The 57,671-nt window shown below is 42.3% G+C and carries 51 protein-coding genes and 1 tRNA gene (2 of these 52 only partly in view); 32 read left to right on the forward strand and 20 right to left on the reverse strand.

The annotated features are described in order from the left end of the window. The 4 genes in view from M2470_RS02800 to M2470_RS02815 are tightly spaced (at most 41 nt apart) and all read left to right on the forward strand, a layout consistent with a single transcriptional unit that may run on beyond the window. Nucleotides 1-550, forward strand: the 3' portion of a protein-coding gene (locus M2470_RS02800) for a tRNA threonylcarbamoyladenosine dehydratase (protein ID WP_280743492.1). Its footprint begins 164 nt before the window's first position; the window shows 550 of its 714 coding nt (coding positions 165-714); its start codon lies beyond the left edge, outside the window; it ends in the stop codon at nt 548-550. Nucleotides 551-553: 3 nt separating this feature from the next. Continuing rightward, nucleotides 554-1,207 carry an ABC transporter ATP-binding protein gene (locus M2470_RS02805; protein WP_280743491.1) on the forward strand — a complete coding sequence of 218 codons (654 nt, stop codon included), beginning with the start codon at nt 554-556 and terminating at the stop codon, nt 1,205-1,207. A gap of 15 nt (nt 1,208-1,222) precedes the next feature. Further along, entirely contained in the window at nt 1,223-2,599 is a 1,377-nt protein-coding gene (locus M2470_RS02810) for a sodium-dependent transporter (protein ID WP_280743490.1), read from the forward strand. 41 nt (nt 2,600-2,640) lie between these two features. Then, nucleotides 2,641-3,348, forward strand: a complete 708-nt coding sequence (locus tag M2470_RS02815; protein WP_280746455.1) for a helix-hairpin-helix domain-containing protein — start codon at nt 2,641-2,643, stop codon at nt 3,346-3,348. On the opposite strand, the gene M2470_RS02820 is transcribed toward M2470_RS02815, so the two are convergent. Continuing rightward, nucleotides 3,349-5,670: a TonB-dependent receptor gene (locus M2470_RS02820; protein ID WP_280743488.1), complete on the reverse strand. Its 2,322-nt coding sequence runs from the start codon at nt 5,668-5,670 to the stop codon at nt 3,349-3,351. 371 nt (nt 5,671-6,041) lie between these two features. Here M2470_RS02820 and M2470_RS02825 point away from each other — a divergent pair, with 371 nt between their 5' ends. Next, nucleotides 6,042-6,644, forward strand: a complete 603-nt coding sequence (locus tag M2470_RS02825) for a DUF6261 family protein (RefSeq protein ID WP_280743487.1) — start codon at nt 6,042-6,044, stop codon at nt 6,642-6,644. An 11-nt stretch (nt 6,645-6,655) separates the two neighbouring features. Here the strand turns inward: M2470_RS02825 and M2470_RS02830 are convergent, their stop codons facing one another. Next, nucleotides 6,656-7,876: a pitrilysin family protein gene (locus tag M2470_RS02830; protein ID WP_280743486.1), complete on the reverse strand. Its 1,221-nt coding sequence runs from the start codon at nt 7,874-7,876 to the stop codon at nt 6,656-6,658. A 278-nt stretch (nt 7,877-8,154) separates the two neighbouring features. On the opposite strand from M2470_RS02830, the gene M2470_RS02835 reads away from it, so the two are divergent. The 8 genes from M2470_RS02835 to M2470_RS02870 all read left to right on the forward strand — a co-directional run bounded on the left by M2470_RS02835 (nt 8,155) and on the right by M2470_RS02870 (nt 17,836). Next, a complete protein-coding gene (locus M2470_RS02835; protein ID WP_280743485.1) occupies nt 8,155-8,766 on the forward strand; it encodes an SIS domain-containing protein in 612 nt (203 codons plus the stop codon). 1 nt (nt 8,767) lies between these two features. Next, entirely contained in the window at nt 8,768-9,703 is a 936-nt protein-coding gene (locus tag M2470_RS02840) for a carbohydrate kinase (RefSeq protein WP_280743484.1), read from the forward strand. A 68-nt stretch (nt 9,704-9,771) separates the two neighbouring features. Beyond that, nucleotides 9,772-10,833, forward strand: a complete 1,062-nt coding sequence (locus M2470_RS02845; RefSeq protein ID WP_280743483.1) for a tyrosine-protein phosphatase — start codon at nt 9,772-9,774, stop codon at nt 10,831-10,833. Between the two features lie 114 nt (nt 10,834-10,947). Next, a complete protein-coding gene (locus M2470_RS02850) occupies nt 10,948-12,693 on the forward strand; it encodes a DEAD/DEAH box helicase (protein ID WP_280743658.1) in 1,746 nt (581 codons plus the stop codon). A 237-nt stretch (nt 12,694-12,930) separates the two neighbouring features. Continuing rightward, nucleotides 12,931-14,481: an RNA-binding domain-containing protein gene (locus M2470_RS02855; protein ID WP_280743482.1), complete on the forward strand. Its 1,551-nt coding sequence runs from the start codon at nt 12,931-12,933 to the stop codon at nt 14,479-14,481. Nucleotides 14,482-14,509: 28 nt separating this feature from the next. Beyond that, complete coding sequence (locus M2470_RS02860; RefSeq protein WP_280743481.1) at nt 14,510-16,093, forward strand: C69 family dipeptidase; 1,584 nt, start codon at nt 14,510-14,512, stop codon at nt 16,091-16,093. Between the two features lie 19 nt (nt 16,094-16,112). Continuing rightward, on the forward strand, nt 16,113-17,285 hold the full coding sequence (locus M2470_RS02865; protein ID WP_280743480.1) for a C1 family peptidase: 1,173 nt from the start codon (nt 16,113-16,115) through the stop codon (nt 17,283-17,285). A gap of 14 nt (nt 17,286-17,299) precedes the next feature. Then, nucleotides 17,300-17,836, forward strand: coding sequence for a GNAT family N-acetyltransferase (locus tag M2470_RS02870; protein ID WP_280743479.1), 537 nt, complete (start codon nt 17,300-17,302; stop codon nt 17,834-17,836). 81 nt (nt 17,837-17,917) lie between these two features. Here M2470_RS02870 and M2470_RS02875 read toward each other — a convergent pair whose 3' ends face one another. The 8 genes from M2470_RS02875 to M2470_RS02910 form a co-directional block, all read right to left on the reverse strand. Next, nucleotides 17,918-18,385: a biopolymer transporter ExbD gene (locus tag M2470_RS02875; RefSeq protein WP_280743478.1), complete on the reverse strand. Its 468-nt coding sequence runs from the start codon at nt 18,383-18,385 to the stop codon at nt 17,918-17,920. Continuing rightward, on the reverse strand, nt 18,385-18,975 hold the full coding sequence (locus tag M2470_RS02880; protein ID WP_280743477.1) for a biopolymer transporter ExbD: 591 nt from the start codon (nt 18,973-18,975) through the stop codon (nt 18,385-18,387). Before M2470_RS02880 ends, M2470_RS02875 begins: the two co-directional genes overlap by 1 nt. A gap of 9 nt (nt 18,976-18,984) precedes the next feature. Beyond that, the gene (locus M2470_RS02885) at nt 18,985-19,461 is read right to left on the reverse strand and encodes a hypothetical protein (RefSeq protein ID WP_280743476.1); all 477 of its coding nucleotides are present in this window, start codon (nt 19,459-19,461) and stop codon (nt 18,985-18,987) included. 8 nt (nt 19,462-19,469) lie between these two features. Further along, nucleotides 19,470-20,207, reverse strand: a complete 738-nt coding sequence (locus M2470_RS02890; RefSeq protein ID WP_280743475.1) for a MotA/TolQ/ExbB proton channel family protein — start codon at nt 20,205-20,207, stop codon at nt 19,470-19,472. 65 nt (nt 20,208-20,272) lie between these two features. Further along, a tRNA-Ser gene (locus tag M2470_RS02895) sits at nt 20,273-20,360 on the reverse strand. Between the two features lie 149 nt (nt 20,361-20,509). Then, a complete protein-coding gene (locus tag M2470_RS02900) occupies nt 20,510-21,295 on the reverse strand; it encodes a TatD family hydrolase (protein WP_280743474.1) in 786 nt (261 codons plus the stop codon). A gap of 3 nt (nt 21,296-21,298) precedes the next feature. Continuing rightward, nucleotides 21,299-22,273, reverse strand: coding sequence for a polyprenyl synthetase family protein (locus M2470_RS02905; RefSeq protein ID WP_280743473.1), 975 nt, complete (start codon nt 22,271-22,273; stop codon nt 21,299-21,301). A 71-nt stretch (nt 22,274-22,344) separates the two neighbouring features. Continuing rightward, entirely contained in the window at nt 22,345-23,034 is a 690-nt protein-coding gene (locus M2470_RS02910; RefSeq protein ID WP_280743472.1) for an energy transducer TonB, read from the reverse strand. A 254-nt stretch (nt 23,035-23,288) separates the two neighbouring features. Between M2470_RS02910 and porQ the strand changes: the two genes are divergently transcribed. Genes porQ through M2470_RS02925 form a run of 3 tightly spaced genes read left to right on the forward strand, consistent with a single transcriptional unit; the run spans nt 23,289 to nt 25,852 of the window. Next, entirely contained in the window at nt 23,289-24,287 is a 999-nt protein-coding gene (gene porQ, locus M2470_RS02915; protein WP_280743471.1) for a type IX secretion system protein PorQ, read from the forward strand. A 12-nt stretch (nt 24,288-24,299) separates the two neighbouring features. Next, entirely contained in the window at nt 24,300-24,989 is a 690-nt protein-coding gene (cmk, locus tag M2470_RS02920; RefSeq protein WP_280743470.1) for a (d)CMP kinase, read from the forward strand. Further along, nucleotides 24,986-25,852, forward strand: coding sequence for a 4-hydroxy-3-methylbut-2-enyl diphosphate reductase (locus M2470_RS02925; RefSeq protein ID WP_280743469.1), 867 nt, complete (start codon nt 24,986-24,988; stop codon nt 25,850-25,852). Before cmk ends, M2470_RS02925 begins: the two co-directional genes overlap by 4 nt. A gap of 145 nt (nt 25,853-25,997) precedes the next feature. Here the strand turns inward: M2470_RS02925 and rlmH are convergent, their stop codons facing one another. Continuing rightward, complete coding sequence (rlmH, locus tag M2470_RS02930) at nt 25,998-26,471, reverse strand: 23S rRNA (pseudouridine(1915)-N(3))-methyltransferase RlmH (RefSeq protein WP_280743468.1); 474 nt, start codon at nt 26,469-26,471, stop codon at nt 25,998-26,000. 94 nt (nt 26,472-26,565) lie between these two features. Between rlmH and M2470_RS02935 the strand changes: the two genes are divergently transcribed. Beyond that, the gene (locus M2470_RS02935; RefSeq protein ID WP_280743467.1) at nt 26,566-26,937 is read left to right on the forward strand and encodes a DUF4783 domain-containing protein; all 372 of its coding nucleotides are present in this window, start codon (nt 26,566-26,568) and stop codon (nt 26,935-26,937) included. Between the two features lie 85 nt (nt 26,938-27,022). Beyond that, nucleotides 27,023-27,862: a carboxylating nicotinate-nucleotide diphosphorylase gene (gene nadC / locus M2470_RS02940; protein ID WP_280743466.1), complete on the forward strand. Its 840-nt coding sequence runs from the start codon at nt 27,023-27,025 to the stop codon at nt 27,860-27,862. A gap of 16 nt (nt 27,863-27,878) precedes the next feature. On the opposite strand, the gene M2470_RS02945 is transcribed toward nadC, so the two are convergent. After that, a complete protein-coding gene (locus tag M2470_RS02945; protein WP_348524203.1) occupies nt 27,879-29,120 on the reverse strand; it encodes a hypothetical protein in 1,242 nt (413 codons plus the stop codon). A 232-nt stretch (nt 29,121-29,352) separates the two neighbouring features. Continuing rightward, nucleotides 29,353-32,745 (reverse strand): DUF6383 domain-containing protein, encoded by a 3,393-nt coding sequence (locus M2470_RS02950; protein ID WP_280743464.1) that lies wholly within the window; start codon nt 32,743-32,745, stop codon nt 29,353-29,355. Between the two features lie 603 nt (nt 32,746-33,348). Here M2470_RS02950 and M2470_RS02955 point away from each other — a divergent pair. From M2470_RS02955 to M2470_RS02980, 6 genes are all read left to right on the forward strand, one after another. Next, nucleotides 33,349-36,888: a DUF6383 domain-containing protein gene (locus M2470_RS02955; protein ID WP_280743463.1), complete on the forward strand. Its 3,540-nt coding sequence runs from the start codon at nt 33,349-33,351 to the stop codon at nt 36,886-36,888. 122 nt (nt 36,889-37,010) lie between these two features. After that, nucleotides 37,011-37,610 (forward strand): master DNA invertase Mpi family serine-type recombinase, encoded by a 600-nt coding sequence (locus M2470_RS02960; protein WP_280743462.1) that lies wholly within the window; start codon nt 37,011-37,013, stop codon nt 37,608-37,610. A gap of 68 nt (nt 37,611-37,678) precedes the next feature. After that, nucleotides 37,679-38,113, forward strand: a complete 435-nt coding sequence (gene dut, locus M2470_RS02965) for a dUTP diphosphatase (RefSeq protein ID WP_280743461.1) — start codon at nt 37,679-37,681, stop codon at nt 38,111-38,113. A gap of 23 nt (nt 38,114-38,136) precedes the next feature. Continuing rightward, entirely contained in the window at nt 38,137-39,858 is a 1,722-nt protein-coding gene (locus tag M2470_RS02970; RefSeq protein ID WP_280743460.1) for a tetratricopeptide repeat protein, read from the forward strand. Between the two features lie 85 nt (nt 39,859-39,943). Then, complete coding sequence (locus M2470_RS02975) at nt 39,944-40,756, forward strand: DUF4292 domain-containing protein (RefSeq protein ID WP_348524204.1); 813 nt, start codon at nt 39,944-39,946, stop codon at nt 40,754-40,756. Further along, nucleotides 40,753-42,054 (forward strand): peptidoglycan DD-metalloendopeptidase family protein, encoded by a 1,302-nt coding sequence (locus tag M2470_RS02980; protein WP_280743458.1) that lies wholly within the window; start codon nt 40,753-40,755, stop codon nt 42,052-42,054. Before M2470_RS02975 ends, M2470_RS02980 begins: the two co-directional genes overlap by 4 nt. Here M2470_RS02980 and M2470_RS02985 read toward each other — a convergent pair whose 3' ends face one another. From M2470_RS02985 to M2470_RS03015, 7 genes are all read right to left on the reverse strand, one after another. Continuing rightward, nucleotides 42,055-43,332, reverse strand: a complete 1,278-nt coding sequence (locus M2470_RS02985) for a polysaccharide biosynthesis C-terminal domain-containing protein (protein ID WP_280743457.1) — start codon at nt 43,330-43,332, stop codon at nt 42,055-42,057. Continuing rightward, nucleotides 43,326-44,387 (reverse strand): M20 family metallo-hydrolase, encoded by a 1,062-nt coding sequence (locus tag M2470_RS02990; protein WP_280743456.1) that lies wholly within the window; start codon nt 44,385-44,387, stop codon nt 43,326-43,328. Before M2470_RS02990 ends, M2470_RS02985 begins: the two co-directional genes overlap by 7 nt. After that, nucleotides 44,368-45,294 (reverse strand): riboflavin biosynthesis protein RibF, encoded by a 927-nt coding sequence (ribF, locus tag M2470_RS02995; protein ID WP_280743455.1) that lies wholly within the window; start codon nt 45,292-45,294, stop codon nt 44,368-44,370. Before ribF ends, M2470_RS02990 begins: the two co-directional genes overlap by 20 nt. Before the next feature lie 198 nt (nt 45,295-45,492). Continuing rightward, nucleotides 45,493-46,014, reverse strand: coding sequence for an FKBP-type peptidyl-prolyl cis-trans isomerase (locus M2470_RS03000; RefSeq protein WP_280743454.1), 522 nt, complete (start codon nt 46,012-46,014; stop codon nt 45,493-45,495). 2 nt (nt 46,015-46,016) lie between these two features. After that, nucleotides 46,017-47,561, reverse strand: a complete 1,545-nt coding sequence (locus M2470_RS03005; protein WP_280743453.1) for a glycine--tRNA ligase — start codon at nt 47,559-47,561, stop codon at nt 46,017-46,019. Between the two features lie 117 nt (nt 47,562-47,678). Beyond that, nucleotides 47,679-49,418: a family 43 glycosylhydrolase gene (locus M2470_RS03010; RefSeq protein ID WP_280743452.1), complete on the reverse strand. Its 1,740-nt coding sequence runs from the start codon at nt 49,416-49,418 to the stop codon at nt 47,679-47,681. After that, entirely contained in the window at nt 49,419-50,108 is a 690-nt protein-coding gene (locus M2470_RS03015) for an NAD-dependent deacylase (protein ID WP_280743451.1), read from the reverse strand. It abuts the gene before it with no gap. A 336-nt stretch (nt 50,109-50,444) separates the two neighbouring features. On the opposite strand from M2470_RS03015, the gene M2470_RS03020 reads away from it, so the two are divergent. From M2470_RS03020 to recG, 8 genes are all read left to right on the forward strand, one after another. Beyond that, nucleotides 50,445-51,029 carry an FKBP-type peptidyl-prolyl cis-trans isomerase gene (locus M2470_RS03020; RefSeq protein ID WP_280743450.1) on the forward strand — a complete coding sequence of 195 codons (585 nt, stop codon included), beginning with the start codon at nt 50,445-50,447 and terminating at the stop codon, nt 51,027-51,029. 18 nt (nt 51,030-51,047) lie between these two features. Then, entirely contained in the window at nt 51,048-51,758 is a 711-nt protein-coding gene (locus M2470_RS03025) for an FKBP-type peptidyl-prolyl cis-trans isomerase (protein WP_280743449.1), read from the forward strand. A 176-nt stretch (nt 51,759-51,934) separates the two neighbouring features. Then, the gene (locus M2470_RS03030) at nt 51,935-52,402 is read left to right on the forward strand and encodes an Lrp/AsnC ligand binding domain-containing protein (RefSeq protein WP_280743448.1); all 468 of its coding nucleotides are present in this window, start codon (nt 51,935-51,937) and stop codon (nt 52,400-52,402) included. A gap of 10 nt (nt 52,403-52,412) precedes the next feature. Next, a complete protein-coding gene (locus M2470_RS03035; RefSeq protein WP_280743447.1) occupies nt 52,413-53,786 on the forward strand; it encodes a S8 family serine peptidase in 1,374 nt (457 codons plus the stop codon). Further along, entirely contained in the window at nt 53,770-55,089 is a 1,320-nt protein-coding gene (gene xseA / locus M2470_RS03040) for an exodeoxyribonuclease VII large subunit (RefSeq protein ID WP_280743446.1), read from the forward strand. Before M2470_RS03035 ends, xseA begins: the two co-directional genes overlap by 17 nt. A 12-nt stretch (nt 55,090-55,101) precedes the next feature. After that, nucleotides 55,102-55,299 carry an exodeoxyribonuclease VII small subunit gene (xseB, locus tag M2470_RS03045; protein ID WP_280743445.1) on the forward strand — a complete coding sequence of 66 codons (198 nt, stop codon included), beginning with the start codon at nt 55,102-55,104 and terminating at the stop codon, nt 55,297-55,299. After that, nucleotides 55,299-55,991 (forward strand): 2-C-methyl-D-erythritol 4-phosphate cytidylyltransferase, encoded by a 693-nt coding sequence (locus M2470_RS03050; RefSeq protein ID WP_280743444.1) that lies wholly within the window; start codon nt 55,299-55,301, stop codon nt 55,989-55,991. The genes xseB and M2470_RS03050 overlap by 1 nt, the downstream gene beginning before the upstream one ends. After that, nucleotides 55,972-57,671, forward strand: the 5' portion of a protein-coding gene (gene recG, locus M2470_RS03055; RefSeq protein WP_280743443.1) for an ATP-dependent DNA helicase RecG. 409 nt of this gene lie beyond the right edge of the window; the window shows 1,700 of its 2,109 coding nt (coding positions 1-1,700); the start codon lies at nt 55,972-55,974; its stop codon lies beyond the right edge, outside the window. Before M2470_RS03050 ends, recG begins: the two co-directional genes overlap by 20 nt.

Consider the following 57,671-nt stretch of genomic DNA (forward strand, 5'->3'; position numbering starts at 1 on the left):
CGATACTGTAAATGAAAGCAACATAAATCGTCAGATTCCGGCCTTGCATTCTACCTTAGGAAAGTCGAAAGCTGAGGTGATGGGTGAACGTTTGCTGGATATTAATCCGGAGCTGGAACTGACAATAATCAACGAATTTTTAAGAGATGAACGGACGGAAGAGGTAATAGCTTCTGCCCGTTTTAATTTTATAGTAGATGCGATAGATTCGCTTAGTCCGAAGGTGTTTTTGCTTTATCATGCCGTGAAACAGCAGATACCGGTAGTCTCTTCTATGGGAGCCGGAGCGAAGATCGATCCGTCGCAAATAAAGATAGCCGATATCTCGAAAACCATGAATTGCAACCTGGCAAAAGCGGTGCGCAAACGCCTGCGGGGGAAAGGGATCAACAAAGGAATACCGGTAGTATTTTCTACAGAAATAGCCAATATGGAAGCTGTAGTGGAAGTAGAAGGCGAGATGTGTAAGCGGACTACTACGGGGACTGTGTCTTATATGCCGGCTATTTTCGGATGCTTTCTGGCGTCTTATGTCATACGTAATTTGTAACCCATGATACATACAAGAGGAGTAAAGAAAAGTTTCGGGTCATTGCAGGTGTTAAAAGGTATAGACCTGAATATTGCCAAGAGTGAGATAGTTGCTATTGTTGGCCCAAGCGGTGCCGGGAAGACTACTTTGCTGCAAATTATCGGAACCTTGGATATGCCGAACAGTGGAATGTTGGTTATTAATGATACGGATACCAGTCGTTTGAAAGACAAAGAACTGGCGGCTTTCCGGAATCGTAATATCGGCTTTGTCTTCCAGTTTCATCAATTACTCCCCGAATTCACCGCTTTGGAGAATGTGATGATCCCTGCTCTGATAGGAAAAGAAAAGCCGCAGGTAGCAGAAAAGAAAGCAAAAGATATTCTGGATTTCCTGAAGTTGTCCGACCGGATGGAACATAAACCGGCCGAATTATCCGGTGGAGAGAAACAAAGGGTGGCTGTTGCGCGTGCTTTAATCAACGACCCTGCAGTTATTCTGGCGGATGAGCCTTCAGGTAGCCTGGATACGAAAAATAAAGAAGAGTTACATGCCCTGTTTTTTGAGCTTCGTGACAAGATGAAGCAAACCTTTGTCATTGTTACGCATGATGAACAACTGGCTCAGCATACCGACCGTATCATCCACATGAAAGACGGTGTAATCATAGAATAAAGAAGATATAAGCTTATGACTGAAAATATCAGGCCGACTTTTGGCAGTAAAATAGGTGTTGTATTAGCGACGGTAGGCTCTGCTGTAGGCTTGGGTAATATCTGGCGTTTTCCTTATATGCTGGGTGAGAATGGGGGAGCAGCTTTCCTGCTTGTTTATATTATCTGTATTCTGGGCTTAGGGCTTCCTGTTATGATTACGGAGTTCTTTATTGGGAGGCACACGCACCGAAATGCAGCCGGAGCGTTCAAGGCATTGGCGCCGGGTTCAAAATGGAGCCTCATAGGATATAATGGTGTATTGGCTGCTTTCCTGATATTGGGTTTTTATTCTGTTGTTTCAGGTTGGACATTGGAGTATCTAACGCAAGCAGCTACCGGATCATTGAGTGGTAAGTCTGCTGCTGAGTTTGCCGAAGATTTTAGTCTTTTTTCCTCCGGTATCTTTCGTCCGATATTCTGGACTGCCCTTTTCATCGCTATAACACATATTGTAATTGTTTCCGGAGTGAAGAAAGGTATCGAGAGAGCCTCCAAAATAATGATGCCTCTGCTATTCCTGATTCTGGTCGTACTGTGCGTTCGTTCGGTAACTCTGGATGGCGCCGAAAAAGGTTTGTCTTTTTTGTTTAACCCGCACTTCGACAAGATTGACTCCTCCGTGATATTAAGTGGGATGGGGCAAGCCTTCTTTTCTCTCAGTATCGGGATGGGCTGTCTGATTACTTATTCGTCTTATTTCTCGAAAACAACGGATTTACAACGAACCGCTCTGGAGGTTACTATCCTGGATACCTTGGTGGCCTTGCTGGCCGGTATCATGATCTTTCCGGCTGTGTTTAGCTTTGGTATTGAGCCTACCGCCGGTCCGGAACTGGTGTTTATTACACTTCCGAACGTGTTTGAACAACTGCCTTGGGGTAGTGTCTGGTCGTTTATCTTTTATATACTGCTTGTCCTGGCAGCTCTTACTTCTACGATTTCATTGCACGAGGTAGCTACCGCTTATGTGCTGGAAGAACATAAATTGTCGCGTGGCAAAGCAGCTCTTCTCGTTTCGCTTGGCGTCTTGATTCTGGGTGTTGTCAGCTCTTTGTCTATGGGTGTATGGAAGGAATATACCATATTCGGGCTTACTTTCTTTAACTTCCTGGATTATCTGACGGCTAAAATCATGCTGCCTTTCGGGGGGATGTTAATCTGTATCTTTGTCGGCAGGCGGGTCGATACGAAAATATTGAAAGCTGAGTTGACAAACGAAGGAAGCATTTCTTTCCACTTTTTCAATACCTATGCGTTTTTTATGAAGTATGTGGCTCCGGTAGCTATTGCCCTTATATTCCTGCATGAACTGGGTATTATCCGGTGGGTTAAAGGTCTGGCAGGCGGTTGATTTTATAGCTTCAATTAAAAATATTTTAAAACCTTGACATGATGAAATGGCGTGATTTATTGTATTTCTCTAAAGGGGAAAGACAGGCTCTAACCTTATTATTGATCCTGATAGTAATGGCCTGGATTTTGTTAATTATAAGCGATGGCCGCTCCGTGCCGGATGAGGTGGTGCCCACATATATTGTCCATCCCGAAAACGTTCCGCAGCCTGTACCTGTGGATACAACGAGTGAAAAGACGGTGGAATCGGCGAGAATACCTGCTCCGGTGCCCTCTCCAAAGAAACAATCTACTAGCAGGCGAAGCCCGGTCAAAACGTATTCCAAGCCCGAGAAGTATTCACAGGGAACGATTGTAGAGCTCAATACGGCAGATACAACAGTACTGAAGAAGGTGCCGGGTATTGGCTCTGTTTTTGCTTCGCGGATTGTGAAATACCGGGATTTGCTGGGAGGATTCTATTCCGTTTCTCAGTTGCAGGAAGTCTATGGAATGGACGAAGAACGATATCAGGCTTTACAGGGCTGGTTCCATGCCGACACCTCTTTTATCGCGAAAATACCGATCAATAAAGCCTCTTGCGAATGGTTGCCAAAGCATCCTTACCTGAATTATAAGCAGGCACGCGCTATTTGCCGGTTACGTAAACAAAAAGGCAGACTCTCCGGTTGGGAGAATCTGCTCTTATTAGAAGAATTCAACAAAATAGAGAGAATCCGCTTAGAGGCGTATATATCGTTTGATTAGCTACTTTCCGCTACTCATTACTCCGGAGTCGTCATCGGTATTATTTAGGCGTTTTTGTCCCGCCTTGAATGTTCTTCCGAAGGAGAAGTTCCAGGTTAAGCGGCCAAGCAACATGCGTGAGCTTTCTTTGATGTAAGTGCTCCTGTGATAGGATGCGTATTTCGACCAGTTCTCGTTTTGCTGTTTGTAGTTGTCGGCAAAAGGATTAAACATTCCTACTGTGATGGACAGGTTTTTGTGTCTATAGCTAAGCATCATATAGTGTATATTTTCGCCTCCCGACATGGTTTCACCGTAAAACCAGTTCCAGTTGGTGAATAATCCTCCTCCTAAAGTAAACTTCTTATAAGTAGCCGAGATATCCCCGTTGATGAACCAGTTGGTATATTTGTGATGGTATGTGTTTCCGTTGCTGATGTAGTGGTTTACACCGCCTGTAACCGATAGCTGAAGGATGTCTTTTACCGGGCCTACGCGAAGCATCAGAGCACTGGCCAGTCGTTGCCAGTTTTTCTGATTATCCCAGGTTTGTATGATTTTGTTTCCCTCCAGGCGTTTCTCATCCATGATTGCATCGGGATGATATTCGTATGTTCCCCACAAATTAGAGTAGAATATCCCTTTCTGCCATTCGTAGGTCAGCTCGGTACGATAGCGGAGATAAGGGCTGAGATTCGGGTTGCCGCGTTGTATTTGTAACGAATCGATCGTTTGTTCCACATGGCTGATGTCGGATAGAGAGGGAGATGCATTGCTGATATCTCCTTTCAGGCGGATGAATGACTTTCCGGGAAGTGTGTATTGCAGTACGATGCGAGGATTGAAGGTGTAATACTCGTAGCCTTCACTGTCTCCTTCCTGGTTGAGGTATGAACGGGTAACGCCTGCTCCCAGCGAATAGTCCAGCTTCTTTACTTTTCCTTTGAACTCCGCATACAGGAAGGTCTCGGCCTGTCCCATTTCTGTCGTATAGTTGGCTCCGTTCCTGTATTCATTGTCTGAAAAAGACTGTGTGTGGCGGAGCCCGGCGCTAATCCGGTTTGTTCCCAGTTTCTTCTCGTAAATACCTTCCCCGATAAACGAGTACTTTTTACCGGTTGTCAGGTTGTTTACATCCGTCAGGATAACGTTATCCCGGCTCTCCTGATAGAATCTTGTATTGTCGGTATAATTATACGTTCCTACAGCGTTTAACACGATGGTTTGGTCATGTTTGAGGTTGTGCTGGTAGTACAAGTCGAGTGCCGGACGGTGAATTTTGTTGCTCGAACGGTCGATCATTTGCACAGCATCGTTCGGATTTGCTACATTGTAAAGAGAGCCGTTATAGTCCCAATGCCGTCCGTCATGGTTGTAGTATCGCACGGTTGCGCTGAACATCTTTTGCTCGTCCTGATAGCTGTATGTGCTGTTGAGCCATTGCCAGTACAACTCGCCATGATCTGGTGTCCCCACTTCTCTGCGTTGCAGTACAGATCCGTCGGCAAAGGTGAAGGTTTCTTCATTATCGCGCCACATCCGGTAGAAATCCCGGTGGCTGATGCCATAGTTTACGTTAAACTCCGATTTCTTGTGATTAACCTTGGCATTCAGACTGTTATTTCCCCAGGAAACAATCGGGCTATTCTCGAGGTTGAATCCGAAACTTCCTCCGGTTTCTGGGCGATGTACGATGTAATCGAGCACTACCTCAGCATTCCCATAGCGCAAGCCGGGATTGTCGTGAAACTCGATACGCATAATGTCGGCAGGTTGCAGGGCGATAATATCCTGTATCTCTACCTTTACACCATTGATCCGGTATTGCAGTTCGCCTCCTCCCGGCAGGGAAACTTCGCTGAAAAGAGGGTTTACCTTCAGTTTGGGCAGCATAAGCTGCTGTAGAAGGTCTACTCCGTTGGTGGAGGCTTTAGTCTGCCGCTCGGATGGATAAATGATTTTTTTATCCATCTGGCTACTAAGGTTTGAAGCGCTGATGGTTACGTTCGATAAGGCTACCGACTCATCTTCCAGGTATATATCGGGGAGAAGTATGTTTTTGTCTACATTGCTTATCTCTATGTACTGTGTCTTGTATCCCAGGCTGGAAACGGCCAGGCGATAATCTCCCGGACGTACACCGGGAAGTGCGAAGTTTCCTTTTAAATCGGACGAGCTGCCTGTAATAAAGGCCGAATCGATCGTTTGTAATGCGATGTTGGCAAACTCTAGAGGTTCTTTATTTTTCAGGTCTTTGATGATCCCTTTTATCTCTATATTTTGTGCAAAAGCTCCCTGTATCATACCGGCAAGCAGTATGAGGCAAATTGTTATTCGTTTCATATGATTATTTTATGTTTGATGCAGGTTGGCCTTTCCTGCTTCTGTTTAATTGTAAGACGAAGCCGGAAACGATTTGGTTACATTTTTGTTACTGAAAAGATGTTAACAAAAATGCTAAAAAACACGAAATAATCGAGTCGAAGTTGGAATCTTAACATAATTAACTATATTTGCCGAACATATAACTCTTAAATCTTGTTTTGTTAATAGAGATCGCATTTGACGTTTTAGACTTGATATGAAAACTTTATTATAAAATTAATCAACTGTAAACGAATTTTTTTTTGGTTATGAAACAGATTGCGGATTTTTATTTACCAAGAATGTGCCAACAAGGAGCATTCAATTTTTTTAGAAGTGTATTCGGGAAGATGGAGAAAATCGCAGATGCCAAGTTGCAGCCGATTTTAAGAAATTTTGCCGATGCTATTATTTCGTATGATGTCGCGCTAAAATCTATTCCGAACAATCAGTTGGTAGAAAAAATGGCTGTTGAAAATGAAAATCGCCTGAAAGCATATCAGGCAATTCGTACGCAAGAAAATGAACAACTTGGAAAAAAGATAGAAGATATTCTTGCTGTGTATGATGATCCTGCCCACTTGAATGACGAAGAGAAAACGGAACTTCTAAACAAAATTATCGCAGACCTGGAGACTAAGTTGGATGAAACGGATTTTGAAGAAAAAGAATTCTTCGACAGCCTGTCTCTGTTGAAATGTGCAAATTGGGCATATGCTCAGTATATCAACCTACATAAGATAGATCTGACGGGTAAATGTCTGACGTATGAAACGCTGAAAAGCCGCAAGCAGGCAGAGAATGCGTATTATCATACTGTGAAATTTATTAACGCCATGCTTATCTATAACGGCGATTCGGAATATGCCGATCTCATCGATGATATTAACCATTTGATTGACTCTACAGAAGTAAATCCTGTATTTGACGTTCGGAAAGTGGTTCCTGCCTGATAGCGGGCCGCTTACTCGTAAATAAGCGAAAAGCGTTTTTCCGGATCGAAAATATCTTGGGCGATGTCCTGTATTTCTTCGGTCGTAACGCGTTCTATCCGCGCAAATATATCCTGAATAGTATCGTAACGATTATAATGCAGAAAGCTTTTTCCCAATCCGAGGAAAAGGCTTTCTTTGTTATCACCGGATATCCCCAATTGCCCGATAAGTTGCTTCTTGGCGGCTGATAGTTGTATGTCGGATAGTTTTTCGTTTCGCAGTCTGTTCAGCTCTTTCTCCACCAGGAGGAGAGCTTTTTTTATGTTCTTTTTATCGGTTCCGAAATAGATTGCGGCAAGGCCGGTGTCGGTATAAGCCGTGATGTTAGACTCTACATTATACACCAGACCGTGCTTCTCGCGCAGGGAGATGTTTAGCCTGCTATTCATACCGGGGCCTCCCAGCAGGTTGTTGAGTAGGTATAATGCGGTTCGCTTATCGTTATGCATGCTGTACGAGCGGGCGCCTATCAGGACGTGTGCCTGATGGGTATCCTTCATCAGATGCTTGTTTTCCGGATGGATAGCTTCCGGAACTTTCCGTCCGTTTACAGGCTGTTGAGAAGGTATGTCTCCGAGCAGTTTCTCGGCTATCTTGACTAGCTTTCTGAAATCTGTCCTTCCCATCGAGAAGAAAACCATGTTGGAGGGAACATAATATCGTTTGATAAAGGAACGGGCCGACTCTGATGTAAATTGCAGAAGCGACTCTTCTTCTCCCAGTATATTGTGCCCTAAAGCGTGTCCATTAAAGAGCAGATTCTCGAATTCATCGAATATCAGATCGGAAGGAGAGTCTTTGTACGAGTTGATCTCGTCGAGGATGATGTCTACTTCCTTCTCTATCTCGTGCTGGGGGAATAATGAGTGGAATACCAGGTCTGACAATAGTTCGAATGCCCGGTTGAAATGTTCTTCCATAAAGATGGAGTAAACAAATGTGTCTTCCTTAGTGGTATAGGCATTTAGCTCACCTCCTACATTTTCCATGCGATTCAATATGTGCCAGGCTTTTCGTCGTTCTGTCCCTTTAAACAGCATGTGCTCAACGAAATGCGCCAGGCCAAACTCATCCTCCCGTTCGTCGCGTGTTCCGGCATTAATGGCAAAGCCACAATAGGAAACCGGCGAATCGGACGGTAGATGTATGATTCGCAGCCCGTTTGATAATGTATGTGTGAAGTATTGCATCAATTCTATTTATTTGCGCCTGCAAAAGTACAATAAAACCCCTTATAAACAAACATTTGCTACTGTCAACATCCCGTTTTTGTGCTGTTGATTCTGGTTGCCGATAATTATGGGCAAGCTTGTTGATAATTATGGGCAATATTGTTGATAGTTATCGGCAGAATTGCCGACATATGTCGGCAAACAATAATAATCGGGCATTTTGAGCAAGTATGACTGCCTTTTTTTAAATTTCATATCTTTTATATACCTTTGGGAACTGATAAAATAGGAAAAGAATGACAACAGATGATATAAGGGGTATCTTGCGGCAGGAAGCTGATGCCGTGTTGAATATACCTGTGACAGAAGAGTACGAAAAGGCAATCAGCCTGATAGTAGAATATGTACATAAACAAAAAGGAAAGTTGATTACTACAGGGATGGGAAAAGCCGGGCAGGTGGCAACGAATATTGCTACTACCTTCAGTTCTACCGGAACGCCCGCCTTTTTCCTACATCCCAGTGAAGCACAGCATGGCGACTTGGGCATTGTGCGGGAAAATGATATTATGTTACTGATCTCTAACTCCGGGAAAACGCGCGAATTGGTCGAACTGATCGATCTGACGTGTGGGTTGGTGCCTGATATGAAGTTTATCGTTATCACGGGGAATCCCGATAGCGAATTGGCCAAGCGTTCCACCATCTGCCTGCTGACCGGTGCTCCGGAGGAAGTATGTGCCCTGGGGCTTACGCCTACCACCTCTACAACAGTGATGACGGTTATGGGGGATCTGCTGGTGGTTGGCACGATGAAAAGGATTCAATTCTCCAGTAAAGACTATGCCAAGAGGCATCATGGAGGCTATTTAGGCTCGAAAAGCCGTGAACAAAGCGGACAAGAGTAAGATGCGAAAAGTTATAGGTATAGGCGAAACAATCCTGGACATTATCTTTAAAGATAACCAGCCGCATAAAGCCGTGCCGGGCGGATCGGTATTTAATGGTTTTGTTTCATTGGCCAGACTGGGCGTTCCGCTGGCGTTTATCAGTGAGTTGGGAAATGACAAGGTGGGCGATATTATCCGTGCTTTTATGGATGAAAACGGGATTTCGACGGAATATGTAGACCGTTTCCCGGATGGGAAAAGCCCGGTATCCCTGGCTTTCCTGAAAGAACAAAACCAGGCGGAGTATGTTTTCTATAAAGACTATCCGAACCAGCGGCTGGAAGTGCCGTTCCCACGTATAGAGGCAGATGATATCCTGATTTTCGGTTCGTATTATTCGCTGAATCCGGCCTTGCGCCAGCGCACACTCGAATTGCTGGAGTATGCACACGACCGAAAGGCGATTATCTATTACGATCCCAACTTCCGGAAGGCTCATGCCCATGAGGCGATACGCCTGCTGCCTACTGTCTTTGAAAATCTCGAATTTGCCGATATCGTAAGAGGCTCGGACGAAGATTTATATAACCTTTTTGGCAAAGAAGATATCAAACAGGTATATGAAGAACATATCCGCTTCTATTGTAATACATGCATCACTACGCATGGCAAAGATGGAGTGGATTTATTCGTGGGTAAAGAATACGAGCATTTTACGACTCCTTCCATAAGTCCGCTGAGTACTATCGGAGCGGGGGATTCGCTGAATGCCGGTATCATTTATGCCTTGCTGAAGTACGATATCCGCCGGGATGATCTACCCCAGCTGACAAAAGAAGTTTGGGCAAAAATAATCCGTTGCGGCATAGACCTGGCTACGGAAGTATGCATGAATTATGATAATTATATTTCGGCTACTTTTGCTGATACATATCGGCAAGGTATGCTTAAATAATATTAACCGTTTAACTATAAAGCCAGGAATTGATTATCTTTGCTTACAGAAGAGATTAGGATTGTTATATGCTTATAAGGAGAATTTTAATATTCGTAATTATTGTTGGAGGAATCGTGGGTTGCAGTTCGCATGCGCCTGAGATCCTTTCGCTTTGCCTTCGCGATGATATCGGGAATTATATTCTGAAATGGGAGACAAATCCCCGTATAGAAGGGACGCTGAAATTATATGTGGCAGATGATCCCGAGGAACTTTCCCGAACGAATCTGGCCGGAATGGTTGATATTAGTAATGGCGTTACGACTTATGTAACGAATGACAATATCGTCAGAAAGTATTTCCTGCTCTCTTTCAACGACAGATATTTTGAAACGGTTGCAGCCCGGTCTGTGTGGATGGATAGTGTGCAGAACTTGCGGGATCTGGGTGGATATACGGCCGGTAAAAGCGAAAAAACTACCCGCTGGGGTAAGGTGTACCGTTCGTCTGCTTTAAGCCAGTTGAGCGAACGGGATTTGAAACGATTGGATAACTTGAAGATCAAGACAATCATTGATTTACGCACCCATGAAGAAATAACGAAAGCTCCTGTAGTATATTCTGGGGCAAAAATTGTACATATACCCATATCTGCCGGGAATATGCCGGATATTCTGAGTCGCATAGAAGAAGGACGTGCCAAGAGAGGCGATGCCATCGTGTTTATGCAGGATTTATACCTGCAATATGTTACCGAATGCAGTCCTCAGTTTGCCCAGGCGCTTGATGTCTTTCTGGATGAGGCCAATTACCCTATCCTGTTCAACTGTATGGCAGGTAAAGACCGGACCGGTTTTATGTCGGCCTTGCTGCTGGCAACTCTTGGTGTCTCCGAAGATGCAATTTATCAGGATTACCTTACAACGAATGAGGTTTTTGATCCGGGACAATACCGCTCTGGCCTTCGTTTGCAAGATGTTGACGCTTTGGAAGCGTTTTCAGTGTTGCTTACAGCCAAAGAGTCTTTTTTGCGTTTGGCATTGACTAAAATCAAAAAAGAATACGGTTCCATCGATGAATATCTGACCAAAGAGCTGGGAGTGAATGAAAAACAACAGGCGCATTTAAAAGATATAATGCTTTTTTGAGTTGATATCGAATAATTTACGTACCTTTGCGCCCAAATTCACATTTAAACATTTATATTGAAAACATTTGAAGAATTAGGGGTTGCTGCACCTATATTGAAAGCAATCCAGGAAATGGGATATGAGTCACCCATGCCTGTACAAGAGGAAGTGATTCCTTTTTTACTGGGAGAAGACAATGACGTAATCGCATTAGCCCAGACAGGGACGGGAAAAACAGCCGCTTTCGGTTTGCCTGTATTGCAGAAAATTGATGTGGAAGAACGCCAGCCACAAGCCTTGATTTTATGCCCTACACGCGAATTATGCTTGCAAATTGCAGGCGATTTAATGGATTATTCCAAATATATAGATCGTTTGAAGGTTCTTCCTGTATATGGGGGATCCAGTATTGATAGCCAAATCAAATCTTTAAAACGTGGCGTGCATATCGTTGTAGCCACTCCCGGACGTTTATTAGACCTGATGAACCGCAAAACGGTAGACCTGAATTTGATAAAGAATGTCATACTTGATGAGGCAGACGAGATGCTGAATATGGGCTTTTCCGATAGCATCAATGCAATTCTGGCTGAAGTTCCGTCGTCTCGGAATATGTTGCTGTTTTCAGCTACCATGCCACAGGGAATTGCGTCTATCACCCGGAAATACATGAATAATCCGAAGGAGATTGTAATCGGGCGGAAAAATGAAGGAAATAAGAATATCAAGCATGTTTACTACATGGTGCGTGCACAGGATAAATATCTGGCACTGAAACGTATTGCCGACTATTATCCGAATATATATGGTATTATTTTCTGCCGGACCAGAAAGGAAACGCAGGAAATTGCCGACAAACTGATACAGGATGGCTATAATGCCGATTCCCTGCATGGCGAACTAAGCCAGGCACAACGGGATTATGTGATGCAGAAATTCCGTATCCGGAACCTGCAGCTTTTAGTAGCAACGGATGTTGCGGCAAGAGGTTTGGATGTTGATGATCTGACGCATATTATAAATTACGGTTTGCCCGATGATGTAGAATCGTATACTCACCGGAGCGGACGTACGGCCAGAGCAGGAAAGACTGGTATTGCTATATCCATCTGCCATATCAAGGAAAAAGGAAAAATCCGCGAAATAGAGCGTATCATCAACAAGCAGTTTGAAAAAGGCGAGATGCCGAGCGGTCAGGCTATTTGCGAAAAACAGCTCTTTAATCTGGTGGATCAGATCGAAAAAGTAAAGGTAGACGAGGATGAAATCGCCTCTTTGATGCCTTCTATCTTCCGCAAACTGGAATGGTTGGATAAGGAAGATATCATCAAACGGATTGTTTCTATGGAACTAAACCGGATGATTGATTATTATAAAGATGCCGATGAAATAGAGGTTGTAGACGAACGCTCCTCTGCCAGAGATAAGAAAACAGTCGATGGAAAGGGAAGCAGACGGACGCATACTGCTGAGGAGGGCTTTAGCCGTTTCTTTATTAATTTCGGAAAATCAGACGGTATGTACCCGAATCAGTTGATTGAACTGATAAACAAATGTGTGCCGGGAAAAGTAAGGATAGGAAAGATAGACTTGCTGGAGAATTTCTCTTTCTTTGAAGTAGAAGAAGAGGCGACTGAACGCGTGATGGAGCGGATGAATAATTATGAAGTCGACGGACGGCGTATTTCGGTAGAACCGGCTCAAGGTAAAAAAGGAGAAAAGGGTGGCCGCAGAAATGGTGGGCATGCGAAATTCAATCGTGACAAAGAAAAAGGTGCGCAAGGAGGTCGCTTTTATGATCGCTTTGATAAACGTAGCAGAAATAGCGAAAAACCCTGGCGCCGTGCAACGTCTCGTGATGGGCGTAAAAAGAAATAAAAACAGGTAGGTATGTTATAAATATTCATTTTTCCCGGTATATATACCCTTTTAGTGGGTTGTTATACCGGGAATTATTTTTTGTATGATCTCCTTATTTTTCGTCCTGATTTAAAGGTTTTTGTAAAAGAATCTATAAATTTGGATTTTTTTTTTATCTTTAGGGCTGATTATTTTTTTAGGCAAACAAGCTCTTAATTTTTGACTGTATTAATTGAGGATAGAGGTGTTTTAGAAATGGATGTAAGAAGTGTAAAGCAAATTATTGCTGAAGGTGAAAATTCTGTTATCGAATTTACGAATTGTACGACTGAAATAACGGATTCAGTGTTTCAGGTGATTTGTTCTTTTCTGAATAAAGACGGAGGAACTTTAGTAATCGGTGTGCATGATTTCGGAAAAATAATAGGTGTAGCAGATATGTATATTGACTCTATGCTGAACAGAATTGAATATACGCTGCTTAAAGAGTTTTCCCCAGCTGTTTCTATAAACCCTGAAGTTCTTGATGTAGAAGGCAAAAAAATCATTTATCTCTCCATACCCCAGGCACCGGATGTACAACGTTACCGGAATAAGGTATATGATCGTTCTGGCCGTGAAGTAAACGATGTAACATACAATTATAATCTGGTAGAGAATATATACTTGCGCAAGAAAAAAGAATCATCTGAAAATATTGTATGTCCGTTTTTACGGATGCATGATTTTGATGAACGCGCTTTCAATACGATGCGCCGATATGTTGCAATGGCCAACCCGGTTCATCCCTGGCTGAGTTTTTCTGATGAGGAATTTTTACACGCAGCCGGATTCTGGCGTAAAGACCCGCTGAGTAATAAAGAAGGAGTTGTGCTGGCAGCTGTTTTATTATTCGGAAAGGAAGTTACTATACAAAATTGTTGCCCAGTTACACATCGAACAGATGCTATTTATAGGAATGTATCCTATAATGATTACCTGCAACCTTCTTCCAATTACCCGGAAAACAGATATGATGACCGGGATATCGTTTATTCCAATCTGATTGATTCTTATCTACGGCTGATGACTTTTATGGAACGGAATTTGCCGGAACGTACTCTGGAACTGGATGGCAAATTGGTAGATGTGCGAAAGGCTATTTTTAATGAGTTGCTGACTAATATGCTGGTGCATCGCGACTATACACAAAAATATCCGGCTCGTTTACTTATCTTTTCGGATATGGTAATAACGGAAAATGCTACAAGGATTTTGGAGGAAAGTAAGGTTAAGAATCCGCTTATCACCAAAGTATTTCAGGCAATGAACTGGGCGGGAGAGCCGGGCTCGGGAAGAAAAAATATACAGAAATATGCTCCGCTGTATGACAGAACGTTTGACATTGAGATGCAAGATGCCGAGAAGTATGTTTTTTCTATTTCGTATGGAAATGCAGAAGGTTTGGATTATTTTCAGACTGATGTTAAGCCGGAACTTAATGGCTCTGTAAAAGCCAATAAACAATCAGATAATCAGCCGGAATTTCCGGTTTACTTCTCAAAACTGTCTCAGGCTTGCCCTACAATTGACATCTCGTATGTAGACAAGGCGGAAAGTGTCTTGGAAGCATGTGTAAAGCCACTGCCTATCCAGGATATGATGCGAATGGTCAAACAGTCAAATAGGACCCGTTTCCGACAGAATATCTTAAGGCCGCTTCTGGATGAAGGACTTTTGGCGATGCGAATCCCCACAAAGCCTTCCAGCCCCCTGCAGACTTATTTTACAACAGAAAAAGGAAAAGCTTTGCTTTATACAGACTAGATACCATTCACAACTAAATCTATGACACATGACTAAAACGATTACTCTTTTCTTGATACTTTTTTGTATCGGTTTTACAGTTAACGCCCAAGCAACCGGAAATGACCATCCGGAAAGTTGTACAAGTATTATGGTAGGAAAAAAGGCCTCTTCGGATGGCTCGGTAATGACCAGTCACACCTGTGACGGAAACTATCGGACATGGATGAATATGGTTCCTGCCAAGACCTATGATCGTGATACCGTAACAGGTATTTATACCGGGAAAATGCATACTGAATTTGCAGATGATCAAACAAAAGTAGTACTGAAAGGATCAATCCCTCAAGTACGATCAACCTATCGTTTCCTGAATACTGCTTATCCTTGCCTGAATGAAAAACAACTGGCTATTGGTGAGACCACCATTACAGGGCGCAAGGAGTTGGTAAATGATAAAGGTGTGTTCATGATCGAAGAATTGCAAAGGATCGCTCTGGAGCGCTGCAAAACGGCCCGGGAGGCAATTGCTTTAATGGGGAAATTGATTGCGGAATATGGATACGCCGATTGGGGCGAATGCCTGACGATTGCCGACACAAAGGAAGTATGGCATTTTGAAGTGTTTGGTGAAGGAAAGGATAAAGTAGGAGGTGTATGGGCTGCCATCCGTATCCCTGACGACCATGTGGGTGTTTCAGCCAACATTCCCCGTATTTCTAAACTGAATCTGAAAGATAAAGAAAACTGCATGGCATCTACCAATGTCTATGATGTGGCAAAGACTCTGGGCTATTGGGACGGCAAAGAGCCTTTTTGTTTTTGGAAAGCCTACGGGGGAGGAAAGAAAGCCTTTAACATTCGCGAATATTTTATTCTTTCATACCTGGCTCCGTCTTTGAACCTCTCGTATGACGCAGAGGAACTTCCTTTTTCTGTTAAACCTGAAAAGCAAGTGGCTGTGACGGATGTGATGGCTTTGTTACGCCAGACCTATGAAGGAACGAAGTGGGATATGACACAGAACCTGAAAGTAGAAGTTAAGAAAAAAGACAGCGATGAGAAGGAAACAATAGTAAGTCCGGCGGCAAACCCTTGGATGACAATGGATATGGTTAATATGTTGAATGCCATTGAAGATAGTACGGTAGTTCGTTATCGCCTGGTCTCTGTGCCTCAGTGCTCTTATTCACATGTGATACAGTTGCGTGACTGGTTGCCTGACGCGATTGGTGGCGTAGCATGGATGTCTTTTGATAATCCCGGACAAAGCCCCCGTTTCCCTATTTTCTGCGGAAATACGACACTTCCATCTAGCTTTAATATCTGCGGGCAACATCGTTATCGTGAAGATGCTACCATCTGGACATATCGCCGGGCTAATAAGCTGGCTACCGTTAAGTGGGGCATGACAAAAGATATTGTAAATAGCGCTGTGTCTCACTTTGAGAAAAAGGGACAGGCGGAGCTCTCCTTCGTAGAAAGCCAATACACAAGCTTGCTTCAATCAGTAGGTGAGGAGGAAGCGGCTAAATACCTGGATAACTATACCTTCGACTTTACAGGTGCTACACTCTATCGTTGGAAAGAGATGGGAGATACTTTCTGGAAAATGTTTGCAAGAGGGTTTTAATCATTAAATTAGATATAATATGAAAAAGTACATGAACGTTTGTGCAGCGCTTTTATTTAGTGCTACCACCTTATTTGCACAAGGTTATCAATTTACAGAGATAAAAAGGTTAGAGGCTACTCCGGTGAAGAACCAGGCTTCTACAGGTACTTGCTGGTGCTTTGCCACTGCTTCATTTATGGAATCCGAGCTTTTACGGATGGGAAAAGGCACGTATGATCTTTCTGAGATGTTTATTGTGCGCCAGAAATACATGAATCAATTGCAGGATAATTATATCCGTCAGGGAAAAGGAAATATAGGGCAGGGGAGTCTGTCGCATACATTTAAGAATGCTTACAAACAAGTCGGTATCGTACCGGAAGAGGTTTATGGCGGAATCAATTATGACTCAGATCGCCATAACCATAGTGAGCTTGCCCAGTACATGAAGGCGATAGCTGATGTAGCTGTTAAAATGAAGCATCGTAGCCCTCAATATGATGAGCTGATCAATAGTCTGTTTGATACCTATTTGGGTAAACTACCCGAGAAATTCATGTATAAAGGCAAGGAATATACTCCTAAATCTTTTGCTGCCTCATTAGGGCTTAATATGGACGATTACATAGAACTAACCAGTTTTATACATCATCCGTATTATGTGAAGTTTGATGTTGAAGTACCCGATAATTGGGAGCATCAGCTTATGTACAACCTTCCGCTGGACGAACTGATGGAAACCATGGATTATGCCCTGAACAATGGCTATACCGTATGCTGGGATGGCGATGTGAGCGAAAAAGGTTTCTCTTTTAAGAATGGAGTAGCGATTAATCCTGAAGTGAAGAAGGTAGATGATTATGCAACAACAGATCGTGCCCGCTTTGAAAAGATGGATGAAAAGGAAAGACTGGACGAAGTATATAAATACGAACGCCCCTATCCGGAAGTAAATGTAACGCCTGAAGTTCGTCAGAAAGGGTATGAATCTTTTGTAACCACTGATGACCATTTAATGCACGTTACAGGCATTGTAAAGGATCAGAACGGTACGAAGTACTATATTACAAAAAACTCCTGGGGAACGGAACGTAATGCGTTCGGAGGCTATCTGAACATGTCGGAAAGTTTTGTTCGTGCCAAAACAGTCTTTATTATGATACATAAAGATGCTATTTCTAAGTCTGTTAAATCTAAACTTGGTATATAATTGGATGATATAAAATGGTTGATTATAGAAAGATAGAAAGCACTTCGAATCCATTATTGGAGAAATTGGAAAAGACTTACATCGGCTCATTTCCGGAGCAGGAACGTCGCGCTTTTCCTCTTTTTGTTGAACTGATAGAACGGGAGCCCAGGTTTTCAGCCTATGTTTTATTAAAAGAAGGAAGCTATATTGGCTTCCTTACTACTTGGGCATTGGAAGGCTTTGTGTATGTTGAACATTTTGCTATTGATGAGGCAGCCCGGAATGGAGGGGTAGGAAAAGCGGCGATGGAGCAGCTTTTGAAACAAACATCCGCTCCGGTGATACTAGAGGTTGAATTGCCCCAAGATGAATTAAGCATCCGCAGGGTTGGATTTTACGAGCGTTTGGGATTCCGGTTGGATGATCATGCCTATACTCAACCTCCTTATGCAAAAGGGTCTGACTGGCTACCTATGTACCTGATGAGCTATGGAAAAATCAACCTGAATGAATCTTTTGAACAAGTAAAAGGTGAGTTGTATAAAAATGTTTACGGCGTAACTGAATAAATCTCAACTCTCTATAAAAAAAGGAAGCCGCTCTGAACAAAACAGGGCGGCTTTCTTTGTATTGTTATAGTCAGCTGATTCTTAGTTCACACGTGGTGCGGCAGAATAACTGATCTTTAGTGCATATGCTTCACGAAGCGCTTGCTTTACGTCTGTAATGGTCCCCATCTTTGTTTCCTTGTCTGCTTTGATAGACACTGTCATAAATGGTTGATCCTCTTCCTTCATACTAGACTTTTCCTGAGCGATGTAATCCTGGATTTCCCCTGGTTCTGCAAACTGGTCGTTTAACTGAAGACGGGTTTCAGTACCCATTTTAGCTTTGAACTCCTGTGTGGGCTCACCTATGTAAATGAATGTTACAAGTGATTTCTTTTCCAACTTTTGAAGTTCAGTAGCTTGTGGTGATCTGAACACAACCTTAAGTGTTACTTCACGCATGGATGTTACCATCATGATAAAGAACAAGAAAGCAAATACTAAGTCAGGCAATGAGGAGGTGTTCAATTCGGGCATTTCGCGCCCACCGGCTTTATTAAATTTTCCCATTATTTATTCCCTCCATAATTTTTAGGTTCAGCTTCAGATATTTTTTGTGGATAGATATCCTGAACTGCCCTTTGTCTGTCTTCGTCCAAATCGGCAAAAGCTTTGCCAAATTTCTTTCTCGAAACATCATCTCTTAATTCGTTATAAGCTGCTGCCAGCTCATTCTGAACATTTATATACGCCTGGTATTCTGTACCTCGGTCATTCTGCAAAGAAATTACGTGGTTTTTAGATACCATCATCTCTCCAAAGAATGGTACGTCAACAGGAACTTTCTCAGGCTTGTGCTCATCATTATATGGGTTTTCAATGAATTCCTTCACTTTGTCTTTGATTTGTCGGATTTCAGTATATTCCCCATTAATGGCCACCTGATTACTACTGTTAATCAACACCACCATTAGATTACGCTTTTTAATGTCGACATCTGATTTTTTCTGATCTTTTGGAACTGGAGGAGGAAGACGTCTTGGTAAACCTCTGTCCGTATCCATTGAAGATGTCAAAAGGAAGAATAGAAGCAACATAAAAGCGATGTCGGCAGATGAAGTAGCATTAATACTAGGTGCTTTTCTTTTTTTTCTTGCCATAGCCTTTAATTACTTAGAAAAAATTTTCTTTATACTTCCTCCAATAATAGCGAGAATAACCAATGCTGTCAGGATATATGTAGAATATAACCACATATCAGTTATCTTTAGCCAAAAAGGAACGTTAAAAACTTGCGCTTCAGAGTTTAATACATGTACTGGCGTGGTGTCTCCAAACGTATAAGAAAGGAACATCATTGCAGCGAATAATACAATAACTACCAGTCCCATAACTCCTCCCTTTGGATTGTTTTTAAAAGAAGAAGCAAATTGCCAGATTCCTAGCAGGATGGCAGCAAAAGCTGTCACGCCAAATAAGATGTATTGCCAGTAAAGTAGCAGATCTACATGTTTTGGGTTCCACATCTCTCCTTTGTATTTTTCATTATCTCCACCAAAGAAGAATAATGCCAGTACCGCTAGTGTAATGATGGTACAAAGGATTAATACCCAACTTGATATTTTTCTGATTTTAGTTACAGCCATGGTCCTGATTATTTTTTAAATTTTACGTAGTATTTTATAGCTGTGTCAACCAAAGTAATTGAAGCATCTTCCATTTTGTTAAGGATAGACTCCAATTTGCTTAACAGATAGTTATAAAATACCTGAAGGATCAATGCTACGATAAGACCGAAGATTGTTGTGATCAAAGCCACTTTCATACCACCGGCAACAACCGTTGGGCTGATATCACCTACTTGTTCGATTTTATCGAACGCCATAACCATACCTACTACAGTTCCCAAGAATCCTAATGAAGGAGCCATTGCGATAAACAAAGTTACCCAAGACAGGTTCTTTTCCAATAAACCGCTCTGTACACCACCATAAGATACGATAGATTTCTCAACGATGTCAACACCTTGGTCAAGTCTCATTAATCCTTGATATGCAATAGATGCAATAGGACCTCTTGTGTCACGAGCAATAGCTTTGGCACCTTCTACGTCACCTTTATCCAATGCGTCTTCAATACCTTTTAATAATTTCGTCGGATCAACATCTGCCAAGTTCAGGTAAATGATTCTTTCCAGACAGAAAGCCAAACCAAGCACCAATGTGATAGCAACCAAACTCATAAAGTCGGCACTACCTTCAATAAATTTTGTTTTCAACGCTTGGTGAAAACCGCCACCTTCAGTAGCAACAGCAACGTCCTGTGCGAATACTAAAGTAGAAGTTCCAAAGGCACATAATACCAAAAATGCTTTTGCAAATAACTTTTTCATTGTGTGTTTAATTTTTAAGATTAATAATTCTCTTTTATTTTGTTGTTAATAATTCATGGTATCTGCGGAGAGAGCGGGATTCGAACCCGCGATACACTTTAGGCGTATACACGCTTTCCAGGCGTGCCTCTTCAACCACTCGAGCATCTCTCCAAAAACAGAGCCTTATCTCCGTAAAAACGTGCGCAAATTACGAAAAAAATCCCAACTGCAAACGTTTCAGTCTACAAATCTAAAGTTTTTGCTTTATATATAACCCAATTCCCGCGAATAAATTTCTGCATGTTTAAGAAATTATATCACTAAATAGCTTTATTTACGATTTTAAATAGTTTCAAAGCATTTTTTCGCGTGCGAAAAACCGTTTCTTCGAGTGTCAACTGAAAAACAGAAGCCAGCTTTTCGGCGGTTTTCCATATGTAGACAGGATCATTCCGTTTGCCTCTGTATGGAACCGGAGCCAGATAAGGGGCGTCTGTTTCTAATACGATATCATCAATCGTAGCATGTTTTAAGACTTCTGCCAAACCGGAATTTTTAAACGTTACAACACCGTTTATGCCCAGTTTGAAGCCTTGCAGTCGCTTGACTTCCGCCAGATCGGCTTCCGTTCCGGAAAAGCTGTGGAATACTCCTCTGAGTTTATCTTTCCCTACTTTATGAATGCTATCGAACACTTCCGGGAAGGCATCTCTTGTATGGATGGCTACCGGTAAGTCCTTGTCTATGCTCCAGCGCAACTGCTCTTCAAACACCAACTTTTGTTCTGCCAGGTATGTCTTGTCCCAGTACAGATCTATCCCTATTTCACCAATTGCACAATAACTTCGTGTGTTGAGTTGTGATTCTATCTTTTTTAACTCCGCCACATAATTCTGTTTTACACTTGTAGGGTGAAGCCCCATCATCGGGTAGGCAAAGTTAGGATGACGTTCGCACAAGGCATGCATCCTTTCGATGGTTGTTGCATCTACATTGGGTAGCAGAATCGTGTCAATGCCGGATGTCTGAGAAGCAAGAACCATCTCTTCACGGTCTGCATCAAATTCCTCTAAATATAGATGGCAATGGGTGTCGATCAGTTTCATTCCTTATGACTCTCTGTACAACAGATCATTGCTTACATCCTTTAATATGCTGAGTCTTTCTGCCGGAGCGCTTAGCTGCGAGAAGTGCTGCAATGCCTGATCGTAGTAATATTGTATCTTGGTTTCTGTAATTTTCTTCAGTTCCAGCTTGTCATATATCTGCTTGAATGCATTTATTTTTTCTGCCGGATCAAAAGTCTTCTTTTCAAACCATTGATACATTGTTTCTTTTTGCTCCTCTGAGGCTTTTTTCAAGGCATTTATCAGAAGGAAAGTCTTTTTGTTACATAAGATATCCCCTCCGATGTTTTTACCGAATGTAGCGGGGTTGCCATATACGTCCAGCAAATCATCCTTTAGTTGGAAGGCCAGACCGATGTTCAGGCCATATTGATACAAATGCTCGCAATCGCTCTCAGAGGCTCCGCCGACAATGCCACCCATCTTCAGTCCGCAGCCCATTAATACGGCCGTTTTCAGGCGTATCATCTCTATATATTCTGCTTCGTCTACATCTGTGCGTGCTTCGAACTCCATATCATATTGTTGACCTCCACATATCTCTAATGCTGTTATTGTAAATAGATCAAGTAGCTGTTTAAGATAGGCAGGATTGCTTTCTGCAATCGTTTTGTAGGCAACAATCAACATAGCGTCACCTGACAGGATCGCTGTGTTTTCATTCCAGACTTTATGAACGGTAGGCTTCTTTCTCCGTTTATCGGCTTCGTCCATCAAGTCGTCGTGCAGTAGTGTGAAGTTGTGGAAGATTTCCAGGCTGAGAGCCGGGGCAATCGCGTTCTCAATAGAATCGCTGTATATATTGCAACCGATTAGGGTAAGTGCCGGACGAATTCGTTTCCCTCCGAGTGAGAGGATATATTCTATCGGAGTGTATAAACTATGTGGAGGGTAATTGAACTGAAGTTGTGACACTTCATGTTCTATCCGTTGAAGAATTTCATTGAAAGATAACATGCTATAGGAATTTTGTATATATAAAAAAGGCTGCAATTCAAGCAGCCTTTTTTAATAAAGTATTTTTCGTATTACTGTAATCTGAATGTAATTGGTACAGTATATTTAACACGTACCGGTTTACCTCTTTGCTTTCCGGGAGTCCATTTAGGCATGGTGCCGATCACGCGAAGCGCTTCTTTGTCCAAAGAAGGGTCTACACCGCGAACTACTTCCGCATCTACTACAGTACCGTCACGATTTACAACGAATGCGCAGATTACGCGTCCTTGAATACCGTTTTCCTGAGCGATCACCGGATATTTGATACTCTTACCGATAAACTTCAATAATTCACCTTCACCGCCGGGAAACTGAGGCATTTCTTCTACCACAGTAAAGATTTGTTGAGCAGATTCTTCTTCTTCTTCAACTACAGCAGGAGCAACATAAGTCTGAACCTGTGCATCACGTTGGCTATCTTCTGAAGAAAGAATTTCCTGTTGTTCAAGATTTACGTCGTCTTCAACAACATTCAGCTCCTCAATCACAGCCTGTACTGGAGGGGGAGGGGGAGGGGGAGGCGTATCTTCCGGTCTTGTAATTTCAATTTCTTCTTCTGCAATAATGTCGGCAACACCTTCAGACGTTGCCACGAGTACATCTTGCGTTCCCCATTCGAAACCTACAAACAAGACGGCCAGGGCGATAATCAAACCCATCAGGAAACTCATTGTCTTGGTTCCCTCGATGTCTGCCTTTTTTGATTTCTTAATTTCCATAACGTTTATAATATTTTATGTGTTTTTCAGTAGGGCAAAAATACGAATTTTTTTAAATAACACTTACAAAACGCAGAAATACTTCGTTTTTTTTGTTTTTTTACTCTAAAAGGCGAAAATAAAGAAGGCCGATATACCTTTTTTACGTTTTTTTCGTTTGTGTAGGTGATAGTTGTTTTAGCTTAAATAAAACGACATAGTGTAATTTCTTTTTTGATTTAATGTATCTTTGAACGTTTTTTGCAGGAAATAGTATGAGAAAAATACATTATATAGTCTTCCTTTTTGTCCTTGTGCCCTTTGTTTCGGCACAGCATGGAGAGGAGGTATTTTCTTTTTTGCGATATCCGTTCTCTGCCAGGGCAACGGCTTTGGGCGGAAACAATATTTCTCTTATCGAACGGGATCCCTCCCTTATTTTTCATAACCCGGGGCTTTTAGGCACGGAGATGGATGGGATGGTGAACCTGAACTATATGAATTTCTTTTCAGACATAAACCTCGGGAGCGCATTGTATACGAAAGCGGCTGGAGAGAAGGCTGCCTGGGGAGTAGGGGCTTCCTTTATTAGTTATGGCAATTTTAAAGGATATACTTCCGAGAATATCGCAACAGGCGATTTCTCAGTCAAAGACATTTCCCTGAATGCCTTTTACGCCCGGGATTTGTCAGAGAAATGGAGAGGCGGTTTGTCTTTGAAGTTTCTTTATTCGTCTTTGGAGAGTTATTCTTCCATCGGGCTGCTTGTGGATGCGGGATTGAGTTATTATGATTCGGAAAAGGGCTTCTCTGCCGGGATTGCGTTAAAGAACATCGGTGCCCAGCTAACTACATACGACGAAAAACGTTACAAAGTACCTTGGGATATTCAGCTGGGGATGAGTAAAAAGATGGCACATGCACCATTTCGCTTGTCGGTAACTGCCATGTACCTGAACAAATGGGAACTGGAATACCTGGATGATTCGGATCCGGCCTACGAAGGAGATGCTTTTTTTAAGACCTTTTTTAAGCATTTAGTATTTGGTATTGATTATGTACCTAGCGAAAATTTTTGGCTTGGTGTCGGATATAATCCAAAGACCGGTATGGATATGAAGCTGGAAGGAGCGAATTCCCTGGCAGGCTTTTCTGCCGGAGCCGGCGTTTCTATTAAGATGTTCGACGTGGGCGTTTCCGTAGCCAAATACCATCCTTCCGCATTATCTTTGATGCTTACGGTTTCTACTACATTAGGAGATTTCAAACCCTGAATATAATATATAATGAAACGAATAACGATTGCCATTGATGGATTCTCGTCCAGCGGTAAGAGCACAATGGCTAAAGATTTGGCTAAAGAGATTGGCTATGTTTATATAGACAGTGGTGCTATGTATCGTGCCGTTACCCTTTATTGCCTTCTACATGGAATTATTTCAAACGGACAGATAAATGAAGAACAACTGATGGCTGTTCTTCCTGATATTGATATATCATTCCGCCTGAACGAACAGACCGGACGCCCGGATACCTACCTCGACGGAGTGTGTGTAGAGAAAGAGATCCGGACGATGCAAGTATCAGACTTGGTGAGCCCGGTAGCTGCATTGCCCTTTGTACGTGAGGCTTTGGTTGCCAAACAGCAACTGATGGGTCAGCAAAAAGGGGTAGTAATGGACGGACGCGATGTAGGAACAGTTGTCTTTCCGGATGCAGAACTGAAGATTTTTGTAACGGCTAGTCCCGAAGTGCGTGCCCAGCGAAGGGTAGACGAGTTGCTAGCTAAGGGCGAACCTGTTTCCTTTGAAGAAGTGCTGGAAAACGTAAAAAGCCGGGATCATATTGATTCAACCCGTGCCGTAGGCCCCTTAAAGCAGGCAGAAGACGCCTTGGTACTTGATAATTCATATATGAGTATTGCTGAGCAGAAAGCGTGGTTACTTACGCAGTATAAACGAGTAGTAGGCGAATGATAGAAGTAGAAATAGATAGTGCCTCCGGATTCTGCTTCGGCGTGGTAAATGCTATTCAAAGTGCCGAACGGGAATTAGGTACAACGCCTGTGTTGTACTGTCTGGGGGATATTGTACATAATAGCCTGGAGGTGGAACGTCTGAAGGCTTTGGGACTTTATACCATCGGTCACGAGGAGTTGGCCGGCCTGAAAGATAAAACCGTTTTGCTTAGAGCGCATGGAGAGCCTCCCTCCACCTATTCCGTGGCAAAGAAGAATAATATAAAGATAGTAGACGCTACCTGCCCCGTGGTGTTGCGTTTGCAGCAAAAGATACATGGATGCTATCAGGAGTCTAAGAATACAGCTACGCAACTGGTTATATACGGGAAGAAAGGCCATGCAGAGGTAAATGGACTGGTGGGGCAGACAGAAGGTAATGCCATCGTGATTGAGAAACCGGAGGATTTGGATAAACTGGACTTCTCAAAAGGTATTATCCTTTTTTCGCAGACTACCAAGTCGCTGGATGGCTTTCGCGAGATTGTAGCTGCTATTCGCCAGCGCATCAGCCCGGAAGTAGAGTTTAGGTTCTTTGATACCATCTGCCGGCAGGTAGCCAACCGTCTTCCCGGCATCAAGAAGTTTGCTTCCAACCACGACTGGATCTATTTCGTAGCAGGCGAGAAGAGCTCAAACGGTAAAATGCTCTTTGAAGAATGCCTGAAAGCCAACAAACATTCCGTATTTATTTCCAGCGCCAAGGAAATAACCTCCCCCTTACCTCCCGGAGTCAAACGGGTAGGCGTTTGTGGAGCCACATCCACCCCCAAATGGTTGATGGAAGAAGTTGCCGTTCGCATCAAAGAGCTAAACGCATAGTATTCGATTTTTGATTAAAAAGTATTCGATATATTACCCTTTTCACAGGTGTGAAAAATGTTTTCTACAGCTGTGAAAAGAATATGTCACACCTGTGAAAAGAGTATATCACAGTTGTGAAACGGATAAATAATAGGCAGTAAAACTATAAATGATGGTAAGGTTCGTTATTAAGAATCGTAAATGCCCTGTATAGTTGCTCCGTAAAGATAAGGCGGATCATCTGATGAGAGAACGTCATCTTGCTTAGCGAAATCTTTTCGGATGCCAGCTTGTAGATGCTGTCGCTGAATCCGTAAGGGCCACCAATGATGAATACGAGCCGCTTAGCCACTGTATGCGTTTTTTTCTCAATATAGGAGGCGAATTGTGTAGACGTAAATTCTTTTCCCTTCTCATCCAGTAAAACGCAGTAATCTCCGGTTTGCAAGCTCTTCGCGATCAGTTCTCCTTCTTTTTCTTTCTGTTGTATTTCTGATAGGTTTTTAGCGTTTTTGATATCAGGGATGGTTATAATTTCAAAAGGGAGATAGTGGATCAACCGTTTGTAATATTCCTCAATAGCCTCTCTGAGCCAAGGCTGGTCGGTTTTCCCTATCATTAGCAAAGCAATTTTCATTTGGTGGCAAATTGTAATTTAACGTTGATTCTTTGCTAAAATACTATTTTTTTTTGACCTTTGTTAATTATTAATCATATAAATGAAGGAGATTATGAAACGATTAGTGCTTATTCTTACGTTGGTATTCTCGTTCTTGTTAGTGCGTGCTGCTGATATTACCCCTATATCCAATGCTTTTAAAGCGGGCAATGCTTCTTCACTTGCAACCTTAATGGCTGCTGAAGTAGATATGGCTGTGCCCGGGGCATCCAAAAAATGCAATGGCAATGATGCTGTTGCCATGCTGAACTCATTTTTCGGCACCAATAAACCGGCTGGATTTTCTGTATTGCATAATGCAGACAAGAAGGACAGCGGCTTCCTGGTAGGCAAACTACCTACCTCCAAAGGCGAGTTCCGCGTAAATATCACCTACAAGTCGGATGGTAATAAAGCAGTCATACAATCAATAAGAATAGAATAGTAACGATTGATGATTAGTGATTAACGATTAATTGTTTGAGGCAATAGGTTAATCATTAATCATTAACCATTAATAATTAAAAAAGATGGATCATTTAATTGACGAATTGATCAGGTTAGCCTTTGCCGAAGATGTAGGTGATGGCGACCATACCACTTTGTGCTGTATTCCTCCCTCTGCCATAGGGAAGAGTAAACTTATTATTAAAGAAGACGGTATTCTGGCAGGAGTAGAAATGGCAAAGCGCATCTTCCATTATTTCGACCCGGAGTTGAAAATAGAACTCTTTATTGAGGATGGAACACCGGTGAAGAAAGGCGATATCGCATTTACTGTAGAAGGAAAGGTACAATCGCTGCTTCAGACAGAGCGTTTGGTGCTGAATGTAATGCAGCGCATGAGCGGTATTGCTACTACCACCAATAAGTATGTAAAAGCGCTGGAAGGAACAAAGACCCGCGTATTAGATACTCGCAAAACAACTCCCGGAATGCGTATGTTGGAAAAAGAAGCCGTTCGCCTGGGTGGGGGAGTAAATCACCGGATCGGCCTGTTCGATATGATATTACTGAAAGATAATCATGTGGACTTTGCCGGAGGAATAACACCTGCCATTACCCGCGCACAAAACTATCTGAAAGAAAAAGGAAAGAACCTGAAAATAGAGATTGAAGTGCGTAATTTCGACGAACTGGAGCAAGCCCTTAAAACAGGCGGTATCGACCGTATCATGCTTGATAACTTCAGCGTAGCCGACACCAAAGAAGCCGTAAAACGCATTGGCGGGAAGTACGAAACCGAGTCGTCCGGCGGAATTACCTTTGATACCTTAAAAGACTACGCGTCAACTGGCGTAGACTATATATCCGTAGGTGCTCTTACTCACTCCGTAAAGAGCCTTGATATGAGCTTAAAAGCCGTTTAGTGCTTTGTCTTTGCCTTCAGAATTTGTACTGAATTCTGAAGGTAAAGACATTATCTTTTCTGTCTGATTCGTATCCTGCGATCCATTCGCTTTTTTCATTTTTGTTTATTTCATAGTATGCCTGCAGGCGGATGTACTTATTGAAGCGGTAAAGAGCGCCGATTCCGATGGTGCTTTGCGATAAGTCTGTCTTGCTTGTCTGGCTTCCTTCCAGCCCGACTTCATTCTCTTTTACTTTCGTATTCGGATCGTATGTGTCGTATTTAAGTACGACTGAGAAAGGAGATACCCCTATATCCTGTACAAAATAAAAGAAATAGCCCAGGAATGGCCTTTCATATAAAGCGTTCTCCGGAGCGTTGCCCGGACGGCTACTATAATTGGGACTCTTACTGCTTCCAGCTGTCCCCGGCTGAGTGCCGAATAAACCTTCCCCCCGAAGAGTTGTGGTACCTATTGCTGAGGAGACGCTTAATTGTGCATCAAAACCGATGTATTCGCGTTTCATAAAGCTTCCGGTTTCATCCTTTTCTATCCTGACGAAACGTTTGTCTTGCATTTCGTAGGCTTCCGTTGTAGGGTTATATACGCCTCCGTTGTAATACGACATACCTACGCCCCATTTGCCCCATTTTCCGGCTTTCTTTTCGGCTCCCAGGCGCCCGATAAAGTCTTTCCGGTTGTCCGTCTCCCGATTGATACTATTGCCGGCAAAGAGGCCGGCATCCAGTCGGAGGAAGTGTAGCGGACTTGTCGCTTCGGTACGCAAGCTGAGCATAGCTCCCAAATCCCGCTCGTCAGGAAAAAAGTATTGGATGATAGTAGCTCGCTCTGGCGATTCCAGACTGGATGTAGAGTAGCCTACTTCATACCCGAAGGGGCGATTGAATATCCCGGCTGTCAGTTGACTGCGTTTTGTCCAGGGATCCTTTATACCTATATATATATCCCGGAAACTTACCCCTTTGTCGTTTGCCTCGATCTGGACGGCTCCTGTCTCTATCCCGTCATTGTATTCAAATTTGACCCGTCCGCGACGGATACCGATCCGGTTAAAACCTTTATCAGGATTCTCGTTAGTATCTCCTACCTTGAGAGTCGCATCTTCTTGCCCATATTGATACTGTCCTTGGATATAAGCCGACACCTTAAACTTACTTAGTCCCTTTACTATTTTGTCGAGAGTTGCCGTTTGCTCCTCTAATGAATCCATCCTGGTGGTCAGATCATCCACATATTGTTGAGCAGCGGTCAACATAGGAATGAATGCTAAGCAGGCAATAAGAATGCCTTGCATTGTTTTCTTGTAAATCAATTTAGCTTGTATCATAAACTAGTGATAAATATATCTGCAAAGAAAGTATAAAATGATCACAAAATAAAGACAAACAAGTTACATCCTTGTTAAGGATAGGCTATATAAAAGAAAAAGCCCCCTCCGAATCGGAGAGGGCTTTTGATATGATTAGTTTATCTATTCAGATACCTAATTACTTAACGATAGCTTTAACAGCCTTTTCACCTTCAACAGCTACTACTACGATACCCTTCGGTAAAGCAATTGTTGCACTGTTAGAGTTCAAAGTTTGGTTAGCTACTGTTTGACCTAAGATGTTGCTGATAGCAACGTTCTTACCGTTAGCATTCAAGATAGTAACAGCACCAGCTTCGCTAATAACCTTAACTTCGCTTCCAGCAGAAACTGCATCTTCGTTACCAACAGCCATGTTTTCGTCACCAGCCATTACGTCAAAGATATCAGCTCCGTTCTGTTTAGCATTGCTCAAAGAGATGTCTTCACTAACTACTGGAACACCATTTTGGATTTTTACCCATCTACCTACATTTGGTCCCATTTCTTCACCATCATCTTGTCTAGATTCGATCAAGAATGTTCTGTCTTTTTCAGGAGCATACAAACGGAACTGGAATACCATACTCTTACCATTGTTTGCATCTGTGAATGTGTTAGCTGTAACAACATTAGCTCCAGTATACCATCTTGGTTTGTAGTGGGTGTTTTGTCCCAGATAATGTTTGTCTCTTGCATCGATCTGATACAATCTGTTTGTTGAAATTTGATCTGCAGCAAGAGTTGCGTTAGCTCCACGTAATACATAGAATGTATCCATTGCGTGTACACCTCTTACGAAGGCCAAACGAGTTGTTTTTTCGGCACCGTATTCAACTTTACCTACATAATCTTTGTTGTGAGGAGCATCGTTGTCATAACCAATTGAGTCCTGAGCATTGTACAACCAATCAGCAACAACCATTCTTGTTCTGATTACTGTGTGAGGACAGTTCAACCAGTTAGGATCGTCATGAGTTTGTCCAGCATGATGAGAATCTTCACACCAAGTAGTATCAGCATCCAATATATAAGGACGAAGAGCCAACATATACTGAGGTTTCGCTGTGTTATTACGTACATAAGCAGTATCCACATAGAATGTGTACTTCATGTCATCAGTTTCAGGATACTGATTGATGTTATACAAACCTAAGAAGCTGATTGTTTTAGCTCCGTTAGTTGAAAGAGCATCACGATAGTCGTTTACATCTTTACCAGGGCCACCAGCACCTCTTGGTGAGTTTTCAAACAAGAACTCGTTTCCGAAGTTGTTGTATCTTGTAAACTTCAACCATTTTGGTGAGTTGTCACCAGCATTATCTTCATCAAATGGCTCCTGAACTTCAGTTTTACCATATTTGTTACCATCAAATCTTCTGTATAACGGTTCGTTATAAGGACTTGGGTAGAAAGCAGATGTTCTAACTTCAGTACGTCCTTGTTCAAACGCCCACAAACTGTTATCATCAATACCTAACTTAACGTCTCCGTAAAGTTTGTTATCAACATTCTTTTTAGAAGTATTGTCATAACCAAATGAACCAGTGTCAAGCAATGCATAGTAATCTTTACCATACTTTGTGTTGTTGGTCTTTAGGTGGAAGATTGCTGAGTCAACAGCTGAACTCTTAGTAACTGTGTATCTATGTTCGTTGTCGATTGCAATGAATGCACCGGTTTTAGAAAGTCTAGAAGCATCTTTAACTTGAAGTGCATAAGCTACTTTCACCAATTGAGCTAAGTTTGCTACTTCTTTAGTGGTGTATCCGTATTTTTTAGGAGCACTCTGAGGAACAAACTGGAACTGAGATCTTCCTGAATTGATGTTATTTACATAAATAGATGAGTCTTTTGTATCTTTGATATACAAATATCTTTCATCATCAAATTCATGCAGATAGTTGAAGTCGTAAGTGTTGAATCTTACAGAATCATCTTCCAAATATTTGTATCCCAAATATGGATCTTTCTTCTGCGCCAATGGAACAGCTGTAAAGTTAGCAGCATAAACGTCAGCACCGTATAGATTAACTGCTTTGTCAGATAACTGAACAGTCTTTGAAGCAATAGTCTTAACTTGTAATGCTCCGAATTCGCGGTTTGTGATCTTGATAGGAGAAGTAGTCGGATAATCCTTTCTTGTTTGTTCAACTACCCATTGGTAAGCAGGAATTCTATTAGGATCAACATTTGCAGGAAGTGTTACCCATTTAGGAACTGTGTCTGAATAAACAGGAACAATTAATGTCTGTCCAGCTGCATTTTTAATAACATACAAGTCGTTGCCAACAGTAGTTAGATTAAGACCCTTAGGATCACAACCTGTCAGACCTAATTCGATCTTAGTAGAAACTTCAGTTGTTCCAATAGTTAGGATACTTCTTTCATTTTGAACTAAATCTTGCAATTTAACATGCAATGAGTCTTTGCTTTCTGGTGTGAAACCTGTAGCGTCCCAAAGTGTTGGAGCAGGATGCAGATACCAGTCGCCAGTATATTCTTCTTTCGGCATGATAGCTTGCATTACGTCAATAGCTAAACTATCGCTTGCTACATCATATCTTGCCTGGAAATAATATTGCTTTTCAATTGCTGCCTTTTGAAGAGTAGCATCACTAGGAGCATCTCCAAATGCAAATTTCAAGAATTTTACACCATATACACCTGTGTAAACAGTATCTACACGTAAGTATTTTTCTTTTGCATTGTCCGTTTTTTGTTCGAATGTCAACCAACCAGTCGGTGCAGTTGTTCCATCAGCGAATTCTTCTACGTCTTCAGCCCAAAGAGGAGTTTGAAGAGGGCTCTTGTCTGTTGGAGCAGGAACAAAATTCAACGAAATATAACCCTCTTTTTGAGTGTTAATAACAGTGTTGAATTGTTCAGCTGTCAAAGTGATTGGAGCCGGTTTGTAAACGGTAAAGAGAATCACTTCGGGGAATAAACTTGTATCAGTAAGGTCATCTGTAGCCAGATATGATTGTACGCCAACCTTTCCTGGAGAAAGTTCAACAAGTGCCAATACATAGTCTTTTTTGTAATACAAAACAAGCGGTTTTGTATCTTCAAGACCTTCTTCATAAATGCGTGAAAATTCAAATCTGGAAAGGTTTCCGAATTCAACATTCACTGTGGCATCTGGATCAGTAGGGTCAAGATCTAAATCTTCTTCACTTACTCGTAATTTAAAGCCATTAGCTTTGTTTGTGAATTCAAAAGTTGGATTCTGTCCTTGAATTTCAGCGTCTGCCACTTCAATACACCAAAGTGACTCGCCGAATAAACCTGGATAAGCCGCTGCATCCTGCAGAGATAGATATCCATCTTCATTAACTGTTAATGCAAAATCTGTACCCCCAACATTACCAATCAGGTGATACAAATTACTGTTTTGCTTTGTGTCGGGCAACTTGTCCTCTGCAACCGCATCTGTACCTATAGCAAGGTCCATTGTCTGAGCATTAACAGTCCCCAACGATGCTACCAGCATAAAGGCGCTGGCAATCAAAGTAAAAAACTTTTTGTTCATAATTTAAAAATTTAACATTAATACTAAAAGTAAATCAAGTTTATTTTTGTTTTTTTATTCGCTTGTAATCATAATTATGGGATCGCTTTGTCGTTTGTTATTGCTTATGCATCAACGATTAAGCGAGCCGCAGCTTAAATTATTCTTTCTTTTTTCACACATAGCATTCGTTTCTTCTCTTTTGTGGACAAGTTAAACGAACCTTTTTTCCACCCAGCAAAGGTATATAATTGTTTGATATTCGCAATTAAATTAAATATTTTTTTTCCCTATACCAGTCTTTTCTTATCAATAGAATCGAAATCCTGTACAAAACTGTCGTTTTTAATGACGAACCATGTTTTTAGTAACTAAAAACGCCACAAAGATATATGATTTCTCTTTATATACATGAAGTTTGTAAGACCTAAATCGATTGACTGATACCTGTCTGCCCAATAATCAATAGTTATTGCCCCAATATTCACATTGATAATGTTACTATATCCTGTTCAAAAAAAAGGTTCGTTTAAGTTAGCCACAATGAAGATGGACAGAATGAATAATTAAAAAACAAATAAAAACTTGATTTTACTTTTAGTATTAATGTTAAATTTTTAAATTATGAACAAAAAGTTTTTTACTTTGATTGCCAGCGCCTTTATGCTGGTAGCATCGTTGGGGACTGTTAATGCCATTGGCCTTGGAACAGCTACTAATTCTGTTCCGAAAGATCCGGTGAAGCGCTATCAGCTAGCCGGAGAATTGAAAGCTGCGCCAGGTGCGTATTACTTGTTGACAACGAATGAGAATGGTTTTTTGTATGCTTATCCATATGCTACTTTCCCGAGAGCTTTTGGAGAGTCTTTATGGTGTACCACTCCTAAAGATGAAGCTTTAGGACAGAACCCTACCTTTGATTTTGTCAATGTGCGCGGTTTTGACCTACTTGTATCAGCAGAAGATACTGTTAATACCAATATTGGTGACCCTATTAATGTTGGTTTAGGTAATTTGGGAGGCTGGGGTTTCTCACGCACATATACTTCAGATGTTGAAAAACAACGTGTGCTTTACACCTATTTTACTACTGACTCAGTGTTGGTTCTTACCTTAAAAACAGGGTCAAATTTTGTAGGTGTAAAGAAGTTTTTAGCTACCCAGTTGGATCCTACTCATGCGTCTACTGTTTACAACGACCCGGAAGTCCTTATGTTTACTCTTTGGGAACCAGCTCCAATCACATTGACAGCTACAGATTACAACACAAAATTAGGTGATCTTTCAACTCCAACATATGTTTCATTGACTTTTGACAAAGATCATGCAGGAGTACCTTCATTTAAAAACCCATGGTCGGATTTTAAACTGAAAGCGTATGCATCAAAATATAATCCTGGTTATTTGAACTTTGAATTAAAAGATGCTGTGGATGCGGAAAGTTCAGAAAAATGGCTGCGTGTCGATACTTCTCACGTTAACAGTGTAGGCTCAAAATTCCTGGCATTTGCTTTTGGTGACACAGCAGGAACGAATATCCGTAATCAATACGAGTTTAAGGCTGTATATTATTATTCAAGTGACAGCTTGGTTATTACAGCATATGAAGCGCGTTTTAACGCGGATTATGATGCAAAGACCAAAAAGCCTCTTTGGATTGATTCTCATGTTACATCTAGCACTAGCACAAGTCAGGAAGTCAAAGACTCATTGAACTTGAAATTGCAAGACCTTGTAGCTGCAGATAATATCAGAATTATTACTGTTGGACCAACACCACTTAATACAACGATCCACATGGGAGTAAAAGCTTGTGGAGTTAGTGCTCCAAACTTTACGTCTCTTGATAATGGTTTGTATATCATTACAAATGATAAAGGTCAGACATTAGTTGTTCCAATCTATACCCTGAACAGTGGCAATGATACAATTCCGCAATGGATAACTTTGTCTGATGATGTTGATCCAAAAAGAATACCAGCTTATCAGTGGGTGGTGGAAAAAACCAGAACAACAAATAAAGATAATTCACCTATAAAGATCACAAACCGTGAGTTTGCGAAAATTTCGACGACGAACGTTCAGCTATATACTGATAAAGCTACCAGCTTTACACTTCCAAAGTTGAACTATGGCGTTGTTCCTAATTATCTTACGGGTACAACTTTAAAGAAAGGGTATTTTGCAAAACAAGATAAAACTGTAAGTGCAGATTCTACGTTGGGCTATTTCTTTATTGATTCATTACAAGCGGTAACGTATGGTTATGAATTAAATTACCTTCACAAGTATCAAGATGATGAATATTTGGGAGTTAATACTAAAACTGCTTCTGATTCTACCTTGTTTGTTAGTGGAAACAGATCGCAGTTCAAGTTTGATATTGTAGAAAATGGTTATTCGATTGACACTGACGGTGACGGTATAACAGATACTTGGGTTTCTACTGGAATGGTAGAGGATTATGGGTATTATTCTGAAAATGTTGATGATTTGGCTCAATTGAAACGTGTACATTACCGAATAAGAATTCCGGGTGGTTCTGGCTTAATTGGTGCAACGACAAGTAATAGATATATGGTTGTTGATAAAGAAGAAAGATATGCGGTTTCCGGAACAAGTGGATATTATGGAGATTTTTATTTGAAAACAAACAATACCAAAAACGATACGGATTACTATGCTTTGCTTGATATATTGAGTGGAAAGTTTCCAACCACTAAAGCTTACAATAAAGTTGTTAAAGTAGGTATTGATGATGCATCTTTGTGGGCGTATATGCAAGTACAGGATGAAGTTAGAACTTCTGCTTTTGCAGTTAAGAGATATACAGAGCCATTATACAGAAGATTTGATGGTGGCGAATATGGTAAAGCTCCGGTTAAAGAACCTTATGGAGATGATACAAATTCTCCAATATGGTTGAAGTTTACTAAGTATAATAACTTTGGTAACGAGTTCTTATTTGAGAATTCACCGAGAGGAAAAGGTAGTCCAAGTGATAAAGGCATGAACGATTATCGCGATTCTCTTTCTGTAAACGGACAGAAAACAATCAGTTTCTTAGGTTTGTATAATGAACATCAATATCCTGAAGTGAATACTGATAAGGATGTTATGAATTATACATTCTATGTTGATACTGCTTACGTACGTGATGAGACTCCAATGCCTCAGTATATGTTGGCGCTTCGTCCTGAGTTTGTGAAAGGTGATACAATCTGGACTGTAAGAAAAGACTCAACTTGGAGTTCCAGTGGCCAAAGCTGGTATTATACAAGTGATACGACAATGAGGGTTAGACCTTCGTTTACAAGGGCTTTCTACTTGTTTAATGCTCAGGATTCTATCGGCTATTATAATTCTAGTCCAATTAGATCTGATTATGTTGGTAAGTTTAATTATGGTGCTGAAAATACAACCCGCTTGGCCTTTGTAGATGGTATACACATGGGTGATACATTCTATGTAGTACGTGGAAATATTCCAACAGCTGAGATTGATTCTACTTATTTGCATGATATATCTGCAGCTGACAAACATTATTTGGGTGCAAATACGCATTATCAGCCTAGATGGTATTCAGATGATTGGAATTATGATAATGGTGTTTGGACTAATGGTAAATGGGTTTATAATTATAAGAAAAATGCCTCAGCCTATAATCTTGACAGAAATGGAAAGAGTATGGTCTTCCAGTTTCGCTTGGTAGATCCTGCGAACGATCGTCGTTTCTTGATAGAATCTCGTAGGCAAGAAGACTTCTATCAAGATGGTACTCACTATGCCGACAATGAAATAGCTCCGGTGTTGGGTAGATGGTTGAAGATACAGAATGGTGTTCCTGTAATTAGTGAGAATATTTCTATTTCTAATGCTCGTCAGAATGGCTCTGAAATTTTTGATGTAATGGAAGGAGTTGAAGAGCTGGCAACAGGTAATGAAGAAACTCCAGTTGTTACAACAAATGTTAAAGTTATCAGCGAAACTGGTGCTGTTACTATCTTGAATGCAGCTGGAAAAAATGTTGCTATTAGCAATATTTTAGGTCAAACAGTAGCAAACCAAACTTTAAACTCTAACAGTGCAACAATTGCTTTGCCGAAGGGTATTGTAGTAGTAGCTGTTGAAGGTGAAAAAGCGGTTAAAGCTATCGTTAAATAATTAGGAATCTGAATAAGATAAACTAAATCATATTAAGAACCCTCTCCGATTTCGGAGGGGGTTTTTTATTGTTGAGTGATTTGTTTATTTTTATGCAATTTTTAAATCTAAACAAATTCAAAATGACATATGCTTATATCAGAGTGAGTTCAGACAGACAAACGGTAGAGAACCAACGTTTTGAAATTAATCAATACTGTAAGGCTCATTCTGTAATGGTTGATAAATGGATAGAAGAAACCATTTCAGGAACGAAAGAAATTGAAGAAAGAAAATTGGGAAAATTGCTCAAAAAATTAAAAAAGAAAGATATTCTTATCTGTTCGGAATTGTCAAGATTGGGAAGAAATATGTTGATGATTATGTCTATTTTGAATCATTGCATGAATAATGAAGTGCAGGTATGGACTATTAAAGATAATTATCGTTTAGGGAATGATATAAATTCTAAAGTATTGGCTTTTGCGTTTGGACTTTCGGCAGAAATTGAACGTCAATTAATCTCTCAACGAACAAAGGATGCCTTGGCAAGAAAAAGGGCTGAAGGTGTAGTTTTGGGGCGTCCGAAAGGTAAAAAGTCTACAAAGAAAAAATTGACAGGAAAGGAAGGGGAGATTAAGCACCTCTTGGAAGGTAATGTCTCTTATTCTGCTATGGCAAAGCTATTTAATGTAAGTAGATTGACGGTTTCTAATTTTGTAAAAGAGAATAACCTGATTTGATCGAAACATAAGAATGCAGTGGCGTGTGTGTTTTTTATTTACCTTTGCTGCTTAAATAGTTGTAAAAGATGAAAATTAAGATAGTAAATAAATCTCATCATCCACTGCCGGCTTATGCCACTTCGCTTTCTGCCGGGATGGATATACGTGCCAATCTGGAAGAAGCAGTTGAGCTAAAACCTTTGGAACGTAAGTTGATCCCCACAGGGCTTTATATTTCTCTGCCTGAGGGGTATGAGGCACAGATGCGTCCCAGGAGTGGCTTAGCTTTGAAGCATGGTATAACGTTACTGAATACTCCCGGAACCATTGATGCGGATTACAGAGGAGAGATTGGGGTAATTCTTGTCAACTTATCTTCCGATACGTTTGTCGTAAATGATGGTGAACGGATTTGCCAGATGGTCATTGCTACACATAGTTCGGTGGAATGGAATCCTGTAGAGGTACTGGATGAAACAGAACGTGGTGCCGGAGGATTTGGACATACCGGCAAACACTAATTCAATTTAAGGTATTATAATATATGTTGAAGCAAAGAAAAACGCTTGTCCTTATCGTGTTATTCGGACTGCTTAGCGGTTCGTTTGCTGTGGATGCTGCCGATTCAAAGCAGCAGCGGAAGTTTGATTATTTTTATTTCGAGGGGCTCAATCTTAAGAATGCTGGGAAGTATGACGCGGCTTTTGATGCTTTCCTTCATTGTCTTTCTGTTGACTCTACTGCAGCTCCTGTATTGTATGAATTGTCTTCTTTCTATATGCAGTTGGAGCAACCGCAAAAAGCAATCGAAATGTTGCAGCGTGCGGTAAACCATGATCCTGATAATTTTACCTATAAAATGTCTTTGGCTACGCTATCCCGCAATATGGGTATGTTTGGCGAAGCGGTAGAGATATTTGAAGAATTGGTGAAGAAATATCCGGAGAAAACAGAATTGAATTTCTATTTGGCGGATGTGCTTACACAACAAGGCGAAATAGGAAAAGCCATTGAAGCTTACGATGCTTTGGAGTCGAGCGTAGGCATGAATGACGGTCTCTCTATGCAGAAATATAAAATGTATATGCTTCTGGAGGAGCCGGGCAAGGCTTTTGAAGAAATGGAGAAGTTGGCTGCAAAGTTCCCAATGGAAGCACGTTACCAGATCATGATTGGTGACTTGTATCTGGAAAAAGGAGAGAAAGAAAAGGCTTATCAGTCCTATCAGAAAGCATATGAAATTGACCCTAAAAATCCGTACTATGTTGTTTCAATGGCCAATTATTATGAAGCAATTAATGACAGAGTTGCCGCTGAAACTCAGATAAGAAATGCTTTAGTGAACGAAAATCTGGATGTGGAAACGAAAGTAAGTATTCTTTCCCGTTATATTATCCGTTTACAACAAACCCAGCAAGATACAGGTAGTGCCAATACGCTTTTTGAAACTTTACTGGAGCAACATCCTGAGGAAACAGAGCTTAAATTAATGTATGGTACCTTATTAGTTGCCCAGGGGAAGAAAGAAGAAGCTAAATTTCAGTTCCAGTTGGTAACAGAAATGGAACCTGAAAACGAAGCTGCCTGGCAACGCCTGCTGGAACTTTTCCTTCAATCACAGGATATGCCGGAAGTCATTCGTGTTTGCAATCGCTGCATGGAACTTTTTCCGGATGCCCCGGAGTATTATTTCTATTTAGGGGTTGCTCATTATCAGGAAGAAAATTATCCGGATGCTTTAATGGCCTATCAAAAAGGTTTAGAGGTAATTCCAGCTGAAAATACGCCTTTGAAATCTGACTTCTACGGACAAATTGGAGATTTAAACCATCAGATGGGACAAATGGATAAAGCCTTTGAAGCTTATGACGAAGCATTAAAGTACAATGAAAAAAACATTGTCGTTTTAAACAATTACGCCTATTTTTTGTCTTTATCTAGTAAGGACTTGAAAAAAGCCGAACGAATGAGTGCACAAACGATAAAGTTGGAACCCGGTAATGCTACCTATTTAGATACGTACGCCTGGATATTTTTCAAACAAGGAAACTATACGTTGGCAAAGTTCTATATCGAGAGTGCGCTGGAGAAGGATACAACAAATAGTTCGGAGCTGGTAGACCATTATGGCGATATCCTGTATATGTCAGGTGAGAAAGAAAAAGCGCTGGAACAATGGAACAAGGCAAAAGAGATGGGGAAAACAGATGAAGTTCTTGATCGTAAAATAAAAGAAGAAACGTATATAGAAATAGAAAATGAATAAATTCATTTTACTTGCAACACGCAGAACGCAGAACGCAGAACGGGATAAATATCTTTTCGTTCTGCGTTCTGCGTTCTGCGTTCTGATGCTTAGCATGTTCTGCATGCTAATGGCTGGTTGCAAAACAACTGGGAAAGTCGGGATGGTTGAAACCGGAGCGGCTAAGGCTCATGCTGATTTCTTTGACTCTATGAAAGAGCAGGCATTTCAATACCGGACATTTTCTGCCCGAACCAATGTAGACTTGAATATTCCGGGTAATTCTCTGAGTTCTCGTGTTGATCTTAAAATGGTACGAGACAGTGCGTTTCAGCTTTCTGTCCAACCATTTCTTGGGCTTGAAGTCTTTCGCATTGAGTTCAACGTAGATAGTGTGAAAGTTATAGACCGTATGAACAAACGATATGTAGCCGAAAGCTATGCCCGTCTAAAAGGTACATTGCCTATTGCTTTTAACTTTTATAATCTCCAGGCTTTGTTTACCAATCATTTGTTTATTCCCGGAGAGCAGAGTATCCCTGCTTCGCAATATAAGCGTTTCAGCCTGAAACAGGGTGGTTCGGCTGCCGAGATCCGGATTAAAGATGCTATGGGCTTGTTGTATACTTTTACTGCTGATGGAGAAGAGAAACTATGGTCTACTTATGTAACGGATAAATCCGAGCAATATGCGCTGCAATGGATTTATTCGGATTTTCGATTGGCAGATAATCAACCTTTCCCTATGTTGATGGATATTGAGTTGTTTAACGAAGGAACCTCTGCCGGAGGAATGAAACTGCATTTCTCTAAAATACAGACAAATATTCCGGTGAAAATAGAAAGTAATATACCTGATAAATATAAACGAATTACATTTGCAGAAATGATTAAGGGATTGTCCGGAAGTAAAAAATGAGATATGCTTGGATTGTCATATTGTGTCTATGTTCAACTGTAGCCCTTTTTGGACAGAAGTCGGCTAAGGTGCGTGAGTTGGAAAACCAACGTAAAGCTGCTTTGGCCGAAATAGCAATGACAAACCAGTTGTTAGCAGAAACAAAAAAGTCTGCACAAAATTCCCTTAGCCGCCTGAACCTGCTATCCCAACAAATCCTTCAACGTAAAAAAGTGATAAGTCTCTTGAACCAGGAGGTTGCCTTTATTGATAAAGAAATTCTTGCTTTGCGAGGCGAATTGTCTGAACTGGAAAAAGATCTGGGAGATAAGCGCGACAACTACGGAATGTCCGTGCGAAATATCCAACGACGTAATTCGTCGCAGGATAAACTGCTGTTTATTCTTTCTGCAGATAATTTTAGTCAATCGTTGCGACGGATTCGTTATCTGCGCGAATATGCTGACTGGCAAAAGGAACAAGCCGGGAAAATTGTAGTTAAACAGCAGGAAGTAAATACCAAGCGCGAAGAATTGGAAGCCTCGCGTATAGAGAAGCAAGTGCTGTTGCATGCCAGGGAGCAGGAACATCAAAACTTGCAAACAGAAGAAGCAGACCAGAAGCGGGAGGTGGAAGAACTGAACAAAAAACAGAAACAGTTACAAGCCGACTTGAAAAAGAAACAACGTCAGGCTGATGCCTTAAACCGTCAGATAGAAAAACAGATTGCAGAAGAAATAGCTCGTGCAGAAGCAGAAGCCCGTGCAGCCCGCGAACGGGAGCAACGCGAACGGGAAAAAGCACTTGCTCAGGGTAAGAAGGCTCCAGAACCTAAAGAGGATATACGCAAGGCAACGACTAAAGGTGGCTATGCTATGACAAAAGAAGAACGCAAACTGTCGGATAATTTTGCTGGTAATAAAGGACGTCTTCCGATGCCTGTCAGTGGAACGTATTCGATTGTCAGTACATATGGAAAGCAAAAACACCCGAATTTAAAGTATGTAGAGATTGAAAATTCAGGTATTGATATTCAGACAACAGCTTCTTCCGATGCCCGTGCCGTATTTAACGGTGAAGTTACCAGTGTGTTCAAGGTAGACGGATATAATAATTCGGTGATTATTCGTCACGGAAATTACCTGACCGTTTATTCTAATCTGGTTCAGGTATATGTGAAAATCGGACAAAAGGTAAGCACTCGTCAGTCCATAGGGAAAATCTATACAGATACGGATAACGATAATACCACTATCCTTCATTTTGAAATGAGAAAAGAAAGAGATAAAGAAAATCCTTTGAGCTGGTTGGCCAGATAATCACTTCTTTTTTAATAACCCCTTCAAATAGTTCAAATCGTCTTTTGTGAAGAGCAAATCGCGTAATGTGCATCGGTTTAGTTTAGTAAAGACGACTGATGAAAAGATAAACATGGCGCAGAAGGCGATACTGGTGCTTATAGCCGAGCCAACTACCCCCTGGGCAGGGATTAGCCAATAGCCAACTGACAATAAAGTAGCCAGCCCGATACATGAGCTTGCTGTGCTGTATTTGATCTTCCCGCTACCGATAAAGTAATGGCTAAGTATCATATTACATCCCAGCAGGACAATCCCTGCGGATAATGCGAGAATGACTTTTCGTACTCCTGTGAACTCCTGGCTGAATAGAATATCCGTATAAACCCACTCCGGGATTAATAGGATACATCCCATAACAAGTGCGATAGCTAAAAATGTGAACTTCAGTAGCCGGATGGTGATTTCTTTCTGCTCTTGCGGATCTTGAGTTTTGGCTATCCTGTTATATTCGATGTAAGCGATGCTACGGCTGATATTCCATACGCTTTCCGATACTTTTGTCCCGATGTCCAGTAGTCCTACGCCTCCTAATCCTACGAAACGTTCGACAAAGAAGTAATTCAAACGTGCAGTACAGGTCTCGGCAATGTTGTCGGCGCTTCCCCAAAGCCCATAGGTAAACATTTCTTTCACAATGATGTACAAACTCTTTTTCTCATTTGCTGTTGATTCTTCTTTCTTAAGTAGATAGGGAAGTAATAGAAGTATACTTACGATAAAAGCAATGGCGTTCGCAAGGTATAAGCCTTTGATATAAGAGGCAACTTCTTTTTGCTGAAAGATAAAGTAGAAACATAGTAATATGAAAAACAATAGTCCGCCCTGAAGCATATTTGTCAGGTTGAAACCTGTAATATGGTCTTTGCCCAGTAGGAAGCGTGAGTTAGCAACAGCCAGCGAGTATAAGACCGTCAGCAAGTAGATATCTGTTGTGTATCCTTCCGGTAGCAGGCCAAGCAGATGCATAATAAAGCAGGCTATCCCTGTGCCGACAAATGTCCATAAATAGGCAATAGGGAAGATTGTCCGGATCGGAAACTTGTTGATGAAATAAACAATCGAACTTCCTCCCAGAATGCCATTTACCATCACAATTATGCTAATTGATGCCCAGATAAGCCCAATCAACCCCAAGCCTTCAATTCCCAGCACCTTTGCATTGACGAAGATCAGCGCCAGGTTGAGAATCGCGACAAGGTAGCGCGTACTGATTGTTTTCAGTATATCTTTTAGCATATCTTACAATCGTCCAGCAGACGGATGTATGTGTCGATAGCTTCTCTTATTTCCGAAAGACGGATGTATTCGTCGGCAGAGTGGGAGCGAGCTGAGTCTCCCGGGCCGATCTTTACCGACGGGAAGGGCATCAGTGCCTGATCACTGAGGGTAGGAGAGCCGAAGGCTTCTTTCTCCATCAGGATGGCTCGTTGTACAAAGGGATGTTGCATAGCTACATGTGAAGAATTCAAACGGAAACTCCGGGCTTTTATTTCACATCCTACTTGTCCCTTGATCAGCTCGTAGAGCGTTTCGTTTGGGTAGAATTCGTTTGTCCGGATATCAACTGTAAACTCGCAGCGATCCGGGATTACGTTATGCTGGGTGCCGGCCTGTATCATTGTAACACTCATTTTAACGGGTCCCAGCAGTTCGCTTTTCAGGGGGAACTGATAGCTGTTGAACCACTCGATGTCTTTTATGGCAAGTGTGATGGCATTTATGCCCTCATTACGTGCGGCATGTCCTGCTTTTCCAATAGCTGTGCAGTCTAAGACCATCAATCCCTTTTCAGCTATGGCAGGTTGCATCTCCGTAGGTTCGCCTACTATGGCAAATGTTATGGACGGAAGTTCGCTTAAGGCGCTTTCCACTCCTGCCTGTCCGGATACCTCTTCTTCGCAGGAGGCCAGGAAGATCAGGTTGTATGGTTGTTCCTTTTTCGATAATGTCCGGAAAGCGGCATACAGGGAAACAATACTGCCTCCGGCATCGTTGCTCCCCAGTCCGTAGAGTCTGTCTTCTTCGTCTGTTTCAGGAGTAAAAGGATCTTTTGTCCAGCCTGCAACAGGCTTTACCGTATCTATATGCGAATTGAGTAGCAGTGTGGGTTTATCGGGTTGAAACCCTGGTGCGTATATCCATAAGTTGTTACCTTTACGATGAACTGTATGCCCGTCTTTCTGCCAGGTTTCCTGCAGATAATCGGCCACATCTTTCTCTTCCCTGCTAAAAGAAGAGCGGGATATCATTCCCTTTAATGTGTCTATCGCATCATAATAGTAACCGTTCATATACTGTTTTCCTGTCGTTTTCTAATTGTTCTTTTAGTTCTTCCAGTGAGTTGAAACGGATATCGCCTCGTATGTAATAGATAAACGAGACGCTTATTTCGTTATTATAGATATCTCCACTAAAATCGAAGATATTTACTTCCAGGGTAATATTCTCTCCGTTGTTCAGGGTAGGGCGGCTGCCGATATACAGCATGCCTTTGTACTGCTTCCCTTGCAAGTCTACTCTTACGGCATATACACCTATGCCGGGGAGCACTTTGTATGGCTCGTCTACCTGTATGTTTGCCGTAGGGAATCCCAGTGTTCGTCCTACTTTGTAGCCGCTAACGATACTACCTCTTATCTGGTAGGGGTAGGTGAGCAGTTTTCTTGCCTCTTCTACCTGGCAATTAGCCAATAGTTTCCGTACTTCTGAGGAGCTTACGGCTATCTGATCTTCAATGAAACGAGGAGCTTCCAATACTTCCATCCCGCAATCAGCCCCATAGGCTACATATTGTTCAAAACCATCTGCCCGGTCGTGTCCGAAGCGATGATCATAGCCTATCAGCAAGGTTTTTACGTGTAGCTGTTTGGCCAGGATAGAGGTGATAAACGCTTGGGCGGTATAGTTTGAAAGTTCAATAGTAAAGTCAAGTATAATGCAATAGTCCAGCCCTGTTTCTGCCAGATGTTCCAGCTTTTCTTCAAAGGAGTTAAGGAGTTTGGGTTGGTAATCGGCCTGTAATACTTTACGCGGATGTTCGGGAAAGGTAATAACAGCCGATGGTAGTTTGCGTTTCTTGGCCTGTTCTATCATTTCGCGTATCAGGAAGCGGTGCCCAAGATGCACACCATCAAAGAAACCGATGGTTGCCATTAAACCTTCTACCTGTAAATCACGTATGTTTCTGATAACGATCATGCCTGCTTATTAATATTTTTTGGATAACGGCGTCTGTAGGCTTAACATATATTAGCCGTAAAAGTATTGCTACTATTGATTACAGCCGTATCTTTGTGACGTGGTTTTTTCATAATAGTATTAGATTTAAGGTTAACAAAGTTGGTTAGGGGATGTCGTGATGACATCCTTTAATTTTTTATGTATGTTTAGTTCATCTTATTGTTTTAGAATCTCTACCATTTCCACTTCAAAATGCAGCGTCGAATAAGGAGGGACAGCCTGATGCCCGTTCGAACTTTTCTTGCTCCCACTTGCTCCGTATCCCAGGTCAGAAGGCATCCAGATATCCCATTTGTCTCCTACTCTCATATGCTGTAAAGCCGTGGAAAAACCATCTGTAACACTATCTACTGCAAATCTTACAGGTTGTTTGTATGGTGGCATAGCAGAGTCGAATACCGAATCGGTAATAAGAGAACCTTTATAGTAAACCTTTACTTTGCTGTTGTAGTAGATAGGGTCAGTACCCTCTCCCTTTTGCAATACCTTGTAAAAAACATCCCCCATGCCCGAAGGAGACGATATCTTGTTGTAATCAGAGAAATACAGATCCAGATATGCTTTTTCATTTGCTGCTTTCCATGCTTCATCCGTGTCAACTTTGTCGTCATCATCACCGCAGGAATAGAATACAGCGGCAAAACAGATGGCTAATAGCAGATAAAAACCTTTTTTCATGTTCAGCCAGTTATTTTTTTGAATAAATTTTTCATACTCACCTTGTCGGCGATTATCTCATGTAGCTTATCAATGCTTACCCGTTCCTGTTCCATGGTGTCGCGGAAACGGATTGTCACACAATTATCTTTTAATGTATCATGGTCTACCGTGATACAGTAAGGGGTTCCTATAGCATCCTGGCGGCGATAACGCTTACCGATGGAGTCTTTCTCGTCGTATTGGCAACGGAAGTCAAAACGCAGCATATTGATGATCTCTTCTGCTTTTTCCGGCAGGCCGTCTTTCTTTACAAGCGGCAATACTGCCAGTTTGATAGGTGCCAGAGCTGCCGGTAGTTTCAGCACTACGCGGGTCTCTCCGTTTTCCAGTGTTTCTTCAGCATACGAGCCGGAGATGATACTCAGGAATACGCGGTCTACTCCGATAGAAGTTTCAATTACGTATGGAGTATAGCTCTTGTTCAGTTCCGGATCGAAGTATTGCACCTTTTTGCCCGAGAATTTTTCGTGCTGGCTCAGGTCGAAGTCGGTACGGCTATGGATACCTTCCACTTCTTTGAAACCAAAGGGCATTTCAAATTCAATATCAGTAGCTGCATTGGCATAATGAGCCAGTTTATCGTGATCGTGGAAGCGATACTTCTGATCGCCCAGTCCCAAGGCTTTATGCCATTTGATGCGGGTTTCTTTCCATTGTTTGAACCACTCCATTTCTTCTCCGGGGCGAACAAAGAATTGCATTTCCATTTGTTCAAACTCGCGCATACGGAAGATGAACTGCCGGGCTACAATCTCGTTGCGGAAGGCTTTCCCGATCTGTGCAATACCGAAAGGCACTTTCATGCGTCCGGTCTTTTGTACATTCAGGAAGTTTACGAAAATACCCTGTGCCGTTTCCGGACGAAGATACACCTTCATGGCGCCATCGGCTGTTGAACCCATTTCGGTAGAGAACATGAGATTGAACTGACGTACTTCCGTCCAGTTGCGGGTGCCTGATATGGGGCAAACGATCTCTGTGTCGACAATGATCTGGCGAAGCTCTTCCAGGTTGGAGTCGTTCAATGCCTTGGCAAAGCGTGCATGTACCTCATCCCGTTTGGCTTGCTGTTCCAATACGCGTCCATTGGTGGCGCGGAACTGTGCTTCATCGAATGCCTCGCCAAAGCGTTTGGCGGCTTTTGCCACTTCCTTGTCTATCTTTTCGTCTATCTTGGCCAGGTAGTCTTCTATCAAGACATCTGCACGATAGCGTTTCTTTGAATCTTTATTGTCGATCAGCGGATCATTAAAAGCATCCACGTGTCCGGAAGCTTTCCAGATGGTGGGGTGCATAAAGATTGCCGAGTCGATCCCTACTACGTTTTCATGGAGCAATGTCATGCTGTCCCACCAGTATTTCTTAATGTTGTTTTTCAGTTCAACGCCATACTGGCCGTAATCATACACTGCGCCTAACCCATCATATATTTCCGATGAAGGAAATACGAAACCATACTCTTTGCAGTGCGAAACAATTTTTTTGAAAACATCTTCTTGTGCCATAAACTATGTAGTATATTAATCTTTTCAACCTTGAGGATGCAAAGTAAGTGATTTTTTTGCTAAAGTGGCACATTAGCAAGGGCTTCTTTCTGCTCTTTTGTCTTTATATGTAGAAAATCAAGGAACGAAAACCGGCTTCAGCAGTTCCGAAATCCCGTTTTCATTGAAGGCTTCTATCGAAAAATAATAGCTTTGCCCGACAGTCAGACTCTTAAGCAACAACTCATTTTCGCTGTAAACCAGCCATGAGCTATATAGCTTATCCGGAGCAATTCCCCAGCGGATATTATATCCCTGGCAGCTATCTTTCTTTTCCCAGGTAAGCATAACATCCCTCTGGTCGCTTTGGCGTACAACACTGAATTTTTTCACTGCTGAAGGGGCTTTTCCTTCGCCTTTCCCGAATACCCGAAGGCCTGAAATAGCCAGATGGGGCGTCGGTACCTCTATCTGTTTGTAGCGAATATACCGGACGCGTGCAGGGATGCCTAATTCTACATAATCGTTAGGCGTATCTTTGAAGCTATCGCGCCGGTCTGAAAGCATCACCCATTCCTTTCTGTCAAGCGAGCCTTCTATCTGGTAGCGATGGCGTAAACCTGGGATACGTCCGTACATGCTGGATTGGTAGTCATGGAAGTTTAGCTGTATGGCATATACAGATGCCGGATGCTCCAAGTCTATCTCCAGCCATTCTTTATCACTCGTGCTTTCTGCCAGCCAAAAGCTCTTGCATGCTTCGTCTGCGCAATTTGATGGGGTGTTTTCTCCTACTGATGAAGAGGCTTTTACCGGTTTGTTATACGAAAGCAACATCCAACCCGTAAATTCGCCGGGCTTCCCGTTTGCCGGAGCATAATGAGGATAATCGCCAAAATACGTATCGCACCACATCAGACCGTCTTTGTCAAAATGAGTAGGAAACATACAAAGCCTTCGCTCCCAGTTTACTGTAGCAGATAAAGACATGGATGCAAAATGCCAGTAATTCCCGCCCGGGCCAATCAATGTACTGCCATGCCCGGCTCCGTTCATAAAGCCTCCGGGCTTGTAGCTAACCGGGTTGTTCGGCGCGTAGGTGTAAGGTCCAAGGGGATGCTTAGCCGTATAAACACCATCGGCATACACGTTAAATTCTGTGCCCGGAGCAGCATACTGCATATAGTATGTCTCATTATGTTTGGTAAGCCACAGACCTTCCATATAGCCGCCCAGTACAGTGTCTGAATGATTTTCACCAAAGCGTTCCCAGCCATGTTTGGCCATATCCAGACCAAACAACTCTACCGTTTCTCCTTCTATCAGGAAGCGGTCGTTTCTATTCAGTTTCTTTCCCCGTGCGGGATATACATTAGACGAGCCCCAAAACATATACGCCTGCCCGTCATCGTCTATAAATAAATCAGGGTCTTGCAAATCATGTAGGATGGCGGGAGTAGCCTGCCAGTCTCCTTTCTTGGGGTTATCGGTAAATAAGATGCTCATTGCGCCCGAAGGGTCGCCCGTTACATACAATAGGGAGTCCTTATAATTGTGTGCTGCAGGGGCATTACAGCCTTGCGGATACCAATTCCTGCCTGGTTCGATGAATGTCCAATTCAACAAATCCGTTGAATGCCAGTATCCCATCGAACGGGTGACAAACATATAGTATTCTCCTTTAAAACGAACCACTGCCGGGTCGGCGCCCGAACGATAGGACAGGTTTCGGTCTGAGTTATAAATCATGTAGGTATAATCCAGGTTCAGCGGATTACAATACGTAGATGCCGCTACTGGTTGTGCCTGTATTTCAGTAACAAGAATAGTGAAGAGAGCTAACGAAAGAATCGTTTTCAAGACATGTTGTTTAGCCATTTATTGTAGGTTTTTTAAAAGTTTTGTAAGTTCTTTTACTCCCTCCGATGCTCCTGCCCGGATGAACTGGACATCCCGGCGCTGGGTGCTTACCTCTTTCGGGTCGATCAGGTAGATCGGTTGATTGCGGGCATAGTTGAGTAGTCCGGCAGCAGGATACACATTGAGTGAAGTGCCGATAATTACGAGAATATCCGACTGTTCCACTAGGTGAATGGCCGGCTCTATCATAGGAACCGCCTCTCCGAACCACACAATGAAAGGGCGTAGCTGGTTTCCATACGGATCTTTATCCCCCAGGTGGATATCCGGCTGATCGGCAGGGATATCATAGGTGGTGTTCAGGTCTTTTACCGAGCAGGCCTTCATCAGTTCGCCATGCAGATGGAGTACCCGGCTACTTCCGGCCCGTTCGTGCAGGTTGTCTACATTCTGAGTGATGATCTGTACGTCGAAATGCTCTTCCAGAGCGGCCAGTCCGTAATGTCCTTCGTTGGGTTTACATTCCAGTAATTGCCGGCGGCGTTGGTTATAAAATTCAAGGACTACCTCCGGCCTCCGCTCAAAAGCCTCCGGGGTAGCTACATCCTCCACCCGGTACTTTTCCCAAAGTCCGTCCGAATCGCGGAAGGTAGCAATGCCGCTTTCAGCGCTCATTCCCGCACCTGTAAGAACCACTAATTTTTTCATATGCCCTACTGTTATTTAGAATGTATTACAAAGCTACGGAAAATAGTAGCATATTGAAAATAACGCCTGATTTTTAATGCTTGTTTTTGGTTGCCGATATATGTCGGCAAGCCTGTTGATAATTATCGGCAGAATTGTTGATAATTATGGGCAATATTGCCGACATATATCGGCAACCAAAAGTAAGAGTCGTTTTACGGGAAGTATGCCGGTCTTTTTTTTAAACGTTTGGGTTAACTTCTGGATGGATTTTTGTAAAAAAGAGTGAAAGAAATGACTGTTGTATTGGTAAAAGCATTACTTTTGTGCCGCATAAATAGTTGAAAAAGAAAAAGAATGGATAAAGTAAGTTATGCCTTGGGTTTAAGCATCGGAAATAATTTCCAGAATTCAGGCATTAAAGATCTTCAGGTCGACGATTTTGTAAAAGGATTACAGGATGTATTGAGTGATTCAACTCCGGCCATTGATTATGAAGAAGCAAAACAGGTTATCAATGATTATTTTGTGAAGTTGCAGAAAGAAAGACTGGAGCTGAATAAGCAGGCAGGTGAAGAGTTTCTTGCTATAAACAAGGAGAAAGCAGGAGTAACAACCTTGGCCAGTGGCTTGCAGTATGAAGTATTAAAGAAAGGATCGGGAGCCAAACCTACGCTTTCCGATAAAGTGCAATGCCATTATCACGGAACATTGATCAATGGAACGGTTTTTGACAGTTCGGTACAAAGAGGCGAACCTGCCGTATTTGGCGTTTCGCAGGTTATCAGCGGCTGGACGGAAGCTTTACAGCTGATGGAAACAGGTTCCAAATGGCGGCTTTTTATTCCTTCCAACCTGGCTTACGGTGAACGGGGAGCCGGTGATAGTATCGAGCCGAACAGTACCCTGATTTTTGATGTGGAATTATTAGATATAGTATAATGTATAATGTATAAAACAATGAAGAAAATTAGTGTATTAGTTGCCGTGGCAGTTGCTGCCATAGGTGTATCTGCAACATCTTGCGACTCTAAGAAAAATGTAACATTGAAAAGTGATGTAGATAGCGCAAGCTACGCATTAGGCGTTTTGAATGGTGATGGTTTCAGACAAAATCTGGGAACCGTTCCGGGAGAGCCGATTGATGTTGATTTGTTATTGGCAGCTTTTGAAGCTGGACTGAAAAATGACACTTCCAGCTACAAAATGTCTGTTGCAGACGCTCAAAATTATATTCAAACCTACTTTATGCAAGCTCAGACAAAAGAACTGAACAAAGTAAAAGAAGAAGGTGCGAAATTCTTGGAAGAAAATAAAACAAAATCAGGCGTTATCACAACAGAAAGCGGTTTGCAGTATCAGGTAATTACCGAAGGTACAGGCGAAAAGCCAACTGCTGAAAGCACTGTAAAGGTACATTATACCGGAACATTACTGGATGGAACCAAGTTTGATAGCTCTTTTGATCATGCCGGTGGCGAACCTGCTGAGTTTGCACTAAACGGTGTTATCAAAGGATGGACTGAAGGTATTGCAATTATGCCGGTTGGTTCAAAATATATCTTCTGGATTCCTTCTGACCTGGCTTATGGTGATCGTGGTGCAGGACAGCAGATCAAACCGGGAAGCGTATTGAAGTTTGAAGTAGAATTGCTTGAGATTGTAAAGTAAGCAATCAGTACTGACAAAAAGTTATATCAGGCGGGGAAAATCATGTTTTTTAGCATGTTTTCCCCGCTTTTATTATTTATTATCTACTTTTTCCTTTCAATATGATATGCGATTCAAAATTATTCTATACTTTTGATATCTAAACAAATCTAATGTTAACAATAAAGCTACCGAAAATGGAGAAAATAGACAAATTGGACAGGCAAATACTTAATATTATTTCAAAGAATGCCCGTATCCCTTTTAAAGATGTTGCAGAAGACTGTGGCGTCTCTCGTGCAGCTATACATCAGCGTGTGCAGCGGATGATTGATATGAATGTAATCACAGGTTCAGGATATCAGATCAATCCAAAAAGCCTGGGATTTAACACTTGCACATATATAGGGGTGAAATTGGAACGGGGTTCTATGTATAAGGATGTGGTGCCTGCATTTGAAAAAATTCCGGAAGTGGTAGAATGTCACTTTACAACAGGACCTTATACAATGTTGATCAAATTATATGCTCGCGACAATGAACATCTGATGGAGCTGCTCAACTCACACATACAGGAGATTCCCGGAGTAACAGCTACGGAAACGTTGATCTCGCTACGTCAGAGTGTGAAACGTGAGATCCCTATTGTTGATTCTTTCGAATAATAAGAGGGAAATGATTATACGCCAATGCCTTTTGATTCTTTGTCTTTTCTTTTCTCTTGAAGCGCTGAGCGGTGAAAGTTTTTGTTTCCGGGTTTATTTGAAAGATAAGGGCGATTCAGGGTTTACATTGGATAACCCGGAAGCTTTTTTGTCGAAAGCCGCTATCGACCGGCGACTGAGAGAGGGGAAATCTGTTGACGAGTCAGACTTGCCTATTGCAGAAGCCTATCTGGATACGCTTCTTTCGGTTGGTGCCTGTCTCGTTGTGCAAAGCCGCTGGCTGTCTACTGTTGTGGTGTCTGCTAAGGATAGTCTGCTGGTTGAACGCCTGAAAGGGCTTACGATTGTTGACTCTGTGAAGTGGGTCTGGAAAGGGACACCCATGGAACATACGGAAGAGCCACGCGATACATCTTCCTTATTTCCTGAAGACCAAGCCTTGAAAACTACCTATGGGTATGCGGAAAAACAAATAGAGATGCTAAACGGCCTTAAGCTGCATGAAGCAGGCTATCGCGGAAAAGGAATTCAGGTAGCTGTTATTGATGCCGGTTTTATGAATGTGGATCGCTTGTCGGTCTTTCATTCGTTAGATCTCTTAGGTACATATAACGTTGTCTCGCCGGGCAAAAGCGTATTTACAGATGATGAACATGGGACGAAGGTATTATCGTGCCTGGCAGCCAATGCACCGGGCATTATGGTGGGTACGGCTCCCGAAGCCTCCTATTGGCTGATAAAGAGTGAAGACGGACGATCGGAATACCCTGTTGAAGAAGACTACTGGGTGGCAGCTGCCGAATTTGCCGATAGTGTAGGGGTAAAGGTGATTAACTCTTCGTTGGGCTATTTTACGTTTGACAGAGAAGAGTTGAGCTATGACCCGTCCATGCTGGATGGGCGGACGGCATTTATAAGCCGGGCTGCGGAAATGGCAGCAGATAAAGGTATTTTATTATTTATCAGTGCCGGGAATGAAGGAGCCGGACAGTGGGGGAAAATAACATTCCCTTCTGATGCCAGAAATGTACTGACGGTAGGCTCTGTTACCGGAGAAAAAAAGAAGAGCGTTTTCAGCTCTGTCGGCTTTACGGCTGATGTGCGTGTAAAACCGGATGTTGTAGCCTTGGGAACCGGAGCTACAGTGATAGACGCTAGCGGCAATGTACGTTTCGGCAATGGAACATCCTTTGCTACGCCTATCCTGGCAGGCTTGGGTATTTGCCTGTGGCAGGCGCTTCCCTGGCTGAGTAATACTGATCTGATCGCTTTGCTGCAGCACTCCTCTACGCAATATAAACGGCCTGATGTTGAACTGGGATATGGTATTCCCGATGTATATAAAGTGTTAAGAACTGAATTGCGGAATGTTCGGAATAAATAATCAAACAAACCGGGAAGAGCTTTCTTTGCTTGAATTGAACAACCGGATAAAAGGGGTGATAAACCGTTCGTTTGCCACTTCTTGCTGGGTTAGAGCAGAGATGATCGATGTGCGGGCCAATGTATCCGGACATTGCTATCTGGAGTTTGTAGAAAAGAGCGAAAGCGGACAGTTGGTTGCCAAAGCAAGAGCTTCGATCTGGGCGAAAACATACCGGATGCTTAAGCCCTACTTTGAACAGTCTACCGGACAGTTATTTGCCTCAGGCCTGAAGGTTTTGGTGAAGGTGTCGGTAGAGTTTCACGAATTGTATGGTTTCAGTCTGAATGTGTTGGATATTGATCCGACTTATACACTGGGAGATATGCTTCGTAAGCGGATGGAGATAGTCCGGCAGTTGAAGGAAGAGGGTGTTTTTGACTTGAACAGAGAGCTACCTTTCCCTGTTTTGCCCCTCCGGATAGCTGTTATTACTTCGCCTACTGCTGCCGGGTATGAAGATTTCCTGAACCAGTTGATGCGAAATAAAGCCGGATACCCGTTTTATCCCAAATTATTCCCGGCTGTTATGCAGGGGGATAAAACGGAAGCCTCTGTTATAGAGGCCTTAGATAAAATCAACCGCTATAGCGATTTGTTTGATGTGGCGGTGATTATCAGAGGGGGAGGAGCTACCTCTGATTTGAATAGCTTCGACTCCTATCTGCTAGCCGCTAATTGTGCACAATTCCCGCTTCCACTCATCACAGGAATTGGTCATGAACGGGATGATACGGTATTGGATATGGTAGCGCATACCCGTATGAAGACACCTACAGCCGTTGCCGAGTTCCTGATAGGTTGCATGGATAAGGCGGCAGAGGAGGTAGATGAACTACAACAGTTGCTGTTAGGGCTTTCTGTTGATCAGTTATTACAGGAAAAGAATCGCTTGCAGTTGATGACTGCCAAGCTGCCTTCCGTTGTGTCAAACCGTATTGAGCGGAATCGCTCCCAGCTACATGCATTGGGTGGCAAATTGCCGGTAGCCGCTACCGGACTGATCAACCGGCACAACAACCAACTGCTTGGCTGGCAGAATCAGCTACGCCAGCAGACCCTAACGAAAATAGAAGAAAACAACCGCTTTTTGCAGCTGACAGAACAGTTCGTAAAGATGGTCTCTCCCGACTATGTGTTGAAAAGAGGCTATAGCCTGACACTGAAGGATGGGAAGATCATGAAGCGTGCCGCTTCCTTTGCTTCGGGTGATGAAGTAACCACCCGATTTGTAGATGGAGAGGTGAAGAGTAAGGTTTTATAATAATATCAAGATATGTCGGAAAAAGTAGAAACATACAAAGAGGCAGTAGAAAAGCTGCGTAAGATTGTAGCAGATATAGAGAATGGCGAGTTGGATGTAGACATTCTTTCCGAAAAAGTGAAAGAAGCAACCCGCCTGATCAAGCTTTGTAAAGACAAGCTTTATAAAGTGGATGAAGAAGTAAAAAAAGTACTGGAAGAGCTTGAATAATGAAACGCTATGTGCTGATAGTAGCCGGAGGTAAGGGCTTGCGTATGGGAGGTGATCTGCCTAAGCAGTTTATCCCTCTGCAGGGACGTCCTGTGCTGATGCATACCCTTGAACGCTTTTATCAATGGGATGCTTCGGTCAGTCTTGTATTGGTTCTGCCCGAAGACCATCAGCCATATTGGAATATGTTGTGTAAGGAGTTGGATTGCTGTATTTCGCATCAGATAGTTAGCGGAGGAGAAACCCGTTTCCATTCTGTGCAGAACGGTTTGTCACTGGTTGAAGAAGGCGGACTGGTTGCTGTACACGATGGAGTAAGGCCGTTTGTTTCGCTTCAGGTGATAGAAGATTGCTTTGCCGAAGCGGCATTAAAAGGAGCTGCTGTGCCGGTTGTGCCGATTGTGGATTCCATTCGCAAAATAGGAGAAGACGTTACGAGCAGTCATCCGGTAAACCGTGAACAGTACAAGGCTGTACAAACACCCCAGGTTTTTCAGTCGGAGATATTGCTGAAAGCCTATCGTCAGCCTTATACTCCAGCCTTTACAGATGATGCTTCGGTTGTAGAAGTTATGGGGATTCCCGTTAGCCTAGTGGCTGGGAACCCGGAAAATATTAAAATTACTACCCCTTTTGATTTGCTGATAGCTGAAGCATATGCTATATCTGCGGATGGAAAAGCCCGTAATTGATATCGACAAACGCTCTATTACCTATCTTCCGGGCGTTGGCCCGAAGAAAGCGGAAGTGCTTAAGAAAGAAGCGGACATTTCTTCCTTCGAGGATTTATTATACTATTTCCCCTACCGATATGTAGACAGAAGCCGCTTTTATAGAGTGGCAGAGATTCATGAAGGGATGCCTTACATCCAGTTGAAGGGCCGTATTTTGTCGTTTGAAACCCTGGGCGAGGGGAGGACGAGGCGTCTGGTGGCTCGCTTTACAGATGGCTCCGGCACGATAGAGCTAGTCTGGTTTAAAGGGATTGCTTATGTGAAAGACAAATATGTTATAGGCAAAGAATATATTGTATTCGGGAAACCTACGGCCTTTGGACATACTTGTAATATCGCCCATCCGGACATAGATTCGGTAGATCAGGCCGGGCAGGTATCCGGTGGTTTAACCCCTTACTATAATACGACAGAAAAGATGAAAAAATCTTTTCTGAACTCCCGAACTATCCAGGGTTTGCAATACACCTTGCTATCGATGCTGAACTGGGAACTCCCGGAAACACTTCCGGCGGATGTACTGCAGAAAACGAAGTTGGTATCTCGTTCCGAAGCTATACGGAATATCCATTTCCCGGAATCTGCAGCAGCCTTAAAACAGGCTCAGCTACGGCTGAAGTTTGAAGAGCTGTTCTATATTCAGCTGAATATTCTGCAAACGGCTGCCTATCGCAAATTGAAACTGAAAGGCTTGGTCTTCTCTACGGTAGGAGAGCATTTTAATACGTTTTACAAAGATTATCTTCCGTTTGAACTGACGGATGCCCAAAAGCGTGTAGTACGCGAGGTACGTGGCGATATGGGGAGCGGCAGGCAGATGAACCGCCTCTTGCAAGGGGACGTGGGCAGTGGTAAGACCTTAGTGGCTTTGCTGGCTATGTTACTGGCTATCGATAATAACTATCAGGCTTGCATGATGGCACCTACGGAAATTCTCGCTAATCAGCACCTGGTTACGGTAATGGAATTTCTGAAGGATATGAATGTCCGGGTGGCTTTGCTTACCGGTTCAACTAAGAAGAAAGAACGCGACAAAATACTGCCGGCTATTGCTGCCGGAGAAATAGATATTGTGATCGGCACACATGCACTGATTGAAGAAACAGTTGTTTTTAAGTCCTTGGGATTGGCTATCGTAGATGAACAACATCGTTTTGGCGTAGAGCAGCGGGCACAACTCTGGAAGAAGAATACGACTATTCCGCATGTTCTTGTTATGACGGCTACTCCTATCCCGCGTACGTTGGCTATGACCTTGTACGGAGACTTGGATGTGTCTGTTATCGATCAACTGCCACCGGGGCGAAAACCGGTACTTACCCTTCATCGCTACGATAATAAAAAGAAGGAGCTGTATGAATTTCTGCGAAAAGAAATTGTGCTGGGAAGGCAGGTTTACGTGGTGTATCCGCTAATTGAAGGGAGCGAGAAACTCGACTATAAAAATCTCGAAGAAGGTTTTGATGTATTTAAGGAGGTATTCCCCGAGTATACCGTTTGTATGGTACACGGACGGATGAAAGCCGCAGAGAAAGATGCCGAAATGCAGAAGTTTATATCGGGTGAAGCCCAGATATTGATGGCTACAACCGTAATTGAAGTAGGGGTGAATGTGCCGAATGCCTCTGTGATGGTGAT

It is taken from the genome of Parabacteroides sp. PH5-46, from assembly GCF_029892785.1.
In the GTDB taxonomy this organism is placed as follows: domain Bacteria; phylum Bacteroidota; class Bacteroidia; order Bacteroidales; family Tannerellaceae; genus DFXE01.

Excerpts from the sequence above, each read along its gene's own strand:
- M2470_RS02805 (WP_280743491.1), top strand. The coding sequence starts at position 554 with ATGATACATACAAGAGGAGTAAAGAAAAGTTTCGGGTCATTGCAGGTG.
- M2470_RS02810 (WP_280743490.1), top strand. The coding sequence starts at position 1,223 with ATGACTGAAAATATCAGGCCGACTTTTGGCAGTAAAATAGGTGTTGTA.
- M2470_RS02815 (WP_280746455.1), top strand. The coding sequence starts at position 2,641 with ATGAAATGGCGTGATTTATTGTATTTCTCTAAAGGGGAAAGACAGGCT.
- M2470_RS02820 (WP_280743488.1), bottom strand. The coding sequence starts at position 5,670 with ATGAAACGAATAACAATTTGCCTCATACTGCTTGCCGGTATGATACAG.
- M2470_RS02825 (WP_280743487.1), top strand. The coding sequence starts at position 6,042 with ATGGAGAAAATCGCAGATGCCAAGTTGCAGCCGATTTTAAGAAATTTT.
- M2470_RS02830 (WP_280743486.1), bottom strand. The coding sequence starts at position 7,876 with ATGCAATACTTCACACATACATTATCAAACGGGCTGCGAATCATACAT.
- M2470_RS02835 (WP_280743485.1), top strand. The coding sequence starts at position 8,155 with ATGACAACAGATGATATAAGGGGTATCTTGCGGCAGGAAGCTGATGCC.
- M2470_RS02840 (WP_280743484.1), top strand. The coding sequence starts at position 8,768 with ATGCGAAAAGTTATAGGTATAGGCGAAACAATCCTGGACATTATCTTT.
- M2470_RS02845 (WP_280743483.1), top strand. The coding sequence starts at position 9,772 with ATGCTTATAAGGAGAATTTTAATATTCGTAATTATTGTTGGAGGAATC.
- M2470_RS02850 (WP_280743658.1), top strand. The coding sequence starts at position 10,948 with ATGGGATATGAGTCACCCATGCCTGTACAAGAGGAAGTGATTCCTTTT.
- M2470_RS02855 (WP_280743482.1), top strand. The coding sequence starts at position 12,931 with ATGGATGTAAGAAGTGTAAAGCAAATTATTGCTGAAGGTGAAAATTCT.
- M2470_RS02860 (WP_280743481.1), top strand. The coding sequence starts at position 14,510 with ATGACTAAAACGATTACTCTTTTCTTGATACTTTTTTGTATCGGTTTT.
- M2470_RS02865 (WP_280743480.1), top strand. The coding sequence starts at position 16,113 with ATGAAAAAGTACATGAACGTTTGTGCAGCGCTTTTATTTAGTGCTACC.
- M2470_RS02870 (WP_280743479.1), top strand. The coding sequence starts at position 17,300 with ATGGTTGATTATAGAAAGATAGAAAGCACTTCGAATCCATTATTGGAG.
- M2470_RS02875 (WP_280743478.1), bottom strand. The coding sequence starts at position 18,385 with ATGGGAAAATTTAATAAAGCCGGTGGGCGCGAAATGCCCGAATTGAAC.
- M2470_RS02880 (WP_280743477.1), bottom strand. The coding sequence starts at position 18,975 with ATGGCAAGAAAAAAAAGAAAAGCACCTAGTATTAATGCTACTTCATCT.
- M2470_RS02885 (WP_280743476.1), bottom strand. The coding sequence starts at position 19,461 with ATGGCTGTAACTAAAATCAGAAAAATATCAAGTTGGGTATTAATCCTT.
- M2470_RS02890 (WP_280743475.1), bottom strand. The coding sequence starts at position 20,207 with ATGAAAAAGTTATTTGCAAAAGCATTTTTGGTATTATGTGCCTTTGGA.
- M2470_RS02900 (WP_280743474.1), bottom strand. The coding sequence starts at position 21,295 with ATGAAACTGATCGACACCCATTGCCATCTATATTTAGAGGAATTTGAT.
- M2470_RS02905 (WP_280743473.1), bottom strand. The coding sequence starts at position 22,273 with ATGTTATCTTTCAATGAAATTCTTCAACGGATAGAACATGAAGTGTCA.
- M2470_RS02910 (WP_280743472.1), bottom strand. The coding sequence starts at position 23,034 with ATGGAAATTAAGAAATCAAAAAAGGCAGACATCGAGGGAACCAAGACA.
- porQ (WP_280743471.1), top strand. The coding sequence starts at position 23,289 with ATGAGAAAAATACATTATATAGTCTTCCTTTTTGTCCTTGTGCCCTTT.
- cmk (WP_280743470.1), top strand. The coding sequence starts at position 24,300 with ATGAAACGAATAACGATTGCCATTGATGGATTCTCGTCCAGCGGTAAG.
- M2470_RS02925 (WP_280743469.1), top strand. The coding sequence starts at position 24,986 with ATGATAGAAGTAGAAATAGATAGTGCCTCCGGATTCTGCTTCGGCGTG.
- rlmH (WP_280743468.1), bottom strand. The coding sequence starts at position 26,471 with ATGAAAATTGCTTTGCTAATGATAGGGAAAACCGACCAGCCTTGGCTC.
- M2470_RS02935 (WP_280743467.1), top strand. The coding sequence starts at position 26,566 with ATGAAACGATTAGTGCTTATTCTTACGTTGGTATTCTCGTTCTTGTTA.
- nadC (WP_280743466.1), top strand. The coding sequence starts at position 27,023 with ATGGATCATTTAATTGACGAATTGATCAGGTTAGCCTTTGCCGAAGAT.
- M2470_RS02945 (WP_348524203.1), bottom strand. The coding sequence starts at position 29,120 with ATGTTGACCGCTGCTCAACAATATGTGGATGATCTGACCACCAGGATG.
- M2470_RS02950 (WP_280743464.1), bottom strand. The coding sequence starts at position 32,745 with ATGAACAAAAAGTTTTTTACTTTGATTGCCAGCGCCTTTATGCTGGTA.
- M2470_RS02955 (WP_280743463.1), top strand. The coding sequence starts at position 33,349 with ATGAACAAAAAGTTTTTTACTTTGATTGCCAGCGCCTTTATGCTGGTA.
- M2470_RS02960 (WP_280743462.1), top strand. The coding sequence starts at position 37,011 with ATGACATATGCTTATATCAGAGTGAGTTCAGACAGACAAACGGTAGAG.
- dut (WP_280743461.1), top strand. The coding sequence starts at position 37,679 with ATGAAAATTAAGATAGTAAATAAATCTCATCATCCACTGCCGGCTTAT.
- M2470_RS02970 (WP_280743460.1), top strand. The coding sequence starts at position 38,137 with ATGTTGAAGCAAAGAAAAACGCTTGTCCTTATCGTGTTATTCGGACTG.
- M2470_RS02975 (WP_348524204.1), top strand. The coding sequence starts at position 39,944 with ATGCTTAGCATGTTCTGCATGCTAATGGCTGGTTGCAAAACAACTGGG.
- M2470_RS02980 (WP_280743458.1), top strand. The coding sequence starts at position 40,753 with ATGAGATATGCTTGGATTGTCATATTGTGTCTATGTTCAACTGTAGCC.
- M2470_RS02985 (WP_280743457.1), bottom strand. The coding sequence starts at position 43,332 with ATGCTAAAAGATATACTGAAAACAATCAGTACGCGCTACCTTGTCGCG.
- M2470_RS02990 (WP_280743456.1), bottom strand. The coding sequence starts at position 44,387 with ATGAACGGTTACTATTATGATGCGATAGACACATTAAAGGGAATGATA.
- ribF (WP_280743455.1), bottom strand. The coding sequence starts at position 45,294 with ATGATCGTTATCAGAAACATACGTGATTTACAGGTAGAAGGTTTAATG.
- M2470_RS03000 (WP_280743454.1), bottom strand. The coding sequence starts at position 46,014 with ATGAAAAAAGGTTTTTATCTGCTATTAGCCATCTGTTTTGCCGCTGTA.
- M2470_RS03005 (WP_280743453.1), bottom strand. The coding sequence starts at position 47,561 with ATGGCACAAGAAGATGTTTTCAAAAAAATTGTTTCGCACTGCAAAGAG.
- M2470_RS03010 (WP_280743452.1), bottom strand. The coding sequence starts at position 49,418 with ATGGCTAAACAACATGTCTTGAAAACGATTCTTTCGTTAGCTCTCTTC.
- M2470_RS03015 (WP_280743451.1), bottom strand. The coding sequence starts at position 50,108 with ATGAAAAAATTAGTGGTTCTTACAGGTGCGGGAATGAGCGCTGAAAGC.
- M2470_RS03020 (WP_280743450.1), top strand. The coding sequence starts at position 50,445 with ATGGATAAAGTAAGTTATGCCTTGGGTTTAAGCATCGGAAATAATTTC.
- M2470_RS03025 (WP_280743449.1), top strand. The coding sequence starts at position 51,048 with ATGAAGAAAATTAGTGTATTAGTTGCCGTGGCAGTTGCTGCCATAGGT.
- M2470_RS03030 (WP_280743448.1), top strand. The coding sequence starts at position 51,935 with ATGGAGAAAATAGACAAATTGGACAGGCAAATACTTAATATTATTTCA.
- M2470_RS03035 (WP_280743447.1), top strand. The coding sequence starts at position 52,413 with ATGATTATACGCCAATGCCTTTTGATTCTTTGTCTTTTCTTTTCTCTT.
- xseA (WP_280743446.1), top strand. The coding sequence starts at position 53,770 with ATGTTCGGAATAAATAATCAAACAAACCGGGAAGAGCTTTCTTTGCTT.
- xseB (WP_280743445.1), top strand. The coding sequence starts at position 55,102 with ATGTCGGAAAAAGTAGAAACATACAAAGAGGCAGTAGAAAAGCTGCGT.
- M2470_RS03050 (WP_280743444.1), top strand. The coding sequence starts at position 55,299 with ATGAAACGCTATGTGCTGATAGTAGCCGGAGGTAAGGGCTTGCGTATG.